55 protein-coding genes, 4 tRNA genes and 2 CRISPR repeat arrays (2 of these 61 running past the window's edge) are annotated in these 55736 nt (G+C 56.5%); of the genes, 26 read left to right on the top strand and 33 right to left on the bottom strand.

What is annotated here, in order from left to right; all coding sequences use genetic code 11:
• Positions 1-43, bottom strand: the start of a protein-coding gene (locus A7Q00_RS08580; RefSeq protein ID WP_064090134.1) for a glutathione S-transferase family protein. It extends 566 nt beyond the left edge of the window; the window shows 43 of its 609 coding nt (coding positions 1-43); its start codon is at positions 41-43; its stop codon lies beyond the left edge, outside the window.
• 240 nt (positions 44-283) lie between these two features.
• Complete coding sequence (gene rph / locus A7Q00_RS08575; RefSeq protein ID WP_064090133.1) at positions 284-1027, bottom strand: ribonuclease PH; 744 nt, start codon at positions 1025-1027, stop codon at positions 284-286.
• Between the two features lie 242 nt (positions 1028-1269).
• On the opposite strand from rph, the gene A7Q00_RS08570 reads away from it, so the two are divergent.
• Positions 1270-1830: a pseudouridine synthase gene (locus tag A7Q00_RS08570; RefSeq protein WP_064090132.1), complete on the top strand. Its 561-nt coding sequence runs from the start codon at positions 1270-1272 to the stop codon at positions 1828-1830.
• Positions 1831-1910: 80 nt separating this feature from the next.
• Positions 1911-2780: an NAD(P)H-hydrate dehydratase gene (locus tag A7Q00_RS08565; protein WP_064090131.1), complete on the top strand. Its 870-nt coding sequence runs from the start codon at positions 1911-1913 to the stop codon at positions 2778-2780.
• A gap of 275 nt (positions 2781-3055) precedes the next feature.
• On the opposite strand, the gene A7Q00_RS08560 is transcribed toward A7Q00_RS08565, so the two are convergent.
• From A7Q00_RS08560 to lon, 3 genes are all read right to left on the bottom strand, one after another.
• Positions 3056-4597: a peptidylprolyl isomerase gene (locus A7Q00_RS08560; protein WP_064090130.1), complete on the bottom strand. Its 1542-nt coding sequence runs from the start codon at positions 4595-4597 to the stop codon at positions 3056-3058.
• 307 nt (positions 4598-4904) lie between these two features.
• Positions 4905-5210, bottom strand: a complete 306-nt coding sequence (locus A7Q00_RS08555) for an HU family DNA-binding protein (RefSeq protein ID WP_161802039.1) — start codon at positions 5208-5210, stop codon at positions 4905-4907.
• Positions 5211-5370: 160 nt separating this feature from the next.
• Positions 5371-7809, bottom strand: coding sequence for an endopeptidase La (lon, locus tag A7Q00_RS08550; protein ID WP_064090129.1), 2439 nt, complete (start codon positions 7807-7809; stop codon positions 5371-5373).
• 279 nt (positions 7810-8088) lie between these two features.
• On the opposite strand from lon, the gene mnmC1 reads away from it, so the two are divergent.
• From mnmC1 to A7Q00_RS08515, 7 genes are all read left to right on the top strand, one after another.
• Complete coding sequence (gene mnmC1 / locus A7Q00_RS08545) at positions 8089-9639, top strand: FAD-dependent 5-carboxymethylaminomethyl-2-thiouridine(34) oxidoreductase MnmC1 (protein ID WP_064090128.1); 1551 nt, start codon at positions 8089-8091, stop codon at positions 9637-9639.
• A gap of 133 nt (positions 9640-9772) precedes the next feature.
• Positions 9773-10246, top strand: a complete 474-nt coding sequence (locus tag A7Q00_RS08540; RefSeq protein ID WP_049258502.1) for an SMI1/KNR4 family protein — start codon at positions 9773-9775, stop codon at positions 10244-10246.
• 70 nt (positions 10247-10316) lie between these two features.
• Positions 10317-11768 (top strand): phospholipase D-like domain-containing protein, encoded by a 1452-nt coding sequence (locus A7Q00_RS08535; RefSeq protein WP_049258500.1) that lies wholly within the window; start codon positions 10317-10319, stop codon positions 11766-11768.
• A gap of 459 nt (positions 11769-12227) precedes the next feature.
• On the top strand, positions 12228-13109 hold the full coding sequence (locus A7Q00_RS08530; protein ID WP_064090127.1) for a metal ABC transporter substrate-binding protein: 882 nt from the start codon (positions 12228-12230) through the stop codon (positions 13107-13109).
• A complete protein-coding gene (locus A7Q00_RS08525) occupies positions 13109-14035 on the top strand; it encodes an ATP-binding cassette domain-containing protein (protein ID WP_064090126.1) in 927 nt (308 codons plus the stop codon). The genes A7Q00_RS08530 and A7Q00_RS08525 overlap by 1 nt, the downstream gene beginning before the upstream one ends.
• Positions 14029-14901 (top strand): metal ABC transporter permease, encoded by an 873-nt coding sequence (locus A7Q00_RS08520; RefSeq protein ID WP_064090125.1) that lies wholly within the window; start codon positions 14029-14031, stop codon positions 14899-14901. The genes A7Q00_RS08525 and A7Q00_RS08520 overlap by 7 nt, the downstream gene beginning before the upstream one ends.
• Positions 14894-15745, top strand: a complete 852-nt coding sequence (locus tag A7Q00_RS08515; RefSeq protein WP_064090124.1) for a metal ABC transporter permease — start codon at positions 14894-14896, stop codon at positions 15743-15745. Before A7Q00_RS08520 ends, A7Q00_RS08515 begins: the two co-directional genes overlap by 8 nt.
• A 533-nt stretch (positions 15746-16278) precedes the next feature.
• Here A7Q00_RS08515 and A7Q00_RS08510 read toward each other — a convergent pair.
• The 6 genes from A7Q00_RS08510 to A7Q00_RS08485 all read right to left on the bottom strand — a co-directional run bounded on the left by A7Q00_RS08510 (position 16279) and on the right by A7Q00_RS08485 (position 20728).
• Positions 16279-16836: an RDD family protein gene (locus A7Q00_RS08510; RefSeq protein ID WP_064090123.1), complete on the bottom strand. Its 558-nt coding sequence runs from the start codon at positions 16834-16836 to the stop codon at positions 16279-16281.
• 152 nt (positions 16837-16988) lie between these two features.
• On the bottom strand, positions 16989-17600 hold the full coding sequence (locus tag A7Q00_RS08505; protein WP_064090122.1) for an RDD family protein: 612 nt from the start codon (positions 17598-17600) through the stop codon (positions 16989-16991).
• 46 nt (positions 17601-17646) lie between these two features.
• Complete coding sequence (aroG, locus tag A7Q00_RS08500; protein WP_064090121.1) at positions 17647-18699, bottom strand: 3-deoxy-7-phosphoheptulonate synthase AroG; 1053 nt, start codon at positions 18697-18699, stop codon at positions 17647-17649.
• A 113-nt stretch (positions 18700-18812) separates the two neighbouring features.
• A complete protein-coding gene (locus A7Q00_RS08495) occupies positions 18813-19568 on the bottom strand; it encodes an endonuclease/exonuclease/phosphatase family protein (protein WP_064090177.1) in 756 nt (251 codons plus the stop codon).
• Between the two features lie 230 nt (positions 19569-19798).
• Positions 19799-20014, bottom strand: a complete 216-nt coding sequence (rpmE, locus tag A7Q00_RS08490) for a 50S ribosomal protein L31 (RefSeq protein ID WP_064090120.1) — start codon at positions 20012-20014, stop codon at positions 19799-19801.
• 114 nt (positions 20015-20128) lie between these two features.
• Complete coding sequence (locus A7Q00_RS08485; RefSeq protein WP_245637551.1) at positions 20129-20728, bottom strand: dual specificity protein phosphatase family protein; 600 nt, start codon at positions 20726-20728, stop codon at positions 20129-20131.
• 209 nt (positions 20729-20937) lie between these two features.
• Between A7Q00_RS08485 and dusB the strand changes: the two genes are divergently transcribed.
• From dusB to A7Q00_RS08460, 5 genes are all read left to right on the top strand, one after another.
• Complete coding sequence (dusB, locus tag A7Q00_RS08480; protein ID WP_064090119.1) at positions 20938-21942, top strand: tRNA dihydrouridine synthase DusB; 1005 nt, start codon at positions 20938-20940, stop codon at positions 21940-21942.
• A 102-nt stretch (positions 21943-22044) separates the two neighbouring features.
• Entirely contained in the window at positions 22045-22284 is a 240-nt protein-coding gene (gene fis, locus A7Q00_RS08475; RefSeq protein ID WP_064090118.1) for a DNA-binding transcriptional regulator Fis, read from the top strand.
• A gap of 63 nt (positions 22285-22347) precedes the next feature.
• Complete coding sequence (gene purE, locus A7Q00_RS08470) at positions 22348-22836, top strand: 5-(carboxyamino)imidazole ribonucleotide mutase (protein WP_064090117.1); 489 nt, start codon at positions 22348-22350, stop codon at positions 22834-22836.
• Between the two features lie 254 nt (positions 22837-23090).
• Positions 23091-23573 (top strand): ProQ/FINO family protein, encoded by a 483-nt coding sequence (locus A7Q00_RS08465; RefSeq protein WP_064090116.1) that lies wholly within the window; start codon positions 23091-23093, stop codon positions 23571-23573.
• 153 nt (positions 23574-23726) lie between these two features.
• Positions 23727-24806, top strand: a complete 1080-nt coding sequence (locus tag A7Q00_RS08460; protein WP_064090115.1) for a T6SS immunity protein Tli4 family protein — start codon at positions 23727-23729, stop codon at positions 24804-24806.
• Between the two features lie 148 nt (positions 24807-24954).
• Here the strand turns inward: A7Q00_RS08460 and A7Q00_RS08455 are convergent, their stop codons facing one another.
• From A7Q00_RS08455 to A7Q00_RS08375, 17 genes are all read right to left on the bottom strand, one after another.
• On the bottom strand, positions 24955-26352 hold the full coding sequence (locus A7Q00_RS08455) for a hypothetical protein (protein ID WP_064090114.1): 1398 nt from the start codon (positions 26350-26352) through the stop codon (positions 24955-24957).
• A 210-nt stretch (positions 26353-26562) separates the two neighbouring features.
• A complete protein-coding gene (gene accD / locus A7Q00_RS08450) occupies positions 26563-27426 on the bottom strand; it encodes an acetyl-CoA carboxylase, carboxyltransferase subunit beta (protein ID WP_023886708.1) in 864 nt (287 codons plus the stop codon).
• Between the two features lie 135 nt (positions 27427-27561).
• The gene (locus tag A7Q00_RS08445; RefSeq protein ID WP_064090113.1) at positions 27562-27795 is read right to left on the bottom strand and encodes a hypothetical protein; all 234 of its coding nucleotides are present in this window, start codon (positions 27793-27795) and stop codon (positions 27562-27564) included.
• A 2-nt stretch (positions 27796-27797) separates the two neighbouring features.
• The gene (locus A7Q00_RS08440) at positions 27798-28331 is read right to left on the bottom strand and encodes a hypothetical protein (protein WP_064090112.1); all 534 of its coding nucleotides are present in this window, start codon (positions 28329-28331) and stop codon (positions 27798-27800) included.
• A gap of 33 nt (positions 28332-28364) precedes the next feature.
• Positions 28365-29147: a tryptophan synthase subunit alpha gene (gene trpA / locus A7Q00_RS08435; RefSeq protein ID WP_064090175.1), complete on the bottom strand. Its 783-nt coding sequence runs from the start codon at positions 29145-29147 to the stop codon at positions 28365-28367.
• Positions 29148-29207: 60 nt separating this feature from the next.
• Entirely contained in the window at positions 29208-30563 is a 1356-nt protein-coding gene (locus tag A7Q00_RS08430; protein ID WP_064090111.1) for a PFL family protein, read from the bottom strand.
• A gap of 190 nt (positions 30564-30753) precedes the next feature.
• A complete protein-coding gene (locus tag A7Q00_RS08425) occupies positions 30754-31044 on the bottom strand; it encodes an ACT domain-containing protein (RefSeq protein WP_179946222.1) in 291 nt (96 codons plus the stop codon).
• Between the two features lie 97 nt (positions 31045-31141).
• Positions 31142-31909: a PhnD/SsuA/transferrin family substrate-binding protein gene (locus A7Q00_RS08420; RefSeq protein WP_064090110.1), complete on the bottom strand. Its 768-nt coding sequence runs from the start codon at positions 31907-31909 to the stop codon at positions 31142-31144.
• Positions 31910-32411: 502 nt separating this feature from the next.
• A tRNA-Ala gene (locus tag A7Q00_RS08415) sits at positions 32412-32487 on the bottom strand.
• A gap of 5 nt (positions 32488-32492) precedes the next feature.
• Positions 32493-32569, bottom strand: a tRNA-Met gene (locus A7Q00_RS08410).
• A 167-nt stretch (positions 32570-32736) separates the two neighbouring features.
• Positions 32737-33153 carry an RNA polymerase-binding protein DksA gene (gene dksA / locus A7Q00_RS08405; RefSeq protein ID WP_064090109.1) on the bottom strand — a complete coding sequence of 139 codons (417 nt, stop codon included), beginning with the start codon at positions 33151-33153 and terminating at the stop codon, positions 32737-32739.
• 92 nt (positions 33154-33245) lie between these two features.
• Complete coding sequence (locus A7Q00_RS08400) at positions 33246-33794, bottom strand: YggT family protein (protein ID WP_064090108.1); 549 nt, start codon at positions 33792-33794, stop codon at positions 33246-33248.
• A gap of 6 nt (positions 33795-33800) precedes the next feature.
• Complete coding sequence (gene proC, locus A7Q00_RS08395; RefSeq protein WP_064090107.1) at positions 33801-34595, bottom strand: pyrroline-5-carboxylate reductase; 795 nt, start codon at positions 34593-34595, stop codon at positions 33801-33803.
• 102 nt (positions 34596-34697) lie between these two features.
• Positions 34698-35216, bottom strand: coding sequence for an SMI1/KNR4 family protein (locus A7Q00_RS08390; RefSeq protein WP_064090106.1), 519 nt, complete (start codon positions 35214-35216; stop codon positions 34698-34700).
• A 141-nt stretch (positions 35217-35357) separates the two neighbouring features.
• Entirely contained in the window at positions 35358-36056 is a 699-nt protein-coding gene (locus A7Q00_RS08385; protein ID WP_064090105.1) for a YggS family pyridoxal phosphate-dependent enzyme, read from the bottom strand.
• Positions 36056-36856, bottom strand: coding sequence for an NAD(+) synthase (nadE, locus tag A7Q00_RS08380; protein ID WP_064090104.1), 801 nt, complete (start codon positions 36854-36856; stop codon positions 36056-36058). The genes A7Q00_RS08385 and nadE overlap by 1 nt, the downstream gene beginning before the upstream one ends.
• Positions 36857-36866: 10 nt before the next feature.
• Positions 36867-37307, bottom strand: a complete 441-nt coding sequence (locus A7Q00_RS08375; RefSeq protein WP_156503783.1) for a hypothetical protein — start codon at positions 37305-37307, stop codon at positions 36867-36869.
• A gap of 106 nt (positions 37308-37413) precedes the next feature.
• Between A7Q00_RS08375 and A7Q00_RS08370 the strand changes: the two genes are divergently transcribed.
• From A7Q00_RS08370 to efeB, 8 genes are all read left to right on the top strand, one after another.
• Positions 37414-37950 carry a GNAT family N-acetyltransferase gene (locus A7Q00_RS08370; protein WP_064090102.1) on the top strand — a complete coding sequence of 179 codons (537 nt, stop codon included), beginning with the start codon at positions 37414-37416 and terminating at the stop codon, positions 37948-37950.
• 26 nt (positions 37951-37976) lie between these two features.
• Positions 37977-38378: a gamma-butyrobetaine hydroxylase family protein gene (locus tag A7Q00_RS08365; RefSeq protein WP_064090101.1), complete on the top strand. Its 402-nt coding sequence runs from the start codon at positions 37977-37979 to the stop codon at positions 38376-38378.
• Positions 38366-39022: a hypothetical protein gene (locus tag A7Q00_RS08360; RefSeq protein WP_064090100.1), complete on the top strand. Its 657-nt coding sequence runs from the start codon at positions 38366-38368 to the stop codon at positions 39020-39022. The genes A7Q00_RS08365 and A7Q00_RS08360 overlap by 13 nt, the downstream gene beginning before the upstream one ends.
• A 24-nt stretch (positions 39023-39046) precedes the next feature.
• Positions 39047-39403, top strand: a complete 357-nt coding sequence (locus A7Q00_RS08355; protein ID WP_064090099.1) for a hypothetical protein — start codon at positions 39047-39049, stop codon at positions 39401-39403.
• A gap of 30 nt (positions 39404-39433) precedes the next feature.
• Positions 39434-40171 (top strand): bifunctional demethylmenaquinone methyltransferase/2-methoxy-6-polyprenyl-1,4-benzoquinol methylase UbiE, encoded by a 738-nt coding sequence (gene ubiE / locus A7Q00_RS08350; protein WP_064090098.1) that lies wholly within the window; start codon positions 39434-39436, stop codon positions 40169-40171.
• 447 nt (positions 40172-40618) lie between these two features.
• Positions 40619-41473, top strand: coding sequence for an iron uptake transporter permease EfeU (gene efeU, locus A7Q00_RS08345; RefSeq protein WP_064090097.1), 855 nt, complete (start codon positions 40619-40621; stop codon positions 41471-41473).
• Positions 41474-41498: 25 nt separating this feature from the next.
• Complete coding sequence (gene efeO, locus A7Q00_RS08340; RefSeq protein ID WP_064090096.1) at positions 41499-42692, top strand: iron uptake system protein EfeO; 1194 nt, start codon at positions 41499-41501, stop codon at positions 42690-42692.
• Between the two features lie 143 nt (positions 42693-42835).
• A complete protein-coding gene (gene efeB, locus A7Q00_RS08335; protein WP_064090095.1) occupies positions 42836-44131 on the top strand; it encodes an iron uptake transporter deferrochelatase/peroxidase subunit in 1296 nt (431 codons plus the stop codon).
• Between the two features lie 584 nt (positions 44132-44715).
• Here efeB and rnr read toward each other — a convergent pair.
• Entirely contained in the window at positions 44716-47094 is a 2379-nt protein-coding gene (gene rnr, locus A7Q00_RS08330) for a ribonuclease R (protein ID WP_064090094.1), read from the bottom strand.
• Between the two features lie 91 nt (positions 47095-47185).
• On the opposite strand from rnr, the gene A7Q00_RS08325 reads away from it, so the two are divergent.
• Positions 47186-47272: transfer RNA gene (locus A7Q00_RS08325), tRNA-Leu, on the top strand.
• A gap of 37 nt (positions 47273-47309) precedes the next feature.
• Positions 47310-47396: transfer RNA gene (locus A7Q00_RS08320), tRNA-Leu, on the top strand.
• Between the two features lie 100 nt (positions 47397-47496).
• A CRISPR array of direct repeats spans positions 47497-47793; the repeat unit is 32 nt; unit sequence GTTTCAACACACAGCCACCCGAAGGTGGCTGC.
• Positions 47794-47850: 57 nt separating this feature from the next.
• Here the strand turns inward: A7Q00_RS08320 and aspA are convergent.
• The 4 genes from aspA to cysK form a co-directional block, all read right to left on the bottom strand.
• Entirely contained in the window at positions 47851-49248 is a 1398-nt protein-coding gene (gene aspA, locus A7Q00_RS08315; protein ID WP_064090093.1) for an aspartate ammonia-lyase, read from the bottom strand.
• Between the two features lie 193 nt (positions 49249-49441).
• A complete protein-coding gene (gene pip / locus A7Q00_RS08310; RefSeq protein ID WP_064090092.1) occupies positions 49442-50380 on the bottom strand; it encodes a prolyl aminopeptidase in 939 nt (312 codons plus the stop codon).
• 576 nt (positions 50381-50956) lie between these two features.
• The gene (locus A7Q00_RS08305; protein ID WP_064090091.1) at positions 50957-51418 is read right to left on the bottom strand and encodes a hypothetical protein; all 462 of its coding nucleotides are present in this window, start codon (positions 51416-51418) and stop codon (positions 50957-50959) included.
• 162 nt (positions 51419-51580) lie between these two features.
• Entirely contained in the window at positions 51581-52519 is a 939-nt protein-coding gene (gene cysK, locus A7Q00_RS08300; RefSeq protein WP_064090090.1) for a cysteine synthase A, read from the bottom strand.
• Positions 52520-52731: 212 nt separating this feature from the next.
• Here cysK and A7Q00_RS08295 point away from each other — a divergent pair, with 212 nt between their 5' ends.
• Together A7Q00_RS08295 and cas2 are read left to right on the top strand one after the other, a co-directional pair.
• A complete protein-coding gene (locus tag A7Q00_RS08295) occupies positions 52732-53691 on the top strand; it encodes a beta-ketoacyl-ACP synthase III (protein ID WP_064090089.1) in 960 nt (319 codons plus the stop codon).
• 265 nt (positions 53692-53956) lie between these two features.
• Positions 53957-54250: a CRISPR-associated endonuclease Cas2 gene (gene cas2, locus A7Q00_RS08290; RefSeq protein WP_064090088.1), complete on the top strand. Its 294-nt coding sequence runs from the start codon at positions 53957-53959 to the stop codon at positions 54248-54250.
• A 188-nt stretch (positions 54251-54438) separates the two neighbouring features.
• A CRISPR array of direct repeats spans positions 54439-55736; the repeat unit is 32 nt; unit sequence GCAGCCACCTTCGGGTGGCTGTGTGTTGAAAC; it runs 2765 nt beyond the window's last position.

The raw sequence follows: 55736 nt of genomic DNA, 5'->3' as shown, positions 1-55736 counted from the left end.
CAAGGCGGCCATAGGGGGAAGTGGGGCTGGTGTAGAGTTTCATGGGTTTCCTTCGTTTGGATTTGCGGTTTGTTTTGAACTTCGGTGCAGCTAGGTTTTGGCTTCACAGAAAGTCGGCCTCTTTCAGAAACTTCGGTCTGCCTCGCAGAAACTCAGTTCCCTTCGGAAACTTCGTTTTAGCTCCGCAGAAACTCAGCTTCCTTCGGAAGCTTCGTTTTCAGGTAGCCTATTGCACGCTTTGAGGCTACCTGAAAATGCCGCTGCAACGAAATGGATTGTACTGCTAAACCGGTTTTCGGGCAGCGGCGATGGCGGCCTGCTGGTGTTGCAGCAGTTCGGCGATGCCTTGTTGGCCGAGCGTGAGCAGTTGGGTGAGTGCGGCGGGGCTGAAGGCGGCGCCTTCGGCGGTGCCTTGGATTTCGATGATGTTGCCGGAGGCGGTCATCACGAGGTTGATGTCGCTGTCGCAGCCGGAGTCTTCGGGGTAGTCCAAATCAAGCAGGGACACGCCGCCGACGATGCCGAGCGACACGGCGGCCACGGCTTCGCGGATCGGGTTGTGCGCGAGTTTGCCTGCGGCCAAGAGCTTGCCGATGGCCAGGTGCAGGGCAACGTATGCGCCGGTGATGCTGGCGGTGCGGGTACCGCCGTCGGCTTGGATCACGTCGCAGTCGATCAGGATTTGGCGTTCGCCCAGCCGACTCAAATCTACGGCGGCACGCAGGGAGCGGCCGATCAGGCGTTGGATTTCCTGGGTGCGGCCGGATTGCTTGCCTTGGGCGGCTTCGCGGCGCATGCGGCTGGCGGTGGAGGCGGGGAGCATGCCGTATTCGGCGGTTACCCAGCCTTGGTTTTTGCCGCGCAGAAAGGGCGGAACGGATTCGTCGATGCTGGCGGTGCAAATCACTTTGGTGTTGCCGCAGGCAATCAGGGCGGAGCCGTCGGCATGCGGCAGGAAGTGGGGGGTGATGCTGACGGGGCGCAGTTGGTCGGCGGCGCGGCCGGTGCGGATGGGGGCTGGGGACATGGTATTCTCGCTATGTAGATGGGGATTAGGCTTTGGCTTAGCCGAAGCTTCGCTACGCTCCAATTTTGTTGCAGCTTGCGTTTTCAGGTAGCCTCAGTTCAGCCGAAGGCGATTATACCGCCGGATGGCTTGCGCTGCTTGGGAATACGGGCGTAGGCGGCTGGAATAGCTTTGATTCCGGCTATATAATCTAGCCATTCTGGCCTAAAAGGCTACCTGAAACCCCAGCCGGCCCGCACACCATGTCTGATTTAATCATTTTCAACAAGCCCTATGGGGTTATCTGCCAATTCAGCCCGCACGAGAAACACCGCTCGCTGAAAGAGTTTATCGGGTTGCCCGATGTTTATCCCGCCGGGCGGCTGGACACCGACAGCGAAGGCCTGCTGCTGCTCACGGCCGACGGCCGCCTGCAAGCCAAAATTACCGATCCGCGCTATAAAACGGTGAAAACCTATTGGGCGCAGCTCGAAGGCAGCCCGGACGAAGCAAAACTGGATTTGTTGCGGCGTGGTGTGGATTTGGGCGATTTCGTTACCCGCCCGGCGCAGATCAGGCTACCTGAAAAATCGGAAACCGACCGCCTGTGGCCGCGCGTGCCGCCGATTCGGGTGCGCAAGAGCGTGCCTGACTTTTGGCTGGAAATCCGCATCAGCGAAGGCAAAAACCGCCAAGTGCGCCGCATGACGGCCAAGGCGGGCTACCCCTGCCTGCGGCTGGTGCGCGTGGGCATCGGTCGGCTGGATTTGTGGCAACTGGATTTGGCGCCGGGTCAATGGCGGCCTGCACCGTGTTTGCCCTAGCTCAATATTCCTGACGGCAGCCGCGCGCTCGGTATGCCGTTTGCTTGGCATCCGTCTAATTGAATAACACGAGGTTTGATATGGCAGATTTATCCCGGCAGTTGGCGCAGTGGCAGCATACTGCCCGTTTCCGTTTTCCCCTTTTGGTCAAGCCGCGCGCGGAAGACAGCCATAAAGGTACGTTCGGCACGGTGGCCGTGCTGGGCAGCGCGGCCGGCATGGCCGGTTCCGGCGTGCTGGCAGCCAGCGCGGCCTTAAAAGGTGGGGCGGGCAAAGTGTGGCTCGGTTTTGCGCAAAACAGCCTGCCGATACCGTATCTGCCTAATTATCCGGAAATCATGATCACCACCGCCGCGCAGCTGGTGCAGCGGCGCGACATCAGCGTTTACGCTATTGGCTGCGGCTTAGGCATGAGTGATGCCTCGCGCCAGCTGTTGGAGCAGACCACGGCGGCGGCCATCCATACCGATGCACCGCTGCTGCTGGATGCCGATGCGCTGAACCTGCTGGCAGTGGAAACCATGTTTTTGCCCAATAATGTGGTGCTCACGCCTCATCCGCTGGAAGCGGCACGCCTGCTGGATATTTCGGTGGAAGAGGTACAGGGCAACCGCTATTTGGCGGCCTCCAATATTGCCGAGCGCTACGGCAGCTATGTGGTGCTCAAAGGTGCGAAAACCTTGGTGTGTACGCCAGACGGGCGGATTGTGTATGAAAACGACAGCGGCAACCCCGGCTTGGCCACCGCCGGCAGCGGCGACGTGTTAAGCGGCCTGCTGGCTGCCCTGCTGGCGCAACATCTGCCCATGCAAGATGCGGCCTGCGCGGCAGTGTGGATGCACGGCACGGCGGCAGAGCTGCTCGCCGCCCGCGGCATCGGCCCCATTGGCCTGACGGCGGGTGAAATTGCCGATGCGGTGCGCGAACTGCGCAATCTGGCCGCGGGTTAGGTTGGGTGGGCGGCTTGCTTCAAGCATAATTGCAGCAATAGAAAGGCTACCTGAAACTTTCAGGTAGCCTTTCTCGTGTCTATGCAAGGCATCTGTTTTTTCTACTCTATTGGCACAAGAAGCTGGATCGGGTACAGCAACCTAACAAACCAAGATTTCCTAACATTATTAAAACATCCAAGCCGCCCTCCCTACTATCACTCAACCGAAGCCAAGTAGAAATAGCAAAAGGCTACCTGAAACTTTCAGGTAGCCTTTCCAAGCAGCAAAATCAATCAGTTTTCATCCCGATCCAATTTCTGCGAGCCATGCTGTATCGGGTATTTGCGTTGCAGCACTTGCAAATATTGGCGGTAGAATGCTTCAGTATTGCGCCCGGCAATTTGTTGGCGCAGCTCCGGCAACTGCTGTTTACTGTTTTCCGGCAGGCTGATGGCGCGCACCTCCACCAAGGCGGCATTGCCGTTGGGCAGGGTAATCACTGCGTAGCCGGGTTTGCCGTTTTGCGGATGGGCTTTCACGATGGCGGCAAAATTTTGCAGACCAACGGCTTGTTGCAGCTGGGCGGCACCAGCTTTTTCCGGGTTGCTCCATTGCAGGTTATCCACTGCCTTACCGGCTTGCAGATTGCTCAGGGCTTGGGCGGCGGCGGCTTGTGCCAGCTTGGCGCTCTCTACGGCCACATAATCCTTACGCACCGCTTCCTTGGCTTCTTCAAAGCTTTGATTGCGGGCTTTGCTCACATCGGTGGCACGCAACACACGCAATACGCCGTTGCCCATATCCAATACTTCAGAATTGTGGCGGCGCTCGATCACCTCGGCGCTGAACATGGCTTCCTGCACGGCTTGCGGCAGCTTGGCGGCGGCAGCTTCGGGCTGGCTGAGCCATTCTTCATGTTTTTGCAGCGGCAGCTTCATTTCCTGTGCCACTTTTTGCAGGCTGTCCGGGTGGTCGAAGGCCAGTTGTGCCAACTGTTCACGTGCATTACCTAAGGCTTGGGCGGCTTTACGCTGGCGCACGCTCTCTTCCAGCTGGGCTTTCACGCTCTCAAACGGCGGCTTGGCTTCGCTGGCGGCGGTGGGCAGATTGCGGTAGGCCTCTTGCAACTCCTGCGCACTAACGGTTTGCTGTTTGGCCAGCTCTTCTACGTTCAAATCAACAAACTCAAGCTTCACGGCCAAAGGCAAGGCATATTTGGCTTTGTTGGCTTCAAAATAGCTGCGCAGGGCGGCATCGGTGGGCTGCACTTTGCTGGCGAAATCGGCTGCATTGAAAGGCACGGTACGCAGCTCGCGCTCGCTGCCGGTAAGGGCAAGGATTTGGTTAGCTTGGCTGTCGCTAACGATATTGCCATTGCTCAACAGGCTGATAAGGGTTTGGCGGCGATACTGGCTGCGCATTTCCTCAATCAGCCGCTCTTCGGTAATCCCTCTTTGGCGCAGATAGGCTTGAAACTGCTCGGAGCTGAATTGGCCGTTGACTTGGAATGAAGGATCGCGCGTAATCACGCCCTTGATTTGTTCAATAGAAAGCTCGCCAACGCCCAGCTCTGCCGCACCCTGATCGAAATAGGCTTGCTGCACCAGCGATTGGTAAACGTCGTCTTTACTGATGGGTTGGTCGCTATGCCGCGGCGCTTCCCTCAGCAGTTCCTGCACTTGCTCGGCAGTGATGTGCGTATTGCCGATTTTGCTGATATAGCTGCTGTGCATACCCGAAGTGAGGGTTTGGGCACCGAATCCCACAAAGGTAACAGTAATCAGCCCTAGGAGCACTTGAGACAGGCGGCGGTGTTTTTCGACGATGGCAAACATAAAAATAAAAAGAAAATGTGGTGAAAATTAAATATGGTATTGTAACGGTTCTGCGGGTGGCGGGCTATAGCGAATTAACTTAACTTTCTCGATAGCCTTGGCTGACTTTACTGTACTGTGAATATCATCTGTGGTTCGCTGCCTTGTATCGAAAGCAAATTTAATCCGCGATATAACTGCCAACAGTTTATTTAATGCCAGAATCCTCTGCTGCACTGCCAAGCATAAGAGGCTACCTGAAAACATAGGCAAGAAAAAAGACAGGCGGGGAAACCTGTCTTTTTCCATTTATGCAAGAAGGTGCGGTTTACAGCGCGTCTTTCAACGCTTTACCTGCACGGAATTTCGGAGATTTGGCAGCCGGAATAATCAGTTCTTTACCGGTTTGCGGGTTGCGGCCTTTGCGTTCGGCGCGTTCGCCCACGTAGAAAGTGCCGAAGCCAACCAGAGTTACGGTGTCGCCTTTTTTCAGAGCGGTGGTAACAGCCTTGGTAAAACCATCCAGTGCCTTGCCGGCAGCAGCCTTGGAAATGTCAGCTTCCTTAGCAATCGCTTCAATCAATTCAGACTTGTTCACGTTAAGTCCCTTTCTAGTTGAGGAGTAATGAAGAATCGGCCGAGTGTGGTCGGCACCAATGCGTTTGTCTGCAACAGGCTGCTTTATAGCAAGTTCAAAATCATCGGTCAAGCAAATAAACGGCTGGAAAGCAGCTATTTTCAGCCAAAGCGGCAGGTTTGCGCCTTTCACACAACACAGCCTGCCGCTTTTCGACTTAATGCTTGGTGGCGCGGCCGCCGGATTTTGCCGGGGTTTTCGGCTTAGCTGCGGGCACGTCCTGCCAAGGTTGCGGCTGATATTCCAGGCCGAAGGAGAGCACTTCGTCAATCCAGCGCACCGGGTGGATTTCCAGCCCTTCTTTCACGTTTTGCGGAATTTCTTCCAAATCTTTCACGTTTTCCTGCGGAATCAGCACATGCTTGATGCCGCCACGCAGGGCAGCCAGCAGTTTTTCCTTCAAACCGCCGATGGGCAACACTTCGCCACGCAGGGTGATTTCGCCGGTCATGGCCACGTCGGCACGCACGGGAATACCGGTGAGCGAAGACACAATGGCCAGCGTCATGCCGATACCGGCGCTGGGGCCGTCTTTAGGCGTAGCACCTTCCGGAACGTGCACATGGATATCGGTTTTCTCGTAGAAATCCGGTGCAATGCCTAATACTTCGGCACGCGAGCGCACCACGCTCCAGGCGGCAGAAATCGATTCCTGCATCACATCACCCAGCTTACCGGTGCGCAAAATATTACCTTTGCCTTTGAGCGCAACGGCTTCAATGGTGAGCAGCTCGCCGCCGACTTCCGTCCACGCCAGGCCGGTAACTTGGCCGACACGGTTTTCATTTTCGGCCACGCCGTAATCGAAACGGCGCACACCGAGGTAGTCGTGTAGGTTGGCGGCATCCACCACCACGATTTGCGGTGCAGCAGCGCGTTTGGCGCCGGCTTTTTTATCTTGCTCCAATACCTGCTTCATCACCACCTTACGGCAAATTTTGGCGATTTCGCGGTCGAGCGAGCGTACGCCGGCTTCGCGGGTGTAGTAGCGGATGATGTCGCGTACTGCGCTTTCTTGAATATCGATTTCGCCTTTTTTCACCCCGTTGCGCTCAATTTGCTTGGGCACGAGATATTGCATGGCAATATTTACTTTTTCGTCTTCGGTGTAGCCGGAGAGCCGGATAATTTCCATGCGGTCGAGCAGCGCGGGCGGGATGTCCATGCTGTTGGAAGTGGCAAGGAACATCACGTTGCTCAGGTCGAAATCCACTTCCACATAGTGGTCGGCAAAGGAGTGGTTTTGCTCCGGATCGAGCACTTCCAACAGCGCGCTGGCCGGATCGCCACGGAAATCGCGGCCGAGTTTGTCGATTTCGTCCAGCAGAAACAGCGGGTTGTTCACGCCAGCTTTAATCATATTTTGGATGATTTTGCCCGGCATCGAGCCGATGTAGGTACGGCGGTGGCCGCGGATTTCGCTCTCGTCATGGATGCCGCCCAAAGCCATGCGCACATATTTACGGCCGGTGGCTTTGGCAATAGATTGGCCGAGCGAGGTTTTGCCCACGCCGGGCGGGCCCACCAGACACAGAATCGGACCTTTGAGCTTGTTCATGCGTTTTTGCACCGCCAAGTATTCCAAAATGCGCTCTTTCACCTTTTCCAAGCCATAGTGGTCGGCATTGAGTACCAAATCGGCCTGCACAATATCTTTGCTGACCTTGCTTTTCTTCTTCCACGGAATGTCTACCAGCGTTTCGATGTAGTTGCGCACCACGGAAGACTCGGCCGACATCGGCGGCATCATGCGCAGCTTTTTCATTTCGCCCAGCGCTTTTTCTTCTGCTTCTTTGCTCATGCCGGCTTCGCGCACCTGCTGTTCGAGTTGGTCGAGCTCTTCGCGCTCGTCACCTTCGCCCAGCTCTTTCTGAATCGCTTTTACCTGCTCGTTTAGATAATAGTCGCGCTGGGATTTTTCCATCTGCCGTTTCACCCGGCCGCGGATGCGTTTTTCCACCTGCAAAATATCCAGCTCGGCTTCCAGCTGGCCAAGCAGGTGTTCCATGCGCTCGGCCACGTCGGTGATTTCCAAAATCTCCTGCCGCTGTTCCAGCTTAAGCTGCAAGTGGGCGGCAATGGTGTCCACCAGGCGGCCGTGGTCGGTGATGCCGTGAATGGTGCCGGCCACTTCGCCGGGGATTTTCTTGTTGAGTTTGATGAACTGGTCAAACTGCGCCAAAAGCGTGCGGCGCAGAGCTTCGTAGTCGTGGCCGTCGGTATTTTCTTCGGCAGCCAGCACTTCAATTTCGGCTTGGAAATAATCGCCACCGTCGTTCACGGCCAATGCGCGGGCGCGCTGCATACCTTCCACCAGCACTTTCACCGTGCCGTCGGGCAATTTCAGCACTTGCAGGATATTGGCCAGCGTGCCGATGGTGTGCAAATCGTCTGTGCCGGGGTCTTCGTTGGCCGGATTTTTCTGCGCCAAAAGGAACACCGGCCCGTCTTGCTCGATGGCGGCATCCAGCGCGGCAATGGATTTGGGGCGGCCGACAAACAGCGGCAGCACCATATGCGGATACACCACCACGTCGCGCAGCGGCAACATCGGCAGGGTGCGGATTTCAGCGGGGTTATGCTGGGATTGGGTCATTATCTTCTCGGTTATTGTTTTCAGTTGAATAGGATGGCTAAAGCCTCATTGCCCGGCAAATTGGGGGCAGCCAAGCGCATTTCAAGCATTCGGCGAAGTTTAGTTTGTAAAAGGCTACCTGAAAACCGGCAGCGGTTTGAATTTTGTTGCAGTTAGGCTTTCAGGTAGCCTTTTGCCTGATGTCGTCGAAACATGCCAAGCCAAAGTTGCCGCCGCCAGCTGCTTCTGTCTATACTGCCTCCCGTCTCCCATTCCCGCCCGCACCAGCCGGCAAACGCCATGACTACCCCCGCCCTCATCTGGCAAGGCATCCCCGCCGAACAAGAGCTTGCCGCCGCCGTCTCCCGGCATCCCCGCGCCGCCTGCATTTTTCTCAGCGACGATTTTTCAGGTAGCCTCCATGAGCCCGATAAAGGCTACCTGAAAAGTTGCGCCGCCTCCGCCGCCAACTTTATCCCCGCCGATACCAACCCGCTGCAACGCGATATTTATCTGCTGCCCGCCGCCGCAGCCGCCGAGTTGGCACAATACGGCTTCGGCGAAACAGTTTGGCAAAACAGCCCGCCCGTGCCGCAATGGCCGGGCTCGGGCAAACCCTGGCAAATCGCCCCGCCGCCCATCCCCGTAGAACGCGTGCTGATTATCGGCGGCGGCATTGCCGGCGCGGCCACCGCCCATGCCCTCGCCCGACGCGGCATCAGCAGCCTGATACTCGAGCAAAACGACCAGCCCGCCCGCGCCGCCTCCGGCAACCGGCAAGGCCTGCTCTACGCCAAAATCTCCGCCCACCCCACCCTGCAAACCCGCCTCCTGCTCGGCAGCTACGGCTACAGCCGCCGCCTGCTCGAACACCTTCTGCCTGACAGCCCGGATTGGCAAGCCTGCGGCGTGCTGCACCTCAACCACAACCAGAGCGAAACCCGCCGCAACCGCGAGCTGGCCGGGCAACGCGCCAACCGCCATCTTTATTACGCCGTCCGCCCCGCCGAGGCCGAAGCACTCTCCAGCATCCCTCTGGGCGGGCAGGGCGGCCTGTTTTGGCCGCAGGGGGCGTGGCTCAACCCGCCCTCCTTCGCCGCCGCCCTGCTCGATTCACCCTGCATCCGCGTGCTCACGCAGCATCGACTCACCAATCTGCAACGCCACGGCAGCGAATGGCAGCTTGACGTGGATACGCCGCAAGGCATGCAAACTTTTTCAGGTAGCCACATCGTGTTCTGCTGCGGTGCCGAGCAATTGGCCGACATCCTGCCCGAAGCCCTGCCGCTGCAATTCATCCGCGGCCAAACCAGCCTGGCTGAGGCCTCGTCCCTCAGCCGCAGGCTGCGCTGCGCCCTAAGTGCCGATGCTTATATTTCGCCGGAGTATCGTCATCAGCACTGTTTCGGTGCCAGCTTCGTGCCCAATGAGCAAAGCAGCGAGTTGCGTACCGCTGAAGACGACGGCAACCACGCCAAACTGGCGCAACTCTCGCCCGAACTCGCCGCCGCCCTGCCTGCCTACCAGTCCGGCCATGCCGCCGTGCGCGCAGACTGCTACGACCACCTGCCCGCCGTTGGTGCATTGGGCGACTGGGCGGCGATGCGTGTGCAATACGCCAAACTCGCCCATGATAAAAACTACCGCCTGCCCGACCTGCCCTGCCCCCACCTGCTCGGCCTGTTTGTGAACAGCGGGCACGGCAGCCGCGGCCTCGCCACCGCCCCGCTGTGCGGCGAACTGGTAGCTGCTCAGCTATTGGGGCAGCCGCTGCCCGCCGAACCAGAAGTGGCCGCCGCCCTCGCCCCCAACCGCCTGCTGATTCGCCGCATTATTCATCGGCAAACTTAAAGGCTGCAGGCTACCTGAAAAGCCATAGCAGGTGGATTGTGTTTCCGCTGCACCAGTTTGATTTGCCTAAGCTCAAGGCTACGTGCAATGCCTGACAGCTTTGCGAAAAGCATTTGATTGAAAGAATAAAGCAATGTGGTATCAAGCATTTAAATTTTACGACCAACACCCTCCTGCCACGCCGGACGACATTACCGCATTCCGCACCCCTTTGCCCGAAGCCGAACGCGCCAACGCATTAAACTATCTCGAACCTTACTCAGTACAGCTCAGTGCCACCAGATATTGCCTGCCAGCCCACTTTTATATCCCCAACGAACTGATGCAGCTTTGGCAATATTCTGTGCACGGCGGCATCACGGGCAATGGGCAGGATTTTGGCTACTTCTCACCGGCAGAAACTGTATCTTATTATTTTGGCTATCAGTTCTGGTATTACGCGCCCAATTTGCTGCCGATTGCATTCGATGGCGGCGGCGTGTTCTATTGTTACGACTTTGGGCAATCCGGCCCTTTAATTGTGATGAAAGACTCAGGCTCGGATGACCTGGGCGTTCCTGTTGGCAGCAGCCTTGCCGACGTGCTGGCTCAAGAGTTGGATCACTGAATAGCAATCCAATCCAGCGCAACAGGCTACCTGAAACCTCAACCCAACCAAACCCACACGAAAACACATCATGCCCAACCGCACCCTCCTCCTCGACCACCCGCAGCCGCTGCTCGATCAGCTGCATGCGCGTTCCAGCAGCAGCGAAATGCACGGCGGCAACAGCGTGCAGCTCTTGCAAGACAGCCGCGAAAACTTTCCCGCCTGGCTGGAAGCGGTGGCTGCTGCCGAGCATTATGTGCTGATTGAAATGTATATTTTTGCCGCCAACGATTTCGGCGTGCGGCTGCGCGATTTGCTGGTGGAAAAATGCCGCCAGGGCGTGAGCGTGGTGCTGGTGTACGATTGGATCGGCAGCCTGTGGCCGTCGGTGTGCCGCTTTTTTGAGCCGCTCAAGCAGGCCGGTGCGCAAGTGGTGGCCTACAACCCGCCCGGTTTTGCCAGCGGTATCGGCCTGCTCTCGCGCAACCACCGCAAATCCTTCGTGATAGACGGCCACACCGCCTTCGTGAGCGGATTGTGTGTGTCTTCCGCCTGGGAAGGCAATCCGGCCACAGGCGTAGCGCCGTGGCGCGATACCGGGCTGAAACTGCAGGGGCCGGTGGTGGCCGAAGTGGTGCAGGCTTTATCCGACACGCTGCGCTCGCAAGGCGAAAGGCTACCTGGAAACATCACCCCTTATGACGGCACGGCTGCCGGCACGGTGCGCGCCGGCGTGGTGGCCACCACGCCCAGCAACAACAATATGATGCGGCTGGATTTGAACGCGCTGGCGCTGGCGCGGCGCAACCTGTGGCTCACCGACGCCTATTTCATGCCCACCCGCCTCTACACCCAGGCCCTTATCAACGCTGCCAACGACGGCGTGGATGTGCGCATCCTCGTACCGCGCACTTCCGATATCCGCTGGATAGGCCGCGTGTCGCGTACCCGCTACCGCAGCCTGTTGGAAGCCGGTGTGCGCGTATTTGAATGGGACGGGCCGATGATTCACGCCAAAAGTGCCATTGCCGACGGCCAATGGGCACGCGTGGGCTCAACCAATCTCAATTTCTCCAGCTGGTATCTCAACCGCGAATTAGACGTGGTGATCGAAGATGCGGTGGTGGTGCACCAGCTGGAGCAGATGTTTCTGCAAGACCTTGCCAATGCCACCGAAATCGTGCTCAACAGCAGCGAACGCCGTGCCGCCCTACGCCGACGCCACCAAATGCTCTCCAAGCGGCACCGCCGCCAGCGCGCCCAAGCCGCCGCCCGCCAGCTGCTGCAGCTTTCCAGCATGTTTCGCGGCAACTTCTACGGCACGCGCACGGTGGATGAAAACGAAGCCAAATCCTATCTGAGCCTGGGCATTAGTATGCTGGCGCTGGCGCTGCTGCTGTGGTTTGCGCCCTATCTGTTGGTGGTGCCGCTGATATTTCTGCTACTGGCCGGCGGGCTTTCCACCACCGTCCACGCCGTGCGCCAGCTGTGGCGCTTCCACCGCCGCAAACGTTCGGGCAAAACGGATCAATCCGGCTGAAGGTCAAGGCTACCTGAAACTGGGTAGGAGTAGTTATTTTTGCCCACTTCTTCAGTTTCAGGTAGCCTCTGTTGCTGCTACAAAGGCTACCTGAAACGATGTTCCACCAAGTCAAGACCTATTGTTCAATCTCCAGGTAGCCTATTCAGCATAAATTAACACAAGATAACAAAATGCAAGGTATAAACACCCGCTCCCGCCTGCCAACCTAATCGGTTTTGCCTGATTTAAATTGTCAAAGAGGCTATTGCCTATAGCAATGATTGCTGGCATAGCAAGGCAAAATACGCATAAAATAATCCCGTATGCGATATAAGCTTATTGTTTCTGCTGATTTTTCTGTGGTGATATAAAAGCTACTATAAAATAATTGATAGTAATTTCTATTTAGGCTAGTATATAAATAGGCAACTGCTTCGCTTTGCCGCCCATTCAACCAAATTAAATTAGGAGAAAACAATGCGTAAATTATTATCCGCATTCTGCCTGCTGGCCGCCCTAGGCCTGGCCGCGCCGGCCTATGCCAAATTCAAAGTAGTAACTACTTTCACCGTAATTCAGGATATCGCCCAAAACGTGGCGGGCGATGCCGCCGTGGTGGAATCGATTACCAAACCGGGCGCGGAAATCCACGATTACCAGCCTACGCCGCAAGACATTGCCAAAGCGCAATCTGCCGATTTGGTGCTGTGGAACGGGCTGAACCTAGAACGCTGGTTTGAACGTTTCTTCCAAAACGTGCGCAACAAACCGGCAGTGGTGGTAACCCAAGGCATCACCCCGATGTCGATTCATGAAGGCCCCTATCGCGGCCAGCCCAATCCGCACGCTTGGATGTCTACCCGCAATGCTTTAATCTATGTGGAAAACATCAAAAATGCGCTGATTAAGTACGACCCGCAAAACGCAGCCGTCTACACCCGTAATGCTGCCGCCTATGCCCAACGCATCCGCAATTTAGACCGCCCCTTGCGCGAAAAACTGGCGCGGGTGCCGCAAAACCAGCGTTTCTTGGTGACCAGCGAAGGCGCGTTCAGCTATCTGGCACGCGACTACGGCTTTAAAGAAGTGTATCTGTGGCCGATTAATGCCGAGCAGCAAGGCACACCGCAACAGGTGCGCCGCGTAATCAACACCGTGCGGCAAAACCATATTCCGGTGGTGTTCAGCGAGAGCACCGTATCGCCGCGCCCGATGCAGCAAGTATCGCGCGAAACCGGCGCCAAATACGGCGGCGTATTGTATGTTGATTCGCTTTCCGCCAAAAACGGCCCGGTGCCCACTTATCTCGACCTGCTCAACACCACGGTTTCCACCATTGTTAGAGGATTTGGAAAATAATGTCTGAACAAGCCGCCTCCATCAGCGTTGAATCGGTAACGGTTCGTTACAGCAACGGCCACACGGCCATCCGCGACGTGAGCTTCACGCTGCAAGGCGGCACCACCTGCGCGCTGGTGGGCGTAAACGGCAGCGGCAAATCCACCCTGTTTAAAAGCCTGATGGGGCAGATTAAGCCGAAATCGGGCAACATCCGCCTGTGCGGCCTGCCCGTGCCGCAGGCGCTCAAGCGCAATCTGGTGGCCTATGTGCCGCAGAGCGAGGAAGTGGATTGGCAGTTTCCCGTGTCGGTGTACGACGTGGTGATGCAGGGGCGCTACGGCTACCTGAATTTCCTGCGCCTGCCCAAAGCGGAAGACAAACGCAAAGTGCAGGAAGCCATGGAACGGGTAGGCATCGCCCATTTGGCGCAGCGGCAAATCGGCGAGCTCTCCGGCGGGCAGAAAAAACGCGTATTCCTGGCGCGCGCGCTGGCGCAGCAGAGCAAGATTATCTTGCTGGATGAGCCGTTTACCGGTGTGGATGTGAAAACCGAAGATGCGATTGTGGATTTGCTCGGCCAACTGCGCGCGCAAGGGCACCTGATTTTGGTGTCCACCCACAACCTCGGCATGGTGCCCGATTTTTGCGACCAAGTGGTGATGATCAACCGTACCGTGCTGGCCGCCGGCCGCACCGAACACACTTTCAACCAGCACAACCTCGAATTGGCCTTCGGCGGCGTGCTGCGCCATTTCCGCCTCTCCGGCAGCGATTTGCACGACGATGAAGACCGCCGCGTGCTCACCGTGCTCACCGACGACGAACGCCCCGCCGTGTTCTACGGCCAAGCCAAACACGATCCGCCCGCCGTACCCTGCTGCAGCGATGCCCAAGGCAGCTGTGCAGAGCAGGAAAACGGCAGCGAAGGGAGCGGCTCATGCTAGACATGCTGCTGGAGCCGTTTGCCTACGAATACATGGTGAAAGCCATCGTGCTGAGCGCGGCGGTGGGCGGCATGTGCGCGTTTTTGTCATCTTATTTGATGCTCAAAGGCTGGTCGCTGATTGGCGACGCGCTGTCGCACTCGGTGGTACCCGGCGTGGCGGTTACCTATGCGCTCGGCCTGCCCTATTCCGCCGGTGCGTTTGTATCCGGCATTTTGGCGGCACTGTCGATTTTATGGATACGCGCCATCACGCAGCTGAAAGAAGATGCGGTAATCGGCTTTATCTTCACCACCTTCTTTGCCATCGGCCTGTTTATCGTGTCGGTGAACCCGACTGCAGTCAACGTGCAGGAAATCGTGTTGGGCAATATTTTGGGCATTGCCGACGAAGATATTTTTCAGGTAGCCATCATCATCGGCGTGTGCCTGCTGTTTATGCTGCTCACTTGGAAAAACCTGCTCTTGGTGTTTTTTGACGAAACCCAGGCCGTGGCCGTCGGCCTCTCGCCGTTGCGCTATAAAATTTTGTTTTTCTGCCTGCTCAGCGCCTGCGTGGTGGCCGCGCTGCAAACCGTGGGCGCGATTTTGGTGATCGCCATGGTGGTTACCCCCGGCGCTACCGCCTATCTGCTCACCGACCGTTTCGGCAAGCTGGTGCTGATTGCCGTAGCGCTCGGTATTCTCACCTGCGCCTTGGGCGCCTATATCAGCTTTTTCCTCGACGGCGCCACCGGCGGCGTGATTGTTAGCCTGCAAAGCCTGCTGTTCCTGCTCGCCTTCGTGTTTGCGCCCAAATATGGCCTGTTGCGGCAAAAATTCGGCACCGCACCGCAGGCGGAAGAAACGGAGGCCGGCCATGTCTGAGCTGATCAACTGGTTTGCCGAGCCGCTCGCCTTCCCTTTCATGCAGAATGCCCTGCTCACCGCGCTGATTGTGTCCGTTACCTGCGGGCTGCTCTCCTGCTATCTGGTGCTCAAAGGCTGGTCGCTGATGGGCGACGCGGTATCGCACGCGGTGCTGCCCGGCATCGTGCTAGCCTTTGTGTTCGGCATTCCGCTGCAAATCGGCGCATTCGCTTCCGGCCTGCTCTGCTCCGTGGGCGTGGGCTACCTGAAAAACAACAGCCGCCTCAAAGAAGACACCGTGATGGGCATCGTGTTCTCCGGCATGTTCGCGCTCGGCCTCGTGTTGTTTACCAAAGTGGAAACCGACCAACACCTCACCCACATCCTGTTCGGCAACGTGCTGGGCGTGAGCCACGAAGAGCTGCTGCAAACCTTCGCCATCTGCGCCGCCGTGGCCGTGGCCGTGCTGCTCAAACGGCGCGACTTCATGCTCTACTGCTTCGACCCCGCCCAAGCGCGCATCGCCGGCCTCTCCCCGCAGTTCCTGCACTACAGCCTGCTCACCCTGCTCGCGCTGACCATCATCACCGCCATGCAGGTGGCCGGCGTGGTGCTGGTGGTGGCCATGCTCATTTCCCCCGGCATCACCGCCTTCCTGCTCACCAAGCGCTTCGAGCGCATGATGATTATCGTGGTCGCCGCCTCCGTGTTCACCAGCCTCGCCGGCACCCTGCTCAGCTACCACCTCAACTCCGCCACCGGCCCCAGCATCGTCATCCTGCAAGCTGCCCTCTTCCTCCTCGCCCTAATTTGGAACAAACTGCGGCAGGCCTTCGGCAGGCACGAAGCCGTTGCCGAATGAGGATAGGCCACCCAAACACAAAGGCTACCTGAAAATTTCAGGTAGACTTTTCCGCTTCCGCAGCCTGCGAAAAGTGGCTTTCGTTGCTCATGCGTTTTTTTAAGCTGCCTTTGTGCAAGATGTCATCAGCATCCAACCTACCACTTTTCCAAACAGCCCGTAGAGCTGGCATTTATGCCCGATATCCCGTATCAGATCTCTGGGCAGCCACTCGGAGGCAGGACGACGTTATAGATTCGGCAGTGGATTTTGCCAACACATAGTATTGCCTTGGCATACCACTATTCCTAGCCCTCCCAAATGTTGATGGCTACCTGAAACCTGCAGACGTGGGCTTCATACCCGCCCACCCACCCACATACTATAGTGAATGAAATTTAAACCAGTACAGCGTTGGCTCGCCTTGCCGTACTATATTTGTACTGTCTGCGGCTCGCCGCCTTGTCCTGATTTTTGTTAATCCACTATAAAGACTACCTGAAAGCGGACAGATGCCTTTTCAGGTAGCCTTTATTGGAAGAACGGCAGAAAGTTTAGTTTTTGATAACCAAAGTCTTCGCCAGCAAATCCTGCAGGGTTTGGCGGTTGCGGCTTTCCATGAAGAGCATCACAACACAGATAATGCCGGCAATGGTTGCCAGTGCATCGCCCAAGTTTTCATTAACTATTCCAATTAGGGTAAAAATGAAGTTATAGCCAATCTCGCGCACCAAGCAGTATTTAACAAAACCTGGGTTATCACCGTCTTCGGTAATCACACGGATACCTACGATTTTTTTGCCGATACTTTGGCCGTCGCGTGCCATGATGACTAGGTTGTAAATCAACAAGCCGATAGCTGCCACAACAGCCAAAATAATTACAGCCATCGCTGCCTTACCATCACTCCCGCCCGTGAAGGCTACTAAAATGGCTGCCAAAATACCGATACCGGCAAAGGGGAGACCGTCCATAATTCTGGCGCCCATCCGCTGCCACGGGCTGGCCAGATCCACTTCCATTTCATTGTCATCGAATAGCTCGTTTTCCACTGTGGTGGAAGCATAAGCTTGGCGGAAGTTTTCGTTTGGGTTTTCGCGGAAATCTTGCATGAGTGTATCTCCCTAGGGCAGCCGCAATCTTTTGTGCCTCAGCCCTTGTTAAAATAGACGTTGTTGGAAAGTGATGAATTTTAACAGTTTGGTGCGGTTTGTAAATATTTATGTTTTTTCAGGTAGCCTTTTGTTGTTGGAACGGCAAAAGGTTAGTTTTTGATCACCAAGGTTTTGGCCAATAGGTCTTGCAGGGTTTGGCGGTTTCGGCCTTCTATGAAGAGCATGATGACGCATGCAATTGCACATACCCAAAACACTGTTGCCGCAACAGTCTCCCCCAGAAAGGCAGGAGCAATGGCCACTAGGAGGTAAAAGAGGAGTACACGAACCAAAACATATTTTACGAATCCTGGGTTTTCTCCGTCTTCGGTAATGACCCGAATTCTTAAAATCTTCTTACCCAAGCTCTGCCCGTCTTTAGCCATAATAACTATCTGATATATACAAAATGCGATAGTTATCAGTACCAACCCCAATAATAATAATTTATCTTCAGCCTGCCATGACCCTCCTATCACTCCTCCCAAAATAGCCAACACTCCGGCAAGCTGCATAGGAACCATAAAAACACTCCATAGAACCCAATCAATAATTCCGGCTACAATACGCTGCCACCCTTCGGCAAGATCCACCTCCATTTCATCCGCATATTCACTTTCCGTCTCCAAGACTCTCGATTGATATATATCCCGAAAATTACTGCCCTCTTCTGACAAGCTAACTTCATTATGGGTATATTGTTGTGGTTGGTTATTCATCATCGTTACTCCTACGGTGAAGATTAAAATTTTTCAGGTAGCCTGTCGCTCACACCCTGCCGCGATTGGCTTCGGCCATCAAGGCAAGCAGCTCTTCGGTGGCATCCCAGCCGATGCAGGCGTCGGTGATGCTTTGGCCGTAGGTTTCGGGCTTGTCTTGGCGGCCTTCCACCAAGTGGCTTTCCACCATGATGCCCATGATGTTTTGCTCGCCGTTTTGCAGCTGCGCGGCCACATCACGCGCCACTTCCATTTGGCGGGTGTAGTCTTTGCGGCTGTTGGCGTGGCTGAAATCCACCATCAGCTTGGGCGTTACGCCGGCTTTGTCCAGCTGTTCGGCGGCGGCTTTAACGTGTTCCGCGCTGTAGTTCGGCTCTTTGCCGCCGCGCAGGATGACGTGGCAGTCGGGGTTGCCGGCGGTGTGGACGATGGCGGAGTGGCCGGCTTTGGTAACGGAAAGGAAGTGGTGCGGATGGGAGGCGGCGCCAATGGCATCGATGGCGATTTTGAGGTTACCGTCGGTGCCGTTTTTGAAGCCGACCGGGCAGGAGAGGCCGCTGGCGAGCTCGCGGTGCACCTGGCTTTCGGTGGTGCGCGCGCCGATGGCGCCCCAGGAGATGAGGTCGGCGTAATACTGCGGGGTAATCATGTCGAGAAATTCGGTAGAGGCGGGCATGCCGAGGTTGTTTAAATCCAACAGCAGGCGGCGGGCCTGGCGCAGGCCGAAGTTGATGTCGAAGGTGCCGTTGAGATACGGGTCGTTGATGAGCCCTTTCCAGCCGACGGTGGTGCGCGGTTTTTCAAAATAAACGCGCATCACGATCAGCAGCTCTTTTTCGTATTTTTTGCGCAGGGGCAGCAGGCGTTGGGCGTATTCGAGGGCGGCTTTGGGATCGTGGATGGAGCAGGGGCCGATGATGACGAGCAGGCGCTGGTCGCGGCCGTGCACCAGGTCGGCAATCCGGTGGCGGGTAGTTTCCACCAAATCGGCGGCGGCTTCGCTGATGGGCAGTTCGTAGAGGTGGGCGATGGGGGGCAGCAGTTCGCTGATGCTGCGGATGCGTACGTCGTCGGTGCGGCTGAAGGTTTGGGCGTGGCTCATGGCTTGTGTTTTACTGTGGTTGGAAAGGGGCTTATTGTGGACTGGGCGGCGGCGGCTGGCAAGAATTTAATTTCAGGTAGCCTCGGATGGGCTGCTGATTACTTCACCGCTGACTACCACTTCGGCAAGACTACTGCGGATAGGGGCAGATGATCGGAGAGTTGCTGCCACGGCAGGCCTTGGTGGCTTACTGCATTTAATACGGTGAGATGGCGGGTGTAGATGCGGTCTAGGCTGAGTATGGGCAGCCTTGCAGGGAAGGTTTTCGGCCGCCCTGCGGGCAGATGAGCGAAAGCTTCGTCTAAACCGAGCAGTTGGCCGAAGCGGCTGCATGAGCGTTGCCGCCAGTCGTTGAAGTCGCCGGCAAGAATTAGCGGGGCATCGGATGGAATCTGGTGTTCGATATAGTCAGCAATGGTGCGGTATTGCCGTTTGCGGTCAGCCTCACGCAGATTGAGGTGTACGCAGAGGCAGATAAGCGGCCTATCCCAGCCGGGTGGTTGAATTTCGCAATGCAGTACGCCGCGTTGTTCGAGCCGGTTTACCGATACGTTTAGATTAGTGCGCATCTGCAGCGGCAGGCGGCTGAGGATAGCGTTGCCGTGGTGGCGGCCGGCATAGGTGGCGTTTTGGCCATAACTGCAGGCAAAAGCGAGCTGCCGGCCAATCACTTCGCCGTGTGGCTCGGCAGGAAATTCGGGCACGTTCTGCTGCCGTTTGTGGTGCACGCCCTGCACTTCCTGCAAAAACAGGATATCGGTGTCGAGATGCTGCAGGGCATCGACTATTTGCGGCAGTTGTAGCCGCCGATTTAACGGCGACATGCCTTTGTGGATATTGTAGGTGGTGATGGAAACGGCGCGGCTCATGGTGTGGCGTGGCAAAAAAAATTTAATGCTGTTTTTCAGGTAGCATCTTATGTGCCAACCTGCACTGCTCAATATGGCCTGCCTATGCCATTTTCCAACTGCTTCAGTCAAAACTTTTCATTTCTGTTGCATGCAGCCTGTGCTTGGCATCTATTCCCTACTATCCCGCCCTATTTTCAGGCAAAACAAAAGGCTGCCTCTCGGCAGCCTCGGAGAAACACGGCAGCAAATTAGCGTTTGAACATATTGCCGTATTTCTGATTGAATTTATCCACACGGCCGGCGCTATCCACGATCTTCTGTTTTCCAGTGTAGAACGGGTGGCACTCAGAGCAAACTTCGATGTTGAATTCGGTTTTGCTCATGGCAGATTTAGTGGTGAATTTGTTGCCGCAAGAGCAGGTAACATTGACTTCATGGTAGTCGGGATGAATTTCAGGTTTCATGGTTTTTCCTTTAAAAAGCGGGTATAGGGAATTTGCCTATACTACAGACAAGCGGCGGATTGTACTTAAAAACATCCGGTAAGGCAATAGGCTACCTGAAAACTTATTTTTCGGCTATTTAGGCTGCGAACGCAACTGCTGCAAATGAGCCCGCACTTGGCGTACGTTTTCCTCGGTAAACAAATCCTCGATATTGCGCCAGACGCTGTGGAAGCCATAGGGGCCGTGGCGCATTTCATTTTTGGCCTGCTCCACCGTCCAGCCCTGGTAGATGATGCGGTACATGCCAGCAATCAGGCCGGTGCGGTCGGCGCCGTGGTAGCAATGAATCAACACCGGCCCTTCAGCCTGCTGCCGTTCAATCAAATATAGCGTTTCGGCCACCTGCTGCGGCGTAATCCGCCAAGTGAGCAACGGGCGGTTGAACAGCGCGATACCCCGGTCGGCCAATACTTTGCGGTCGCCGCTACGGTTGAAGTAGCGCAGATTCACCACGCTTTTCACGTTCAAAGATTGCAACAGCGCCACATCTTCTTCCACAGGCTGCTCGCTGCGGTAGAGTTTGTCGTCCACCCGATACAGATTGGCTGCCTTGCTCACCTGCTCCGCCCAAGCCGGCTGCCCGGCCGGCGGCGTTTGCACCTGTGCCTGCGGCTGCGCACAGGCGCTCAGCATAAGTGCCAGCAACAGCCCGCCCAAACAGGTTTTATTCATTTTTGCTCCCATTGCGTAATCTCTTTATTTAATTCTGTAACACGCTATTCAAATGAAACTTTCAGGTAGCCTTCTTCGCAATTGCAGGCTACCTGAAAAACAATAACGGCACGCATTGTAAATAAGCATGCCCGTTCCGACAACCGCCGCCGCACTTGGAGGCTTTGTCTAAAAAATGTACAATTCCCAATTTACAGCAGTTCAGCTTTATGCAAATCGGCCCCTACACTGTTTCCCCCGCCGTGGCGCTCGCGCCGATGGCCGGCATCACCGATAAACCGTTCCGTATGCTGGCGCGCCAATTCGGCGCCGGCTGGACAGTGGGCGAAATGATCAGCAGCAACCCCGATCTGCAAAACACGCGCAAAACCCTCAACCGCATCGACCGCAGCGGCGAAAGCGGGGTGATTGCCGTGCAGATTGCCGGCAGCAACCCGGCTCAAATGGCCGAAGCTGCCCGCTACAACGTGGCACAGGGCGCGCAGCTCATCGACATCAATATGGGCTGCCCGGCCAAGAAAGTATGCCAGGTGCAGGCCGGCAGCGCCCTGCTGCAAAACGAGCCCTTGGTGGCCGAAATTTTACATGCCGTGGTGCGCGCGGTGGATGTGCCGGTTACGCTCAAAACAAGGCTGGGCTGGCACGACGAGCACAAAAACATCCTCACCGTTGCCCGCATGGCCGAGGACGCCGGTATTGCCGCCATCGCCATACACGGCCGCACCCGCACCCAAATGTATCGCGGCCAGGCTGAATACGGCCTGATTGCCGAAGCCAAACGCCGCCTGAGCATTCCCGTGTGGGTAAACGGCGATATCGACAGCCCGCAGAAAGCCGCGCGCGTATTGGCCAAAACCGGCGCCGACGGCGTGATGATCGGCCGCGCCGCCCAAGGCCGGCCTTGGCTGTTTCGCGATGTGGCGCACTACCTCGCACACGGCAGCCTGCCGCCGCCGCTGCCTTTTCAGGTAGCCTCCGAAGCCCTGCTCGGCCATATCCGTGCTATGTACGGCTTCTACGGCGAAGTGGCCGGTATGCGCATTGCCCGCAAACACATCGGCTGGTATCTGGCCGACCTGCCGGAAGGCGAAACCGAGCGTCGCCGCCTCAATGCGCTGGAGAGTGCCGAAGCGCAATACAACGGACTGGCCGCTTTTTTGTCCGCACAGTCCGAGCAACACGAATACTGGTCCTGCCCCTGGCGGCAGGCCTGAAACACCGCAAACCGCACCAAGGGAAACTGGCGGCATCCGCTGCCGCATCACACACCGGTTTGCCACCCCGTTTTTACACCACAATAATAAAAGGAGAGCAAAATGCTCCGTCAGAACAGCCATATCACTGCTTGCATCGAAAACAGCCTGCAGCAATACTTTACCGATCTCGACGGCCAACCGGCGCACGACGTGTATCAAATGGTGTTGCAGCAAGTAGAACTGCCACTTTTGCGCTGCGTGATGGCGCATTGCGAAGGCAACCAATCCAAAGCCGCCCAAGTGCTCGGCCTAAACCGCAACACCCTGCGCAAAAAGCTCAGTGCCTACGGCCTGATTTAGCCGCCGCACCATGGCCAATATTTTTCAGGTAGCCTCTTACCTCCAAACCACAAGGAACACTAAATGACTCAAATCGGCATCATCATGGGCAGCAACAGCGATTGGGCCGTGATGCAGCACGCCGCCGCCATACTCAAACAATTCGGCATCGCCTACGAAACCCGCGTGGTTTCCGCCCACCGCACGCCCGACTTGATGTTTGAATACGCCGAAACCGCCCGCGAGCGCGGCCTGCAGGCCATCATTGCCGGTGCCGGCGGTGCTGCCCATCTGCCCGGCATGGTGGCCGCCAAAACCACCCTGCCCGTGCTCGGCGTGCCCGTGCCCAGCAAATATTTGCGCGGCGAAGATTCCCTGCTCTCCATCGTGCAGATGCCCAAAGGCATCCCCGTGGCCACCTTCGCCATCGGCGAAGCCGGTGCCGCCAATGCCGCCCTGTTTGCCGCCGCCCTGCTTGCCAATCACGATGCCGCTATCGCGCAAAAACTCGCCGATTTCCGCGAAACCCAGCGCCAAACCGTGCTGACCATGGAGCTGCCCGAAACCGAATAGCTGAAACTGCTTGCTTAGCCCGTTTGGGCCGCGTACTGGCTGAACTCTTGCAGAGTGCTGCCCTGCATGAAAGAAAGGCTTCAGCTGCAAAATCCACGCTATTCAGGCTACCTGAAAGCAACACCCGCCGTCTGGCAAAATAGCAATTATTGCCAGACAAAGCCGCACAAACCGGCAAAAACGTAAGGATTGTTCGCCAAAACTGCCAAGCTGTGCCACAATCCACCCACTACCCCACTAACCGAGAACCTGCCATGACACAAGAAACCGCCTTGGGAGCCGCCCTCAAATCTGCCGTGCAGACCATGAGCAAGAAGAAGCAAACCGATCTGATTGCCGACCACATCTACGGCAAATACGACGTATTCAAACGCTTCAAACCTTTAGCCTTGGGCATCGACAAAGACCTCGTTGCCGCCCTGCCCCAATACGACCCCGCCCTGATCGCCCGCGTGCTTTCCAACCACTGCCGCCGCCCGCGCTACCTCAAATCGCTGGCACGCGGCGGCAAGCGCTTCGATTTGAACAACCGCTTCAAAGGCGAAGTCAGCCCCGAAGAGCAGGCCATCGCCCAGCAGCACCCCGCTGTGCAGGAAATGCTTGCCCGCCAAGCCGCCAAGCAGGCCGAACAACAAGCGGCCGAGGCTGAAGCCGCCGTTGCCGAACAGCCCGCCGAAGCCATAGTGGAAACTGCTGCCCCCGTCGCAGAAACCTCTGCCGCCCCGGCAGCCGAATAAATCTACGACCCATAAAGGCTACCTGAAAAGTTTCAGGTAGCCTTTTGCTGTACTTCAGTATGAATTAGCGCCAATGAATACCCTCAACCACACTACCGGCTACCTGAAACTTTCAGGTAGCCTCAAACTCTAATCCCACATAAGGAAAACCGCATGCGCACACCCATCCGCCTACCCATCACCGCCCTGCTGCTCGCTGCCTGTGCCGGCAACCCCCTGCCCCCGCCCGCTGCCAACCAACCCACCGACACCTCCATGATCAACACCGCCTATTGGACTGCCCAGCCCTACTGCGCCGGCCGCGTGCAAATGCGCCTGCCCGCCGAACGCCGCTACGGCTCAAGAGACCAAGGCCAAACTGAAAACTACCACTACAACGGCTGGCATATCAAACACTACGCCGACGATTGGCGTTTCCTCAACGTCATCCTCACCCAAAGGCGGCAAGGTGGATTTAACCGCTATTTCGATCGGCGTACCGGCCATGGTGAAGGTTATATCGGCGAGCGCGAGCTCATCCCCGGCCGCGCCTTCCTGCAATTCACCCGCAAAACCCCCATGTTCGACGGCAGCCGCCTGAGTTCGAACCTCGGCATCCGCTACGACGCTGAGCTCATCGTCAAACTCGGCCCAAACGGCGGTTTCCATACCGACGGCGAATTAAAAATCCCCACCCCGGGCGGTACAGAACCACACAACTGGCGGCAGCAGGAACTCCCGCTGCTCGACAAGGCAACGCAGGAAATGCGCCGAGAGCTCACCTCCCGCCTGCGCGAACGCCAGCCATACGAAGTGCCGCGCCGTAAAGGCGTATGCATCCCCGACGGCTTTTTTGCCGACAACGGCGATACCCCCTTTAAAGCCAGCACCAGCGTTTATTTCACCGGCCAAGACGACACCTACATCTTCATCGTACAAGGCCGCAACCCGCGCAGCGCCTCCATCGCCAACAGCCGCAACCATCCCGACACCGAAGGCTTTAAAGGCTTTATGCAATCGCTCACCGCCCACGCCGTCCGCCAAGGCCCGCGCACCATCAACGGCATGCCCGGCTACGAAAAAATCAGCCGCTGGGACGGCAACCACTACCTGCTTAGATGGGAGCGCGAAAGCGACCACCTCCTCGTGATGATGCCCTTCGGCACCGAAACCTTCGACGGCACCAAACGCAGCCAGCAGGAAATCTTCGCTATTTGGGACACTGTCCTGACCACCCTCAAACCGGTGGAATAACCCGGCAACCCAAGCAAAAGGCTACCTGAAACAGTTTTTCTGTTTCAGGTAGCCTTCATTTGTCGGGTGTAGCACAGCTATTACCGCCTTCCTTGGCGCAGGCAAATTGGTCTGACAGCAGCTTATCTTTCCTCAGACCAGCTGCACCCTATTTTCCAGCATTCAGGTTAACCGGAATCGGGTCTGGAGTCTTGTTTAGGTTGTATGCATCGAAATAAATCATCCGCTCCTGCTCATTCCAGCTCAAATTGCGCGACGGGGAGGAATGTTCGGCCAAAACCTTATCCAAGGCGGCGCGGCGCTGGCCGGCGGGCAGGCGGTATAAGGCCAAGGCCGCGTTAAAGGCACGCTGCTGCATGGCGGTATCTTGCAGGCGGGAAACAAAGGCATCAAACAAAGGTATGGCCTGATCAACGTACCGGCAGCCTACGCTGTTGCTCAGACATGCCCATTTCCGGGCAAACGTTTTGGCAGTCGGCTGCGACCACTGCGCTTTTCGGTCTGCCTGCAAAACGGCAGTAGCGGCGGGTTTGCAGAAAGCGGCATAATGCGGCGCGGCCATGGCCAAACTGTGCACCGCATCGAAACGCGGCAAAACCAACAGCACGAAATCGTCGGCGGCATCGCTTTGTTCTCCGCCCAAAGCCATCAATTCCCGCCATTCCTGCACCTGCATCAGTTGCCGTCCTTTGCCTTCCAGTTTTATGGACAGGTTGATAGCCATGCGGAATTCGTCCTTCATCGCCAAACAAAGGCTTTGCTCCCGCTCGTCCAACACCTCAAACATACCGCCGCATTCGGCGGGCAGGCGGTTGGCCCATTCGGGCTTTTCATACAGCATTTGCGCCGCCAAGCCGGTGTTGCGGCGGATAAGGGCGTTGCCGATCATGGGGAAAATCAGGCCGGGGCGGCTGTTCAGCAGGCTGCGGCCGGTTTTGATGTTGCGGCAGACGCGCAGCCAAGCTTCGTTTTCCCTGCCCTGCGCCCAATCCAGCGCGGCAAGGGTATGGCTGATGGCGACAAACTGAAAACGGGGCAGGCGTATTTTGAGAAAATCCTCCTCGTTGTTCGGCCAGTCGCGCGGGGCGAAGGTGTCGTAATTGGCCAGATTATCCACATTGGCAAACAGTTCGGCCTGTTTTGCCGCCTCGACGCGGTATTTCGGCAAGTTCGCGCGGATTTCAGCCAGGTATTCCTCCGCCGTGCCGTTGAATGTCAAGATGTCGTCGGATGGCGACAGGTACTTGGCCGCCAATTCCGGATATTTCGCCGAAGCATCGTTATCGTATTGAATGGCTTTGCCGAAGCGGCGCATCAAATCGGCGCGTTCGTCATCGCTGGCGGTGCGGTATTCCAGCAGCCACAGCGCGTCTATGCCGTTTTTCACGGACGGCGACGGCGCGGGCGGGGCGGCCAGCAAGACCAGGTCGGCTTCGGCGGCACGGATTTCTCGCTGTTTCAGCCATTCGGATACGCCATACAGGATGGCAACGGCAGCCAAAATCAGGATGACCACACGCAGCGGGCGTTTCAATAGGCGTTTCATTCGGTTTCCTCGGCACACAACGGATGGGATTATATCGGAGGCAGGCGGTTTGAGGGGCTACCTGAAAGCTGCTTTCCAGTTTCAGGTAGCCTCAATCCGATGGGTATGGGAAGGGTTTTAAATCGCTCCCCCTGCTTTTTCAGGTAGCCTCTCCAAAACGGCAAAACAGGCCGGAGTGCTCCGGCCTGTTTCCCTTCGTATCTCTCCCAACTAAGCCGCCACCGGCTGGTTGCGCAGCAGGCGGATGAGTTTGGCGATGCGCGCTTTCATTTCGCGGCGGTCCACAATTTGGTCGATGGCGCCTTTCTCCAGCAGGAATTCGGCGCGCTGGAAGCCTTCGGGCAGCTTTTCGCGCACAGTCTGCTCGATCACGCGCGGGCCGGCAAAGCCCACCAGCGCGTTCGGCTCGGCCAGCACCACGTCACCCAAAAAGGCAAAGCTGGCAGAAACGCCGCCCATGGTCGGGTCAGTAAGCACGGAAATAAAGGGCAGCTGCTTGTCGCTCAACAGGTGCAGCACGGCGCTGGTTTTGGTCATCTGCATCAGCGAGCTCAGGCCTTCCTGCATCCGCGCCCCGCCGGAAGCGGCCACGCAGATGAAGGAGCAGCCGTTTTCCGCCGCCTCGCGCACGCCGCGCGCGAAACGTTCGCCCACCACCGAGCCCATCGAACCGCCGATAAAGCGGAATTCAAACGCAGCCACCACCACGGGCAGCCCGTCCATTTCGCCTTTCATCACCACCAAGGCATCGTTCTCGCCGGTGGCTTTGCGCGCCGCGCTGAGGCGGTCGGGATATTTTTTGCTGTCTTTGAATTTCAGGATATCGGTGGGCTTCACCTCGGCGCCGATTTCTTCGCGGCCTGCTTCGTCTAACAGCAGATCCAGCCGCTCGCGGGCGCTGAGCGGGTTGTGGTGGTTGCACTTGGGGCAAACTTGATGATTCTGTTCCAAATCGGAGGCATACAGCACTTCGGAGCAGGCCGGGCATTTGCGCCACAGGCCTTCCGGCACGCCGGATTTACCGCTGTCTTCGCGTTTGATTTTCGGGGGGAGGATTTTATCGAGCCAACTCATGATTTACTCCATTTGCTCCTAATTAGGTTTGGTTTGCCACTCGGGGCAACAGCCGGGCGGGATAGTAGCCAATAGCGGCGGTTTAGGCAAGTTTTGTAAAGACCGCAAGGATTTTCCCGGCTGCGGGCGGCGGTTTTACAGGCAAATCGGGCGGTAGGCCAAACAGGCATCCACCACCTCTTCCGCCGTGGGCGCGTAATCCGCCAGGCCGCCGCTGCGGGCGTTCCAGCCTTCGGGGTAGAAAAACAGGCTGCTGCCTTCGGGATGGGGCACATTGCGGTCGAACTCTGCCATCAATCCGTCCAACACTTCATCGTCTTCTTCCGCCAAAATGCGTTGCCCTAAGCCGATTAATTCGTCTCGTGTCATTTTCAGGTAGCCTCAAAGGCAGACAGCAGGCGCAGCCAGCGCTCTTGCCGCACATAATGGCAGCCTTCGCTCTCGCGGTATGCCGACAGGTTTTCCAAGTCGATATGAAGCCCGGGCAGCCGTTTCAGGCAGCGGGCAAGGGCCGGGTCGAGAATGGTCAGGCGCCGGGCGAGCCGTTGGGCGAAGCGGTATTTTTCGTATTGCGCCACTTCGGCGGCAGGAATGGGGCGATTGCCCCACGAATCGCCCGGCCACGGGCTTTCGTCGGCATCCAGCGGCAGGCAGATTCCTGAACCGGCAGCACATTGGAACAGGATGGCCGTATCGGGGCGCTGCAACACGGGGTTGTAGAGCGAAAGCAGCAATTTTGCCCCGCCCGTGCCTGCGGGCGGCCAGCATGCCCAATATTTGCCCCATGCCGCGCCGTTCAGGTAGATATCGGCGCTGCTGATGCCTGCGCTCTGGCAATCGTTGCCGAAATCGGGGCAGATTTCCCAACGCAGGCTGTCCAAAGCAATATCCGTATCCGCAGCCATGGCTTCGTTGTCCGACTTGGTTTTCAGGTAGCCTTAAACGGCTTCTTTCAGGCTTTTCACCAGTTTGCCCGCGGCTTCGGCTTCGCGGCCGGGGTTGGCTTCGATTTCTTTCACAATGCGGCTGCCGATCACCACGCCGTCGGCTACGGCGGCGATTTGCCGCGCGCTCTCGGCATCGGAAATGCCGAAGCCCACGCAAATCGGCAGCGGCACATGGCGGCGCAGCACGGCCACTTTTTCCGCTACTTCGGCGGTGTTCAGGCTGGCCGAGCCGGTAACGCCTTTGAGCGATACGTAATACACGAAACCGGAAGCCAGCTTGGCAATTTCGGCCATCCGCTCCTCGCCGGTGGTGGGGGCGACCAGGAAAATGGTGTCGAGCCCGGCGGCTTTGAGTGCGTTATGCAGCGGGGCTACGGTTTCAATCGGGCTGTCCACCGTGAGCACACCGTCCACGCCAGCGGCTTTGGCGGCACGGGCGAATGGCTCATAGCCCATTTTGTGAATCGGATTCAGGTAGCCCATCAGCACCACGGGCGTGCATTGGTTGCTTTGGCGGAAGCGGCGCACGGTTTCCAATACGTCGGCCAGACCCACTCCGTTGGCCAAGGCGCGTTCGGCGGCGCGCTGGATGGTGGGGCCGTCCGACATCGGGTCGGAAAACGGCACGCCCAGCTCGATGATGTCCGCGCCGTTGGTAGCCAGGCTGTGCATCAGCTCCAGCGTGGTTTCAAGGTTCGGGTCGCCGGCGGTGATGTAGGCAACCAAGGCTTTATGTACATCGGTATTTTGAAAAACTTGTTTGATTTTGCTCATGATTTCATCCATATCTGAGGCTACCTGAAAACCAAACTAAGGTTTCAGGTAGCCTTTGGTTTAATTCTTCATCGACTGTACCGACGCGGGAATGCGTCCGCCGCGGTTCACGAACACTTCGCAGCTTCCTTCCTTCACGGGCATAATCGGCGCGTAGCCCAACAGGCCGCCGAAGTCCACGCTTTCGCCCACGCCTTTGCCGGTAACGGGGATGATGCGCACGGCGGTGGTTTTGCTGTTAATCATGCCGATGGCGGCTTCGTCGGCGATGATACCGGCAATCGTGGCGGCGGAGGTGTCGCCCGGCACGGCCACCATGTCCAAACCCACGGAGCACACGGCGGTCATGGCTTCCAATTTGTCCAGCGTCAGGATGCCGCTTTCCGCCGCCGCAATCATGCCTTCGTCTTCCGACACGGGGATGAACGCGCCGCTCAGCCCGCCCACGGCGGAAGAAGCCATCATGCCGCCTTTTTTCACCGCGTCGTTCAACAGCGCGAGTGCGGCGGTCGTTCCGTGCGTGCCGCAGACGGTCAGGCCCATGGCTTCCAGAATGCGGGCGACGGAATCGCCGACGGCGGGCGTGGGCGCGAGCGACAAATCCAAAATGCCGAACGGGATGCCCAGCATTTTCGCCGCTTCCTGCCCGATGAGTTCGCCCACGCGCGTGATTTTGAACGCGGTTTTCTTCACGATTTCGGCGATTTCGGTCAGGTTTTGGCTGTCGCAGTCTTTTAAGGCAGCCTGCACCACGCCGGGGCCGGACACGCCCACGTTGATAATCGCGTCCGCCTCGCCCGAGCCGTGGAACGCGCCCGCCATGAAGGGGTTGTCTTCTACTGCGTTGCAGAACACGACGATTTTGGCGCAGCCGAAGCCTTCGGGCGTGATGTCAGCGGTACGTTTTATCGTGTCGGCGGCCAGTTTCACCGCGTCCATGTTGATGCCCGCGCGCGTGCTGCCGATGTTGATGGAGCTGCACACGATGTCGGTGGTTTTCATGGCTTCGGGAATGCTGCTAATCAGCACGCGGTCGGCGGGCGACATGCCCTTCTGCACCAGCGCGGAAAAGCCGCCGATAAACGATACGCCGATGGCTTTCGCCGCCTTGTCCAGCGTCTGCGCGATGGAAACATAGCTGTCCGCACCCGTGGCCGCCGCGATTTGGGCGATGGGCGTTACGGAAATACGCTGGTTCACAATCGGCACGCCGTATTTGGCGGACAAATGCCGCGCCGTCTGCACCAGGTCTTTGCCGATGCGGGTGATTTTGTTGTAGATGTTTTGGTTCAGCGTGTCGATGTCCGGCGAAATGCAGTCGTGCAGGTCGATGCCGATGGTGATGGTGCGCACGTCGAAGTTTTGGTCGGACACCATGCGGATGGTTTCGAGGATTTCGGTAAAGTGAAGGGACATTTTCAGGTAGCCTTCATATTGTTGGATTATATTTTGAGTTTGACATACATATTTGCATGAATCCCCTCAGTATTCTTGCGCATCTGGGTATGCAAACATCTCTGCATATGGTTCACTCCAGGCTACCTGAAACTTACTCCCTGCCTAAAATACTGTCATCGAGGCGAAGAATTTTCAGGTAGCCTGAGGATTAAATCCGGTGCATGGCGTTGAACAAGGCTTCGTTTTGCATGCGGATATCCAAGCCCAACTTCTCACCGGCTTGGGCGAATACGCTCAGCATTTCTTCGCGGCTTTGCGGGCAGCGGCTGGTGTCCATCAGGATAATCATGGTGAAATATTCGCCCATGAGCTGCTGGCTGATATTGAGGATGTTGATTTGGTGTTCGGCCAAGAGTTTAGATACGTCGTAAACGATACCGATGCGGTCTTTGCCGATAATGGTGAGTATGGAATGGGGGCTGGGCTGGGGCATAGTCATTCAATTTCCGTTTGAAAACTTGAGGCCTTTGCGAAGTGCCGCTCTGCGGTTTGTTCGCAAAGGCCTCTAGGATATGGGCATAAAACAGTGGCCGCGCTCAATCATCCTGTTTGCCGTTTTCGGCATCGGCCACCATCTGTTCAGCGGCTTCTTGGGTGAGGGTGGCGAAACCGGCAGGCAAATCCAATGCTTCCAGCGTGGTTTTGCCGGTGGGTTTGTCGGCCATTTCGGCAAATGCCTGCCGCAGGGCTTCTTGCTGCTCGGCGAAATCGGGATACAACACCACCATATGCGTTACGGCGGCAAAACTGCTTTCCTGCAAAACACGCAGTTGCTCAAGCGTGCGCTTGCTCATGTGGGCATAGGTGCTGGCCGGAAAGAAACCAGCCTGTGCTTGGCCTCTAATCAGGGCGGAAGCTGCCTGAGGGAAGGTGGCGGCCTCTTCGATTTTAAGCTGTTCCGCATCTAACCCGGCCTGTTTCAACAAACGCAGGCCAAGGCAGCGGATATCGGGATTAGGGCCGGTTTTGATCAGCGCATCAGCCGGCAGGTCTTCCATTTTTTGATATTCCGATTCGGCGGAGACGGCCACCACGGCTTCATCAAATTTATCTTTCAGGCACACCAGTGGCAAATAGCCTTTTTCTTTGATCAGCGCCACGGCATCAAAGGCATTGGCATAGAGCATGTCCATTTTGCCGCCCTCGGCCAATTCCTGTATTTCTTCGGCATTAGCAGGCAGATGCAGATGGATGGAGAATTCGGTTTCGCGCTGTAAATGGCTGCTGAGCAGATACCAATGGCTGAAGTGGTCTGGCAGGTAGTCCGGCGCCACTACAAAATTGATTCCAACTTTTTGTACCATAAACGTTTTCCTTATTTTTGTTGGGCAATCCCTGTATTCGCAACAAAGAGGAAGTGTGTTTGTGTTTCGAAATTAAATTGAGGCTACCTGAAAACTTAAAAACTCAAACATCAACCGCATTCCAAGTGCCCTACTCCTGCCTGCCCCCAAACGGCAGGGGCGAAAAGAGTCATTATCGTTCTAATGTAATCATCTTACCACCTTTACCTGCGATAAAAAACCACCTATATAGGTGATTTTTTGTCTGGGATGGATTCGAGGGAAGCAGCGTCAGGTAAAGGTTTGCTGCCAATATTGAATGTTCTCGGCCATATCCATCGCTTATAGTGAATTAAATTTAAACCAGTACAGCGTTACCTCGCCTTGCCGTACTATCTGTACTGTCTGCGGCTCGTCGCCTTGTCCTGATTTAAATTTAATTCACTATATACCCGGCAGCATACCGCAAAGGCTACCTGAAAATGCAAAAAGAGCCGGCTGTTTTAGCCGACTCTTTGAAATTTGGTGGAGGTAAGCGGGATCGAACCGCTGACCTCTTGCATGCCATGCAAGCGCTCTACCAACTGAGCTATACCCCCAAATTTGGTGGCGAATCAGGGACTCGAACCCCGGACACAAGGATTATGATTCCTCTGCTCTAACCAGCTGAGCTAATTCGCCGCTCATTCAGAAAGCGTGCATTATACGGCTTTCTTAAATTCTGTCAAACCAAAAAACACAGTTTTTTTGCTACAGCCTGATTTATATAGATAACTAATTTTCACGCTGCTTGTGCAAAATCCAAACAGGCCGGTATTCCACTCTTGCAGGCCTATTTGTTTGAAGCATCAATCCGCAAACTGTTTTTTCATGCGTTCGCGCCGCTCTTGCGCTTCCACCGATAAAGTGGCGGTGGGGCGGGCAAGCAGGCGTTTGAGGCCGATGGGTTCGCCGGTATCGACGCAATAGCCGTATTCGCCCTCATCGATCTGGCGCAGCGAGGCTTGGATTTTACTCAACAATTTGCGTTCGCGGTCGCGGGTGCGCAACTCCAGCGCGTATTCTTCTTCCTGCGTGGCGCGGTCGGCCGGGTCAGGAGCAGCCTCGTGGCTTTGCAGGTGGCCGGTGGTGTCGGCCGCTTTTTGAATCAGTTCGTCTTGCAGCTTAACCAGCAACTCACGGAAGAAAGCCAGCTGATCGGCATTCATATATTCCTCTTCCGGGCCTTTCCAGTTGATGATGTCTTGCTCGGTTAGTTTTGCCATGAGTTATCCTTTTTGTGAAATCCTGCCAGCCGCTCCTTCCCGCAAGCGGCTGCTTCTTTTGTAAAAAGGCGGAATATAAAACAGCCGCCCGCTTATGGCAAGAGCAAAAAATTCAAATGCATGATAATTGCCGGCAAGCCCCAGCCAATCCAGCCCCACAGCAAAAGCGCCAACAGGCTACCTGAAAAATCCCAGCGGCCGATACGCAAAAAGGCAAACGGACGGCACAGCGGCTCATACACGCGGTTGAGCACCGCCACCAGCGGCGAATACGTCTGCGAGAGCGAGAGCACCATGCGCCACAGCAAACCGCCCAGCAACACATAAGCCGCCGAACGCGTCAGGGCGAGTGCAGCAAGCAACACATCAGCCGCTGCGATCGGCCAGCCGAACATCCCCGACGGCAGATTGATGAACGACAACAACAAATACAACAGCCAGGCCGCCAAAATGCAGGCGCTGTCCAAGCCGCCCAAGGGCGGCAGCAGGCGGCGCAGCGGTTTCACCAACCAGTCGCTGCTGCGGCAGCAAAACTGCGCCAGCGGATGCATATAGTTCAAACGGCCGTATTGCAGCAGGCAGCGTGCCAACAGGAGCATGGCCAGCGCATCGGCGAGCAGGGCGGCAAATTGATTAAACATACCGCCCTATTCCGCCAACTGCTCGGCCAATTCCTGCGAACGCGCCACACAGGCGGCCACGCCCGCGCCAATCGCTTCAGCCACGCCGTGCGCCTCAAAGCTTTGCAGCGCGGCATAAGTGGTGCCACCTTTGGAGGTAACTTTTTGGCGCAAATTGGAAAACGCTTCCCCGCTCTGCTCGGCCAGCCGTACCGCGCCTTGGAAAGTGGCCAAACTGAGCTGCCGTGCTTCTTCCGCGTTGAAGCCCTGCTGCCTGGCGGCGTTTTGCAGCGCTTCAAGCAGGTAAAACACATAGGCCGGGCCGCTGCCGCTGATACCGGTGATGCGGTGCAGGCCGTCTTCACTATCCAGCCACAGAGTTTGCCCGCTGGCGCGCATGATGCGATCGGCCAATTCCCGGTCGGCAGCGGATGCGCCGCTGTCGGCAAACAAACCGGCCACGCCCTGCCCCACCTGCGCCGGCGTGTTCGGCATAATGCGTACGATGCGGCGCGTACCGCGCAGCCAGCGGCTCAAGGCCGCGCACGGCAGCCCGGCGGCAATCGACAACACCAGCGCGCCGCCCGTTTGCACGTTCTGCAGCGCCGCCTGCATATCTTGCGGCTTCACCGCCAGCACCAACACGTCGCTCTCGTTCAGCGGCGGCAGCGCGGGGGCGGTGGCGATGCCGTATTGCTGCGCCAGTGCGGCCAATTTATCCGCACTGTGGTCGATGGCGCAGATATCGAACCCGCCAGCGCGGCTCATACCGGCGATAATGGCGGAGGCCATATTGCCTGCGCCAAGAAAATAGATGGTCATGATGTTTCCTTATATGGTGGTTGGAAAGTTTCAGGTAGCCTCACCCTACCTGCCGACAGGCTACCTGAAAACCTATCTGCATCTTTTCAGGTAGCCTGTTGCCTACCAATATGCAAACGGATATTGCTCATACAAACCCGGTGCAATGGTATCCATCCGGGTTTTGAAAGCATCCCGTATCGGCCGGCCGGGTTCCGGTTGCGTGTCGAGCAGCCTTTCAAGCTCTTGCAGGAGGAAGGCCGTTTGCAGGAAGGGAACGAATCCGACGCCCATATCGGCAAACCGCGCCTCGGCTTCATCGTATTCGCCTTGGTCGTGGTCGTAAAACAGGATGTTCCCGCTCTCTTTGCCGATGAACCAGGTATCGCCCTGCCCCGCATCGCCGATCAGCCAATACCGCGCGGCCACCTCGGGATAGTCGCTGCCTAGGCGGCGGTTTTCGCCAAGCGCGGTCGGGTAATCCCAAAGCCGGATATCGGGCGTGATTTCCACGCTTTCGCATTGCTGCACAAAAGACAGATACGCCGCAGGCAAAGGCGGCAGTTTGTCCAAACGTTTCACCGCAACCGCGCGCTTGGGCAGCCTGGCCATGATTTGTTCTGCAGAAAGCGGGGTAAACATGTTTCCAATTTCCAAGCCGGCTTTGGCAGCCTAGAGGCTACCTGAAAGCCGCAGCTGCAACGAAGTTAAAACAGAATCTTCATACAGTGCGGCACAGTTTTCAGGTAGCCTTCCTTGTCAGCAAAAGGCTACCTGAAACCTTTACTCGCCATAATCCCGTTTTCCGAAAATGGCGCTGCCAACGCGAACATGGGTGGCGCCGCAGGCGACGGCGGTTTCCAAATCGTCCGACATGCCCATGGAGAGCACGTCCACATTCAGCCCCTGCGCCTGCAAAAATTGCAGCAATTCGTTCATGCGGCCAAACTGCTGGCGTAACTCTTCTTCGCTGCTGCCTAGCCGCGCCACGCACATCAGGCCGCGCAGTTTCAGCCTGGGCAAAGAGGCTACCTGAAAAGCCAGTCCGCGCAGCGTTTCCTCTTGCGGCGGTACGCCGTGTTTGACGTCTTCGCCACCGATGTTCACTTCAATCAGCACTTGCAGCGGCGGCATGGTTTCCGGCCGCTGATCACTCAGGCGGCGGGCGATTTTTTCGCGGTCGACGGTGTGCACCCAATGGGCGCGTTCGGCAGCGATGCGGCTTTTGTTGGATTGGATATGGCCGATGATGTGCCAGCGGATGTCGGGAATATCGGCCAGCTCGCTGCTTTTCTCCTCAAATTCCTGCAGATAGTTTTCGCCGAAATCGCGCTGCGTGCTTTTCTGGCATAACAGGCGCACATCGGCGGCGGGGAAGGTTTTGCTCACTGCAATCAGCTCGGGCTCGGGGCGGCCTGCCGCTTCGGCGGCAGCCCAAATGCGGGCGCGCACGGCGTGCAGGTTCATGGTTAGCACTCTCATCATTTTTCCTTTTCATCAAACAATTCTCTGGGAATTTTGCACACAGGGATGGGCTGGATTTTATGCAGCGTGGCGCGATGCAGGCGTTGGTAAATCTCGAACACTTCGCGCTCGCGGCCGGCAAATTCTTCGGCGCGGCGGCCGGCTTCGCTTTGCGCCATCGCCCATTCCAGCTCGGGATAGCTCGCGCCCATCTGCTGCTCGTCGGTGCGCTCTTCGTCCCACAGCCCGTCGGTGGGCGCGGCCTGGCGGATGGCGGGCAGCACCGCCAAGGCTTCGGCCAGGGTGTATACCTGGGTTTTGAGCAAATCGCCGATGGGGCTCAAATCCACGCCGCCGTCGCCGTATTTGGTGAAAAAGCCCACGCCGAAATCTTCCACCTTATTGCCCGTGCCCGCCACCAGCAGGCCGTTGATTTGGCCGTAGTAATACAGCGCGGCCATGCGCAGGCGGGAGCGGGTGTTGGCCATGGCCAGGTTTTTATTGGCGGCTGTGGTGTCGGCCACGCTGCGCTCAAACTGCTCGAAAGTGGGCGTTAAATCCAGCGTTTGGCTGCGCACGTTGATAAAACGGCGCTGCAAGTCGGCGATGTGTTCGTTGGCCCGCTGCAACTGGTCGGCCTGTTGGCGGATGGGCAGCACCACGCACAACACGTCCAGCCCGCTGTGCGCGCACAGGGCAGACACCACGGCGGAATCCACCCCGCCGGAAACGCCCACCACAAAACCTTTCGCGCCCGCCCGCACAGCATAATCGGCCAGCCAGCGGCTGATGTGTCGAATAACGGCTTGGGTTTGCATCATGTTTTTCCTATTTTGATGGGCCACCAACGCATAATTCATCGGCGGCCTGTTGAATATAAACGCTCAATGAAACCAGGCAGGCTTCATCCGCAATCTTTGCATTCTCTTCCAAATAATAATACCGCCCCAGCGAATCGCTCACATCCGCCCTGCCTTGCAAAGTTGCCCGGTTTAACTCCATTTCGAGCACCACTTCATCGTTATCGCTATTTTTCAGGTAGCCTTCCCGCAGCAGCAGGCTGAGCAGAATCCTTATCGAATGTGGGCGCACGAAAATATCCGCATCACTTTTCAGCACCCGAATATCGGCCGAAAACTCGTTGCGCCATTTGATGATGTGTGCCAACAATTCTATCTCGCCCATTTGCCACTCTTCGCTTGGTTGCACGACAGCGGTTAATATATCGCCAATCCGCCCAAAAGCCAAATGCCCAGCCCAGCCCGGCAATCTGGCAATCTGCTAAAATTCTGCATGTGCTACCTGAAAATCGAAGTCTCAGCGTAATCACAATGAACACCGCAGCTTTCTGCGCCGCTCAAACCGAAAGCAAGCAATGGAAACCCTCCGTACCGCCCGCCTTATCCTCCGCCCATGGACACTCGCTGACGCTGCCATGCTCTACGCGCAAGCCCAAAATCCTAAGATAGGCGCAATGTGCGGCTGGCTTCCGCACAAGAGCGTGGCAGAAAGTCGGGAAATTATCGAACATATCCTGCTTAAGCCCCATTCCTTCGCCATCTGTCTGGCAGACAATCAACTCATCGGCAGCATCGGCCTCCTCTTCCCAAACGACAGCAATTTGCCACTGGCCGCAGGCGAAGCCGAAATAGGCTATTGGCTGGGCGAAAGCTTCTGGGGCAAAGGCTATGCCACCGAAGCCCTGCAAGCCATGATTGCCTATTCTTTTGAAAAACTAAGGCTAAGCCGCCTATTGGCCGGCGCTTATCAAGAAAACACCCCCTCACAAAAAGTGCTGGAAAAATGCGGCTTCCGCCACCGGCAAACCATAGAGCACTTCTTTTCCAAGCTCACTGGCGAAACCCACACCGCCCTGCTATACGCATTAGCCGCCGCTCCCGTTTTCAGGTAGCCTCTATCACACAGCAAAGGAACCCCATGTCTCACCAACCCCCGCAACAAATCCGCCTGCAAGCCGACCGCCAAGGCCTCATACTGGTTTACCCGGATGCCGAATACACCCTACCTGCCGAATACCTGCGCGTGTATTCCCCCAGCGCCGAAGTGCGCGGCCACGGGCGCGGACAGGCCAAATTGCAAACCGGCAAAGCCGGCATCAGCATCACCGACCTGCAGCCCGCCGGCAACTACGCCCTCAAAATCACCTTCTCCGACGGCCACGACAGTGGCCTCTACAGCTGGGGCTACCTGTATGAATTGGCAAACGGATACGCTACAATGTGGCCCGACTATCTGAGCCGCCTCGAAGCAGCCGGCGCCTCCCGCAACCCCGCCGCACAGGCAAACACGCCACTAAAAGAAAAGAAATGCCCGCATTAAGCCGCACCCTCCCCGCCCTTATCGCCGCCTCCGTTCTACTGCTGGCCGGTTGCGAAAAAATAGTCGAAAAAACAACCGATAAAGCATCCGAGAAAATGTCCGGCTATATTTCAGATAAAATAGACGAGCCAACAGTCCGCAGCGTATTCACCGACAAATGCGTCGAATCCGGCAACGCCCTTCTCAGCAAAGACACTGCCACCAAACTGTGCAGCTGCACCTACGACCGCGCTGCCTCCACCTACGACAACCCCAAAGACTGGAGCGCAGATGTTTTCCACTACAACCTCAACCCAAACAACAAAGAGCTAGGCGCCAAAATCGAAGCCAAGTTCAAAACCGCCATGGCCGCCTGCATCGAGCGTGCTGCCGGTCAAACCGACGAGCAACAGGCCCGCAGCACATTTATCGAAAACTGCACCAAGCTTGTCATCGAAGTTTCTGAAGGCAAGCGCACCAACGAAGTCGCCACCCAGGCCTGCGTCTGCACTCACGACCGGATTGCCGCCTCCTATAATAATCCCGAAGAGTGGAAAAAAGACCTTATCCGCTACAGCATCAGTCGGGCCGACGAAGCACTCGATGCCAAATTCGACTCCGCCCTATCAGCCTGTTTCAACTCCTCCCAAAAAACGCAACACTAACCCTTAAAAGGCTACCTGAAAAATATGGCAACCAAACCCGTCCTTCTCGCCGCCGCCATCCTGCTGCTTGCCGGCTGCGACTTTATCGCCGACAAAGCCGCCGGCAACGTAACCGAACAAGAAGCCAAAGACGGCTTTATCGAAGGTTGCGTTAAAGGCGCGCTCAAACCGGAATCCTTCAAACGCCCGCTAAGCCAGGAAGAAGCCACCAAACTGTGCCACTGCGCCTACGACACCGCTTCCGCCCAATACACCGACCGCGCAAAATGGAAACGCGACCTAGTGCGGGCAGGCCTGTCCCCCAACGATCAAAACCAAGAAATCTTCCAAAAATTGGTTGTCGGCCTGCAAAGCTGCGCCGCCAACCAAAACCTGATGTAACCCGCCCAAAGGCTACCTGAAAGCACCACAATGACCGACAAACAAACCCATTTCGGCTACCGTACCGTAAACGAAAGCGAAAAAGCCGCCAAAGTGGCCGAAGTATTCCACTCCGTTGCCCAAAAATACGACATCATGAACGACGTGATGTCCGGCGGCCTGCACCGCGTATGGAAACACTTCACCATCACCACCGCCCGCGTGCCCAAAGGCGGCAAAGTGCTCGATATCGCCGGCGGCACGGGCGACCTCTCGCGCGGCTGGGCCAAACGCGTGGGCAAAGACGGCGAAGTCTGGCTCACCGACATTAACTCCTCCATGCTCGGCGTGGGGCGCGACCGCCTGCTCAACGAAGGCCTGCTCTTGCCCGTGGCCGTATGCGACGCCGAAAAACTGCCCTTCCCGGATAACTATTTCGACCTCGTTTCCGTATCCTTCGGCCTGCGCAACATGACGCACAAAGACGCCGCCCTCAAAGAAATGCACCGCGTGCTCAAACCCGGCGGCACACTCTTGGTATTGGAATTTTCCAAAGTGGCCAAGCCGCTTGCTCCGGCCTACGACCTCTATTCCTTCAAACTCCTGCCGCTGATGGGCAAACTCATCGCCAAAGATGCCGACAGCTATCAATACCTGGCCGAATCCATCCGCATGCATCCCGATCAGGAAACCCTCAAGCAAATGATGCTCGATGCCGGTTTCGACAGCGTGGACTACCACAATATGAGCGCCGGCATCGTCGCCCTGCACAAAGGCGTGAAATTCTAACGGTTGGCGGTAAGCTGCAAATACAGCGGATCAGATGTAGGAAAGGAACGAAACGGCAGGCCGCAAACGGTGCAGCTGGCACAATGGGGCTGGCCGGTGCAGCCGCATACTCAATCTTAATCCGCATACAAGGCTACCTGAAAACGGACAATGTTTTCAGGTAGCCTTTCCTTCACGATGCCTCCAGCCTGTGAATATAGTGAATTAACAAAAATCAGGACAAGGCGGCGAGCCGAAGACAGTACACACGTTACGGCAAGGCGAGCCAACGCTGTACTGGTTTTTGTTAATTCACTATAAATATTCTTACAGCTTAACTCCCCTACCAATCAATCAGTTGTTCTGCCAATTAACACTTATCTAATCTAATTAGAAATTGTTTGCATTTTGCATGTCTGCAAGGCATAATCCGCCCCGATATGAATTTTTGTAAAGGAACAGTCGGCGATGCTGATTGCTTTTTTGATTATGCTGCGCGAGGGCATCGAGGCAGCCTTGATTGTGGGCATTGTGGCCGGCTTTTTGAAACAGGGCGGCTATCGGCATATGATGCCGAAAGTATGGCTCGGCGTGGTGCTGGCGGCGGCGATGTGCCTGTCTGCCGGTTGGTTTATTTATAAGAAAACCGGCGAGATTCCGCAGAAGCAGCAGGAATTTGTGGTGGGCGTAATCGGCTTGGTGGCCGTGGCGATGCTCACTTATATGGTGCTGTGGATGCAGAAGGCGGCCAAGTCGATAAAGCAGCATTTGCAGCAGTCGGTGAGCGATGCGCTCAACCGCGGCAACGGGCATGGCTGGGCGCTGGTGGGCATGGCCTTTTTGGCGGTGGCGCGCGAAGGCATGGAGAGCGTGTTTTTCCTGCTGGCGGTGTTCAACCAAAGCCCCACCGCGGCCATGCCGCTGGGCGCAGTATTGGGGCTGGCCGCTTCGGCCGTGGTGGGCTGGCTGATTTATCAGGGCGGGGTGCGCATCAACCTGGCGCGTTTTTTCCGCTGGACGGGCGTTTTCCTGATTTTTGTGGCCGCAGGCCTCACTTCCGGCGCGTTCCGCGCGCTGCATGAGGCTGGCGTGTGGAATGTATGGCAGGTGAATCCGTTTGATTGGTCTTCGCACACGCCACTGGATTGGTCGCACGTTTTGCATGAAGACAGCCCGCTGGGCGTGCTGCTCGGCGGTTTCTTCGGCTACACCGACCATCCGGTATTGTCTGATTTTATTCTTTATTTCGCTTATCTGATTCCCGTGTTGTTTTTATTTTTGCGCGGCAGCAAACCGGTTGCCGCACCTTCCCAAACCAGCTAGTTTTTTGCATCTGAAAGGTTAAATTATGAAGAAACTGAATATTACCGCCTTGGCCGTATTGGCCGCCTTTGGCTTGGCAGCTTGCCAACCGCCGGCCGCCGAACAGCCCGCCGCACCCGCCTCCGGCGCTTCCAGTGCTTCTGCCGCTTCCGGCGCAGCCGCCACTGCCAATGCCGACGGCAGCTTCAATATTGCAGTCAACGACCACGCCTGCGATCCGATGGAGCTTACCGTGCCCAGCGGCCAGGTGGTGTTCAACATCAAAAACAACAGCACCCGCAAGCTGGAGTGGGAAATCCTCAAGGGCGTGATGGTGGTGGACGAGCGTGAAAACATCGCCCCCAGCCTGAGCGACAAAATGACCGTCACCCTGCTACCTGGCGAATACGAAATGACCTGCGGCCTGTTGAACAACCCGCGCGGTAAGCTGGTGGTAACCGACAGCGGCTTCAAAGAAGTGGCCGGTGAAGCCAATATGGAAAAACTGGCCAAACCTTTGGCCGACTATAAAGTTTACGTGCAAAACGAAGCCGCCCAGCTGGTGACCAAAACCACGGCTTTCGTAGAAGCCGTGAAGGCCGGCCGCACCGAAGATGCCAAAGCCATGTTTGCCGACGTACGCACCCACTACGAGCGCATCGAGCCGATTGCCGAGCTGTTTAACGAGCTCGACCCCGCCATCGACTCCCGCGCCGACGACTTCAAGCTCGGAGAGAAAGACGAAGGCTTCGGCGGCTTCCACCGCATCGAGCATTCTTTGTGGGTACTCAATACCACCAAGGGCATGGAGCCCGTGGCCGACAAACTCCTGGCCGACGTACAGAAGCTGAAACAGGAAATCGACATCCTCACCTTCCCGCCGAGCAAAGTGGTGGGCGGTGCCGCCGCGCTGATCGAAGAAGTGGCCGGCAGCAAGATTACCGGTGAGGAAGACCGCTACAGCCGTACCGACCTGAGCGATTTCCAAGCCAACGTAGAGGGTGCGCAGAAGATTGTCGAGCTGTTCCGCCCGATGATTGCCGAGAAAGACCAAGCCCTGTTGGATAAAACCGATGCCAACTTCAAACAGGTAACCGACATTCTCGCCAAATACCGCACCGAGAAAGGCTTCCAGCCCTACGACAAACTCAGCGAAACCGACCGTAAAAACCTGCAGGCACCGGTGAACGCCCTGGCCGAAGATTTGGCCAAACTGCGCGGCATTCTCGGTTTGAACTAAATGCAAGCCACCGTGTTTGATTGAGGTGGATGAAAGATTTCAGGTAGCCTGTATTTGCATAGAGGCTACCTGAAAATTTAATCACTCATCAAAACAGCGCATATCGCCAAGCAATCTATCCCTACTCCCGGCAGGAGAAAAACATGAGCCACAACGAACACCCCCAATCCCCGTCCAAACGCAATCTCTTCAAAGGCCTCGCCGTTGGCGCCGCTGCCGCCGGGCTGGCCGCTTGCGGCCTGAACAGCAAAGATCAAAGTGCCGAAGGCAGCGCAGCACAAAACAGCGGCAGCAGCGCCGAGCACCATTCCGATCAAAGCTTCCCTTTCTACGGCACGCACCAAGCCGGCATCACCACGCCCCACCAGCAATTTGCCATCATGGCCGCATTCGACGTGCTGGCCAAAACCCCCAAAGAGCTAGAACACCTCTTCCGCGCCATCACCGCCCGCGCCGATTTCCTTACCAAAGGCGGCGAATTGCAAGACGGCGACCCCAAACTCCCCCCGCAGGGCAGCGGCATCCTCGGCAAAGTCATCAAACCCGACGGCCTCACCATCACGCTCAGCGTGGGCAACAGCCTGTTTGACGAACGTTTCGGCCTCGCCCCGCACAAGCCCAAGCATCTGCAGGAAATGAAAGACTTCCCCAACGACAAATTGCAACGCGAATGGTGCGACGGCGACATCAGCATCCAAATCTGCGCCTTCAGCCCCGAAACCTGCCAAAACGCCCTGCGCGACCTGATTAAAAACACCGCCCAATTTGCCGTTATCCGCTGGAGCATCGACGGCTTCCTGCCCAAAGCCGAGCCCGGCGCGCTGGCCGCCCGCAACCTGTTTGGTTTCCGTGACGGCTCCGGCAATCCAGATGTGTCCAAGCCCGAAACCGCCGATGCCGTATTGTGGAGCGGCGTGGCCGAAAACAGCAAAGACGAACCGGCCTGGGCCAAAAACGGCAGCTACCAAGCCGTGCGCCTCATCCGCCATTTCGTAGAGTTTTGGGACAGAACCCCGCTGCAAGAGCAGCAAACCATCTTCGGCCGCGAAAAATACAGCGGCGCCCCGCTGGGCATGAAAAACGAAGGCGATATTCCCAACTACGCCTCCGACCCCGAAGGCAAAACCCTTCCCACCGACAGCCATATGCGGCTCGCCAATACCCGTGATCCCGAATTCATGAAGCGCCACCTGCTCTATCGCCGCCCCTTCGACTATTCGCGCGGCCTAGCCAAATCCGGCCAGCTCGATGTCGGTCTGATCTTTATCTGCTACCAGGCCAACCTCGACGACGGCTTCATCTTCGTGCAGAAACTACTCGACTTCGAACCTTTGGAGGAATACATCAGTCCCTTCGGCGGCGGCTATTTCTTCACCCTGCCCGGCGCGGAACAGGGCGGCTACCTCGGGCAGGGCCTGCTGGCCAATGTGCTGGCGTGATTGAAGGTACGGATAGCTTGTCCTCAAAAAGATGTTGGCTTGAGCCCGGCTTACAGCGATGCAAGAAAGCGGATGAGCCGCCCGCAATTTGATATGCCACTAATATTTGAGGCTACCTGAAAAATGAAACCCGTCTGCTTGTGCAAACGGGTTTCATTTTTCAGGTAGCTTCGACTCGCTGAAGTAATGCTTCATCTCAAGCAGACCAAATTAACTCTTATAGTGGATTAAAATAAAAATGAGACAAGACGGCGAGCCGCAAGGCGTACAGGTAGTACGTCAAGGCGAGCCAACGCCGTATCATTGCGATTTTAATCCACTATACTACAGTATTGGTTTGCCTTGCCGTACTTCTGTCTGCCTGCTCTCACCACCTCGCATCAAAAGTTCTGTTGGCTTGCTATATAGTGAATTAACAAAAACCAGTACAGCGTTAGCTCGCCTTGCCGTAACGTGTGTACTGTCTGCGGTTCGGCGCCTTGTCCTGATTTTTGTTAATTCACTATCTCAACCGAACAGGCTACCTGAAAGTGGAAATCCGTTTTCAGGTAGCCTGTTTATTTTCAGGTAGCCTCCTTCGGAGTTCAGCCGCTTTTTTTGCGGGTGCGGGGCTTGCGTTTGGCTTTGGGCCGGGTGGCCTGAGCCGGCTGGCTGTTTTTGCGGCTGCGGGTTTTCTTAGCCGGAGCAGCGGGAGCTTTGGCCTTGCTTTTGGCGGCAGGTTTGCCGGTCGGGGCTTGGCCGCGGGCTCTTCCTTTTGCTGTGGCGGTTTTTCCTTTGGCGGCAGGTTTTTTGCCTTTGCCGGGCAGGCTGCCGCCGCTGATGAGCATAAGGTCGATTTTACGGGTATCCAAGTCGGCACGGGCTACCTGAACCACAACCTTGTCGCCCATGCTGAAACGGAGGCCGCTGCGTTCGCCTTCGATGCTCATGGTTTCGGCACGGTAGTTGAAGTAGTCTTCGCCCAATTCGCTGATGTGGACGAGGCCTTCGATGTGGATGTCGTCGAGGGTAACGAACAGGCCGAAGCCGGCCATGCCGCTGACTGTGCCGCTGAATACTTCGCCCACTTTGTCCTGCATGTAGTAGGTTTTGAGCCAGTTTTCCACGTCGCGGCTGGCTTCGTCGGCACGGCGTTCGCATTGAGAGCTGTGGGTGCCCAGTGCGCTCCAGTTTTCGGCGGGGTTGTAGCGGCTACCTGAAAGCACGGCTTTGATGGCTCGGTGTACGAGGAGGTCGGGATAGCGGCGGATCGGGGAGGTGAAGTGGGTGTAGGCGGGATAGGCAAGGCCGAAGTGGCCGCTGTTTTCCGGCTCGTACACGGCCTGCTGCATGGAACGCAGGAGCATCACTTGAATCAACTCACGGTCGGGGCGATCGGCAGTTTGGGCGAAGAGCGCGGCGTAATCCAGTGGGGTGGGTTTGTCGCCGCCGCCGAGGCTGAGGCCGAGCAGGCCGAGCTGCTCGCGCAGGGTGGCGAGTTTTTCCGGCGTGGGGCCGGCGTGGTTGCGGAATAAGGCGGGATGCTGATGTTTCAGCAGGAATTCGGCGGCACACACGTTGGCGGCGAGCATGCATTCTTCAATTAGGCGGTGGGCTTCGTTGCGCACCACGGGCACGATGCGTTTGATTTTGCCCTGCTTGTCGAAAATCATCTCGGTTTCAGTGGTTTCAAACTCCATCGCACCGCGCTGGCGGCGTTTTTTGAGCAGGATTTGATAGAGCTTGTAGAGGGTGTCGATGTGCGGCTTGAGCGGGTTGTCGCTGCCGTTTTGAATCCAGTCCCACACTTGGGTGTAGGTGAGGCGGGCATGGGAGCGCATCACGGCGGGGTAGAAACGGTAGGATTTAAGATTGCCGGCGTAGGTGAACACCATGTCGCACACCATGCACAACCGATCCACATCGGGATTGAGCGAGCAAATGCCGTTGGAGAGGCTTTCTGGCAGCATGGGAATCACGCGGCGCGGGAAATACACGCTGGTGGCGCGATCCAGCGCGTCGGCATCAATCGCGTCTTTGGGCTTCACATAGTGGCTCACGTCGGCAATGGCTACCACCAGGCGGAAATTGCGGCCTTGTTTTTCGGCATACACGGCATCGTCGAAATCGCGCGAGCTTTCGCCGTCTATCGTTACCAGTGGTAGGTCGCGCAGGTTTTTACGGTCTTTGAGGTCGGTTTTGCGCACGGCAGAAGGGATTTTCGCAGCGGCTTTTTCGCAGGCGGTGGAGAATTGGTGGGGTAGGTGGTGCTGGCGCACGGCAATTTCGATTTCCATGCCGCTGTCGGCATAGTTGCCTAACACTTCCACCACGCTGGCCACGGCGGGGCGGTGCGCGTCGGGGTAGGAATCGATTTGAGCCACCACCACTTGGCCGGGCTTGGCTTTGCCCACTGAATCAGGTTCGAGCAGGATACTGTCGGGCAGTCGGCTGTCTTCGGGCGAGAGCATGGCGATGCCGCGCTCTATCATGAGCCGCCCGACTACGGTTTTCTGCGCACGTTCAATCACATCGAGCACCTGGCCTTCGCGGCGGCCGCGCCGATCGGTACCGGCCGGGCGCACGGTTACCGTGTCGCCGTGCATCAGGCCGCGCATCTGGCGGGCAGGCAGAACGAAGTCGCCCTGTCCATCGGGCGAGAGCGGTACGGCAAAGCCGAAGCCGTCTTTATGTGCTTCAACGCGGCATTTCACCAGCGCGAGTTTTTCGGCGGCGCACACCATGCCGCGCCGGTTGATGAGGATTTGCCCGTCGCGCGCCATCGCAGTCAGGCGGCGTTCGAAAAAGGGCATTTCGTGCTCGGCAATATCGAGCAGGATGGCTAAAGATTCGGTTTTCAGCGGCACGCCCCTGTCTTCCAGCATTTCGGTAATCCATTCGCGGCTGGGCAGGGGGTGTTCGTAGCGTTGCGTTTCCCGCTGCAGATAAGGGTCTTGCAGGCGGAGCGAGGTTTTCTTCTTCATATATAAATTGACAAGTGGAAAATTGGCGCTATAATGCGCGTTTCTTGCATAAAGAGCAATGCACTTTACCGCAAAGTTCGATTAAAGCAAAGCCCAGGTGGCGGAATTGGTAGACGCGCCAGCTTCAGGTGCTGGTATCCTCACGGGTGTGGAAGTTCGAGTCTTCTCCTGGGCACCACAACTTGCTTTAATTGAAATCGAAACGGAAATTGCTCGCCCAGGTGGCGGAATTGGTAGACGCGCCAGCTTCAGGTGCTGGTATCCTCACGGGTGTGGAAGTTCGAGTCTTCTCCTGGGCACCAAAGATTAATAACATCCCGCATGGTTTAAAACTTGCGGGATTTTTATTGCTACCTGAAGGTGGCTGGGTCATGGCTGCGGCTGATGGTAAAACTACCATCCGTTTCAACACACAGCCACCCGAAGGTGGCTGCTAGACGTGCCTACCAAGCAATGCCAAAACTACGTGTTTCAACACACAGCCACCCGAAGGTGGCTGCATGATGGCGGGGATAACCACGGCAAAACCGGCCAGTTTCAACACACAGCCACCCGAAGGTGGCTGCCGTATTGTGCGCAAATAGGCATTTGTTTGATAAGGTTTCAACACACAGCCACCCGAAGGTGGCTGCGCATCTACCGGCAGTCCCACCGCGATTTCTGCTGCGTTTCAACACACAACCACCCGGAGGTGGGAGGCTACCTGAAAACCAGCCATCGGTTTTCAGGTAGCCTTTTGCCTGTTTCAATTCAAGCTTATAAATGCGGATTGGCCAAGTTTTGTGGCGACAGGATGCGGTCGAGCTCTGCTTCGCTCAAAAGCTGGCGCTCCAGCACCACTTCGCGCACGGTTTTGCCGGTTTGGGCACAGATTTTGCCCACCAGGTCGCCGTTTTCGTGGCCGATATAGGGGTTGAGATAGGTGACCAGGCCGATGGAGTTGAAGACGTAGCGTTCGCAGATTTCGCGGTTTACCGTGATGCCGCTTACGCATTTGTCGGCCAGTGTAACGGCGGCATTGCCTAAAAGCGAGATGCTTTCAAACATGGATTGCGCGATAACCGGCTCCATCACGTTGAGCTGGAGCTGGCCGGCTTCGGCGGCGAAGGTGATGGTGGTGTCGTTGCCGATTACTTTGAAGCAAACTTGGTTCACCACTTCGGGAATCACGGGATTCACCTTGGCGGGCATAATCGATGAGCCGGCCTGCATTTCCGGCAGGTTGATTTCTTTCAAGCCGGCACGCGGGCCGGAGGAGAGCAGGCGCAGGTCGTTGCAGATTTTGGAGAGCTTCACGGCGGTACGCTTCAGGGCGCCGTGCACCATCACATAGGCGCCGCAGTCGGAGGTGGCTTCAATCAGGTTTTCGGTGAGCTTGCATGGCAGGCCGCTGATTTCGGAGAGTTTTTGCACGGCCAGCGGCGCGTAGCCTTGCGGCGTATTGATGCCTGTGCCGATGGCGGTGGCACCGAGGTTCACTTCCAGCAGCAGTTGGCGCGTGCGTTCGAGGTTGGTTTCTTCTTCTGCCAGCAGCACTTGGAAGGATTGGAATTCTTGGCCGGCAGTCATGGGCACGGCATCTTGCAGCTGGGTGCGGCCCATTTTTAGGATGTATTTGAATTCATCAGCTTTGACAGCAAAGGTGTCTTTCAAATGTGCCAGTTTGCCCAGCAGTTCGCCGATGCTGGTGTACACGGCCAGCCGGAAGCCGGTGGGGTAGGCGTCGTTGGTGGATTGGCTGGCGTTCACATGATCCATGGGATTGACGATGTCGTAGCGGCCTTTGGCTTGGCCTAAGGCTTCCAAGGCGAGGTTGGCGATCACTTCATTGGTGTTCATGTTCACCGAAGTGCCGGCGCCGCCTTGGAATACGTCGGATGGGAACTGGTCGAGGCAGCGGCCTTTAATCAGCACCTCGTCGCAGGCTTGGGCAATGGCGGTGGCGATTTCGGGTTTGAGTGCGCCCAGCTCGCCGTTGGCCTGGGCGGCAGCTTTTTTCACCATCACCATGCTGCGCACAAACTGGGGCACGTCGGAAATCTTCTGCCCGGAGATTTGGAAGTTTTCCACTGCGCGCAGGGTGTGGATGCCCCAATAGGAGGCTGCGGGGATTTCGCGTTCGCCGAGGAGGTCGTGTTCGGTGCGGGTTGTCATGTTTGGCTCTCCTTTGAGTGAGGTAAGGTGGTAAAAAGGGTTACTGTATGCTAAGGGCGCGTTTGTTGGCCTTCATTACCAACGAAATGATAGCAGTTCGTTGCTGCCCATGATTGGCGTTACATCAAAGAGGCTACCTGAAAAAGCAAAACGGTTTTCAGGTAGCCTCATCATGTGCATCCAATGGAATAAATTAATTGCCGAGCCGTTCGGCAAATTCATCGGTGGCCTGTACTAGGGCATCAGCGATGGCAGGGTTTTGTGCGTAGTGGCCGCTTTGGATAATACGCAAATCGGCCTGCGGCAGCGCCTGTTTCAAGTCCCATGCGCTGCGGGTGGGGGTGCAGAGGTCGTAGCGGCCTTGCACGATGATGGTGGGGATATGCTGAATTTTGTGGGCGTTGGCCAAGATGGATTTGTCGCCCTGCAACCAGCCTTGGTGCATGAAATAGTGGTTTTCTAGGCGGGTGATGGCTAATGAGGCTTGCGGGTCTTCGTCCACCGGTTTAGGGTCGAACCAAATCAGCCAGCTTTCCCAATCTGCCCAGGCCTTGGCGGCGGGCAGATACACAGCGGGGTCGGGCGAGTTAAGCATCCAATAATAAGCCTCAACTAACGAGCCGGCACGTTGCTCCGGCGGCACGGCAGCTAAATAGCGTTGCCATTGTTCGGGATAAATCATGCTCACGCCGCCTTCTTCGCTCAGCCAATTAATTTCGATTTGGCGGCAGAGGAAAATACCGCGCAAAATCAAGCCGCGTACACGGTCGGGATAGGTTTCGGCATAGGCTAGGGAAAGGGTGCTGCCCCACGAGCCGCCGAATACCAGCCAGCTCTCGATGCTGAGCATTTTTCTTACTTTTTCAATATCTTCCACCAAATCCCAAGTAGTGTTTTCGCGAGTTTCGGCATAAGGGGTGGATTTGCCGCTGCCTCGTTGGTCGATGATGATGACACGGTATTTTTCCGGATTGAAAAAACCCCGGCAAGCCGGACTCGATCCGGCGCCGGGGCCACCGTGCAGGAAGATAACGGGGATACCGGCGGGGTTGCCGCTTTCTTCCCAGTAGATGGTGTGAAGCTCAGATACAGGCAGCATGCCGCTGCGGAGCGGTTCTTGAATCGGATACATAAATTTTTCCTTAATTCAGAATGTTGACAGATGTCGGTATGGCCAAAACGAGCTTTCTGCAGGGGGCTGCCTGCCGTCAGCATAAGCCTGCTTGAATGCACCGTTGAGGCAATCATAACACTATCCGGCTGTTTTTGGGGATGGGTAAAGATTTGTTGCCGTATGGGAAACGGCAGTTTGGAGAAAGATTGCTTGGAAGCGATATATTTACTTGTTTTGTATGGTATCCGGCTGATTGGCTCGACCCTTGATATAGCAGGGCTACGTGATGCGGATTTGAGCTTGATGCGCCACAATGCGCTGCTTAATTCAATATAGTGAATAGTGAATTAAATTTAAACCAGTACAGCGTTGCCTCGCCTTGCCGTACTATCTGTACTGTCTGCGGCTCGCCGCCTTGTCCTGATTTTTGTTAATTCACTATACCATTTTTGGGCCGGTTAATCTCACATTAAGAAGACAGCATCTTCAAACAGGTTAAGAGGCAAAATAAAGGCTACTTGAAAATCCGACACGGCAGGGTTTCTGCGGGGATGGATTTTCAGGTAGCCTTATATTTGGGTTCGGATTGCCTGCTTATTTCAGCGGTTGCATATTCATCACTTCCATCAGGAAGTTGGTGAACGCCGGGTTAGCCGGGCGGTTTTGCATATTGGGCCAACGTTGCTGCCAGCCCTGCAGGGCGTTGCGAATGAAGATTTTGGACTGCTCGGCAGTGATGCGGCCTTGCTGACTCTGCACGGCAGAGCGCAGGTAAACTTCATACATGCTGTCGTCTACGCTGTTGCGGCCGACCAAGTTGATGCGGAAGCGGTTGAGTTGCTGCGCGGCCTGGGTTTTGGTCATGCGGCCTTTGGTTACTTCATAGCCCAAACGGGTGGCCTCGTTGCGGATTTTAGCCACGTCGCCCCAGTGGCTGGCGGCTAGGGTGTAGTTCGGCGAAGCCTGCGTATTTTGGCGTGTGCTGTTGGGAGAAGAAAGGAGATTACAGCCACCGAGCAGGCCGGCAACGAGGAGGATGGGGAGATATTTTTTCATGTTTTGACTTAAGCTAACAGTTTCATCAATGTGGCTAACTATAGGGAAAATCAGTCGGCGGGGCAAGTTTTTGGCGGTTTCTCACAACAAATTTACAACACGCCGACAGGTTGGGAATGCGAAAAAAGCCGCATGGCTGCGGCTTTGTAGCGTGGGATTACCTTAGGAGGCGAGGTCTTCAAACAACGGGGTGGAAAGATAGCGTTCGCCGTTGGAAGGCAGAACCACCACGATGAGTTTGTCTTTGTTTTCCGGTTTTTTCGCCAGTTCCAATGCGGCCCAGATGGCGGCACCGGAAGAGATGCCCACCAAGAGGCCTTCTTTGGCAGCGGCATCGCGGGCGGTATCGAAGGCGGCCTGGTTGGCCACGGTAATCACGCCGTCGTAGATTTCGGTGTTCAGGGTTTTCGGCACGAAGCCTGCGCCCAGGCCCTGAATCGGGTGCGGGCCTTTTTCGCCACCGCTCAATACGGGGGAAGCGGCAGGCTCGACTGCATAGGCTTGCAGCGAGGGTTTGCGTTTTTTCAATACTTCGCCCACGCCGGTGAGCGTACCGCCGGTACCCACGCCGGAAACGAAAATATCAACTTGTCCGTCGGTGTCGTGCCAGATTTCTTCGGCGGTGGTGCGGCGGTGGATTTCGGGATTGGCGGGGTTGTCGAACTGGCGCGGCATAAAGTATTGGCCGGGGTGGGCGTCTACCAGCGCCTGGGCGCGGGCAATGGCGCCGGGCATGCCTTCCGCACCGGGAGTGAGGATGAGCTCGGCACCGTAGGCGCGCAGCAGCATCTTGCGCTCTTTACTCATGGTTTCCGGCATGGTGATGACCAGTTTGTAGCCCAAGGCGGCGCACACCATGGCCAAACCGATACCGGTGTTGCCGCTGGTGGCCTCCACGATGGTGGTGCCGGGTTTGATTTGGCCGGTTTCTTCGGCGGCGCGGATCATGGAGATGGCGATGCGGTCTTTCACGCTGCTGCCGGGGTTGAAGTATTCCAACTTGGCGGCTACCTTGCCGGGCAGGCCTTCGGCGAGGCGGTTGAGGTAAACCAGCGGGGTGTTACCGATTAAATCGACGATGTTGTTGGCGATATTGCTCATTTAGGGGCTCCTGTGAAGTGTGAATCGGATGCGTGCGCATGATAATGGCAAAGCCGCAGGCAAACAAATAATTTGTTTTTGTATCTTTATATTAAAAAGGCATATGCAACGGCGGCATTTCACATGAAGTTTGGAAAATCATGAGACAAATCCAGTGGAAATCTTTAAAATACGCCGCTTCCGGCAGTAAACCATTCTAAAGCGACACACTCATGACCTACGCTAAAATCCTCGGCACGGGCAGCTACCTGCCGGCCAAAACGCTCAGCAACGACGACCTCGCCAAAATCGTGGACACCTCGGACGAGTGGATTACCACCCGCACCGGCATCAAAACCCGCCACATCGCCGCCGACAACGAAAAATGCAGCGACTTGGCCGTAGCCGCCGCGCACAACGCGCTGGAAGCCGCAGGGGTGGACGCAGCCGAAATTGATTTGATTGTCGTGGCCACTTCCACGCCCGATATGCAGTTCCCCGCCACTGCCACCATCGTGCAGCAGAAGCTCGGTATCAGCGGCTGCCCCGCGTTCGACGTGCAGGCCGTGTGTGCCGGCTTTATGTATGCCATCACCACCGCCAACGCCTACATCAAAAGCGGTATGGCCAAAAAAGCCTTGGTCATCGGCGCCGACGTGTTCAGCCGCATCATGGACTGGACCGACCGGCGCACCTGTGTGCTGTTTGGCGACGGCGCCGGCGCCGTGGTGCTCGGCGCATCCGGCGAACCCGGCATCCTGCACAGCAAGCTCTTGGCCGACGGCAGCTACGGCCACCTGCTGCAAACCCCCGGCCAGATTGCCAACGGCGCCGTTTGCGGCACACCGTTTTTGCAGATGGACGGCCCCGGCGTATTCAAATTCGCCGTGAAGGCGCTGGCCAAAGTGGCCGAAGACGTGATTGCCGAAGCCGGCCTCACCCCCGAGCAAATCGATTGGCTGGTGCCGCACCAGGCCAACTACCGCATTCTGGAGAGCACCGCCAAACACCTCAAGCTCGGCATGGAAAAAGTGGTGCTCACCGTGCAGGATCACGGCAATACCTCCGCAGCCTCCATCCCCCTCGCCCTCGACTGGGGCGTACGCCAAGGCAGCATCCAGCGCGGCCATACCCTGCTTTTAGAAGGCATCGGCGGCGGCTTTGCCTGGGGCGCGGTGCTGGTGAAATATTAGGCTTACAAGTTGACTGTTAGGCAATTAAGAAAGGCTACCTGAAAGTTTCAGGTAGCCTTCTATATTGAATGTAGCCTAACTGAGGCTTGGTATATCACCTTAATATTTAGAATCCGAGTTGATTTTGCAGCAGGGCTATTCTTATGTGAGATGGGTATGATATTGTTGAGCCTATGAAAAGTTTTTCTAGTTATCCTTAGGTTAATCTCCATGCAAACACAATAGCCTTCTCGAGAAGGCTACCTGAAAAACCGCGAGGCATGACATGCTGATGCTGATTACATACGATATTTCGCTAGAAGACATAGAAGGGCAGACAAGGCTGAGGCGCATAGTGAAATTGTGCCTAGACTATGGTGTGCGCGTGCAGTATTCAGTGTTCGAATGCGACATCGCGCCCGACCAGTGGGTTGTTTTAAAAGACAAACTTTTGAAAACCTACAACCCCGAAACCGACAGCCTGCGTTTTTACCACTTGGGCAGCAAATGGCGGCGGAAAGTGGAACACTATGGCGCGAAACCAGCGGTAGATGTGTTTAAAGATACGTTGATTGTGTGAATCGCCAACTTATGGTTCTCATGAAAATGCGGTAGGGTTGGCGAATTGAATTGTTCTTTAACAATCAGAATATTGTAAACGTGGGTATAACGGAAAAGGCTGTGTTATACTCGCGTTCACGCTTTTCTTGGAAGCTTAGCGAAATCGGGGCTGCGAAACCTGATGGAGCAAGGCTTTTGAGGGAGGCTGCAGCCACCTTCGGGTGGCTGTGTGTTGAAACTCCAATATCGAGGCAACGTGCGGTTCGACCTTCATGGGCAGCCACCTTCGGGTGGCTGTGTGTTGAAACCTGATGGTATTTAGCGCCCTTAATCGCCGTTAGGGCAGCCACCTTCGGGTGGCTGTGTGTTGAAACTAAACAAATGCAAGGCGGCGTAGAAAGCCAGCCCAGCAGCCACCTTCGGGTGGCTGTGTGTTGAAACTTCGGCGGCTCATCCGCCGTTTTCGGCGCATCAGGCAGCCACCTTCGGGTGGCTGTGTGTTGAAACGAGGGCGAGACGGCGGTGCATCTCTTCGATTTCGCAGCCACCTTCGGGTGGCTGTGTGTTGAAACGAGAGCAAATACGAAGCGCAGGAAATCTAAAGGAAGCAGCCACCTTCGGGTGGCTGTGTGTTGAAACGCTGGTCGCCGAACAGGCAACGCTGGTCTCGCTTGGCAGCCACCTTCGGGTGGCTGTGTGTTGAAACCAGCCAGGCGGCGAGGTCGGAAACGTTTACAAAAGCAGCCACCTTCGGGTGGCTGTGTGTTGAAACCATGTATTACCAACTGCCAACCTATCCCAACATAAGCAGCCACCTTCGGGTGGCTGTGTGTTGAAACGCCGCCTTCGGCGGGTGGGATGCTGCCTGCATTGGCAGCCACCTTCGGGTGGCTGTGTGTTGAAACATCACACAGTTTTATTAGTAGGCTGGGTAGCTGAGCAGCCACCTTCGGGTGGCTGTGTGTTGAAACTGCCGTGGCGGCCGGTGGGATGCCCGAATAGGGGTGCAGCCACCTTCGGGTGGCTGTGTGTTGAAACAGCAACCTAGCCAGCTGCCAATCCTGCCCGGAAGCAGCCACCTTCGGGTGGCTGTGTGTTGAAACGTTCATTTTTTCGCTCCTCGGCATGGGGCAGGCGCAGCCACCTTCGGGTGGCTGTGTGTTGAAACTCTCACCCAAACCGCTAAACCCTCCTGCCCCTCCGCAGCCACCTTCGGGTGGCTGTGTGTTGAAACAGCGCGATTTGGCCGAAGGTGGCGTTGCTGCCGGAGCAGCCACCTTCGGGTGGCTGTGTGTTGAAACGCGGCGGACAGTTTGGCAAACAAGGACATCAGCGCAGCCACCTTCGGGTGGCTGTGTGTTGAAACTTCCGGCAGGGTGATAAACGGGGTTTCGCCGACGCAGCCACCTTCGGGTGGCTGTGTGTTGAAACTTCGCCGGTGTACGGGTTCTCTCCAATGTCCACGGGCAGCCACCTTCGGGTGGCTGTGTGTTGAAACCAGCTTT

The sequence above is a fragment of the Eikenella halliae genome (genome assembly GCF_001648475.1).
GTDB classification, from domain to species: domain Bacteria; phylum Pseudomonadota; class Gammaproteobacteria; order Burkholderiales; family Neisseriaceae; genus Eikenella; species Eikenella halliae.
The sequence above is the reverse complement of the archived record's forward strand: the minus strand, read 5'-3'. Positions and strand labels throughout refer to the sequence as shown.

Excerpts from the sequence above, each read along its gene's own strand:
- A7Q00_RS08535 (WP_049258500.1), top strand. The coding sequence starts at position 10,317 with ATGCCCAACCGCACCCTCCTCCTCGACCACCCGCAGCCGCTGCTCGAT.
- A7Q00_RS08420 (WP_064090110.1), bottom strand. The coding sequence starts at position 31,909 with ATGGTACAAAAAGTTGGAATCAATTTTGTAGTGGCGCCGGACTACCTG.
- rpmE (WP_064090120.1), bottom strand. The coding sequence starts at position 20,014 with ATGAAACCTGAAATTCATCCCGACTACCATGAAGTCAATGTTACCTGC.
- A7Q00_RS08570 (WP_064090132.1), top strand. The coding sequence starts at position 1,270 with ATGTCTGATTTAATCATTTTCAACAAGCCCTATGGGGTTATCTGCCAA.
- A7Q00_RS08530 (WP_064090127.1), top strand. The coding sequence starts at position 12,228 with ATGCGTAAATTATTATCCGCATTCTGCCTGCTGGCCGCCCTAGGCCTG.
- rph (WP_064090133.1), bottom strand. The coding sequence starts at position 1,027 with ATGTCCCCAGCCCCCATCCGCACCGGCCGCGCCGCCGACCAACTGCGC.
- A7Q00_RS08295 (WP_064090089.1), top strand. The coding sequence starts at position 52,732 with ATGACCTACGCTAAAATCCTCGGCACGGGCAGCTACCTGCCGGCCAAA.
- A7Q00_RS08455 (WP_064090114.1), bottom strand. The coding sequence starts at position 26,352 with ATGAAACGCCTATTGAAACGCCCGCTGCGTGTGGTCATCCTGATTTTG.
- aspA (WP_064090093.1), bottom strand. The coding sequence starts at position 49,248 with ATGACAACCCGCACCGAACACGACCTCCTCGGCGAACGCGAAATCCCC.
- aroG (WP_064090121.1), bottom strand. The coding sequence starts at position 18,699 with ATGAGCCACGCCCAAACCTTCAGCCGCACCGACGACGTACGCATCCGC.
- A7Q00_RS08525 (WP_064090126.1), top strand. The coding sequence starts at position 13,109 with ATGTCTGAACAAGCCGCCTCCATCAGCGTTGAATCGGTAACGGTTCGT.
- A7Q00_RS08560 (WP_064090130.1), bottom strand. The coding sequence starts at position 4,597 with ATGTTTGCCATCGTCGAAAAACACCGCCGCCTGTCTCAAGTGCTCCTA.
- A7Q00_RS08440 (WP_064090112.1), bottom strand. The coding sequence starts at position 28,331 with ATGGCTGCGGATACGGATATTGCTTTGGACAGCCTGCGTTGGGAAATC.
- purE (WP_064090117.1), top strand. The coding sequence starts at position 22,348 with ATGACTCAAATCGGCATCATCATGGGCAGCAACAGCGATTGGGCCGTG.
- A7Q00_RS08390 (WP_064090106.1), bottom strand. The coding sequence starts at position 35,216 with ATGTTTACCCCGCTTTCTGCAGAACAAATCATGGCCAGGCTGCCCAAG.
- A7Q00_RS08565 (WP_064090131.1), top strand. The coding sequence starts at position 1,911 with ATGGCAGATTTATCCCGGCAGTTGGCGCAGTGGCAGCATACTGCCCGT.
- A7Q00_RS08465 (WP_064090116.1), top strand. The coding sequence starts at position 23,091 with ATGACACAAGAAACCGCCTTGGGAGCCGCCCTCAAATCTGCCGTGCAG.
- A7Q00_RS08425 (WP_179946222.1), bottom strand. The coding sequence starts at position 31,044 with ATGACTATGCCCCAGCCCAGCCCCCATTCCATACTCACCATTATCGGC.
- A7Q00_RS08495 (WP_064090177.1), bottom strand. The coding sequence starts at position 19,568 with ATGAGCCGCGCCGTTTCCATCACCACCTACAATATCCACAAAGGCATG.
- A7Q00_RS08360 (WP_064090100.1), top strand. The coding sequence starts at position 38,366 with ATGCCCGCATTAAGCCGCACCCTCCCCGCCCTTATCGCCGCCTCCGTT.
- A7Q00_RS08365 (WP_064090101.1), top strand. The coding sequence starts at position 37,977 with ATGTCTCACCAACCCCCGCAACAAATCCGCCTGCAAGCCGACCGCCAA.
- A7Q00_RS08485 (WP_245637551.1), bottom strand. The coding sequence starts at position 20,728 with ATGAATAAAACCTGTTTGGGCGGGCTGTTGCTGGCACTTATGCTGAGC.
- fis (WP_064090118.1), top strand. The coding sequence starts at position 22,045 with ATGCTCCGTCAGAACAGCCATATCACTGCTTGCATCGAAAACAGCCTG.
- accD (WP_023886708.1), bottom strand. The coding sequence starts at position 27,426 with ATGAGTTGGCTCGATAAAATCCTCCCCCCGAAAATCAAACGCGAAGAC.
- A7Q00_RS08540 (WP_049258502.1), top strand. The coding sequence starts at position 9,773 with ATGTGGTATCAAGCATTTAAATTTTACGACCAACACCCTCCTGCCACG.
- A7Q00_RS08520 (WP_064090125.1), top strand. The coding sequence starts at position 14,029 with ATGCTAGACATGCTGCTGGAGCCGTTTGCCTACGAATACATGGTGAAA.
- A7Q00_RS08370 (WP_064090102.1), top strand. The coding sequence starts at position 37,414 with ATGGAAACCCTCCGTACCGCCCGCCTTATCCTCCGCCCATGGACACTC.
- A7Q00_RS08445 (WP_064090113.1), bottom strand. The coding sequence starts at position 27,795 with ATGACACGAGACGAATTAATCGGCTTAGGGCAACGCATTTTGGCGGAA.
- A7Q00_RS08515 (WP_064090124.1), top strand. The coding sequence starts at position 14,894 with ATGTCTGAGCTGATCAACTGGTTTGCCGAGCCGCTCGCCTTCCCTTTC.
- cysK (WP_064090090.1), bottom strand. The coding sequence starts at position 52,519 with ATGAGCAATATCGCCAACAACATCGTCGATTTAATCGGTAACACCCCG.
- mnmC1 (WP_064090128.1), top strand. The coding sequence starts at position 8,089 with ATGACTACCCCCGCCCTCATCTGGCAAGGCATCCCCGCCGAACAAGAG.
- ubiE (WP_064090098.1), top strand. The coding sequence starts at position 39,434 with ATGACCGACAAACAAACCCATTTCGGCTACCGTACCGTAAACGAAAGC.
- lon (WP_064090129.1), bottom strand. The coding sequence starts at position 7,809 with ATGACCCAATCCCAGCATAACCCCGCTGAAATCCGCACCCTGCCGATG.
- A7Q00_RS08400 (WP_064090108.1), bottom strand. The coding sequence starts at position 33,794 with ATGTTTAATCAATTTGCCGCCCTGCTCGCCGATGCGCTGGCCATGCTC.
- efeU (WP_064090097.1), top strand. The coding sequence starts at position 40,619 with ATGCTGATTGCTTTTTTGATTATGCTGCGCGAGGGCATCGAGGCAGCC.
- A7Q00_RS08510 (WP_064090123.1), bottom strand. The coding sequence starts at position 16,836 with ATGCAAGATTTCCGCGAAAACCCAAACGAAAACTTCCGCCAAGCTTAT.
- efeB (WP_064090095.1), top strand. The coding sequence starts at position 42,836 with ATGAGCCACAACGAACACCCCCAATCCCCGTCCAAACGCAATCTCTTC.
- nadE (WP_064090104.1), bottom strand. The coding sequence starts at position 36,856 with ATGCAAACCCAAGCCGTTATTCGACACATCAGCCGCTGGCTGGCCGAT.
- dksA (WP_064090109.1), bottom strand. The coding sequence starts at position 33,153 with ATGGCAAAACTAACCGAGCAAGACATCATCAACTGGAAAGGCCCGGAA.
- A7Q00_RS08355 (WP_064090099.1), top strand. The coding sequence starts at position 39,047 with ATGGCAACCAAACCCGTCCTTCTCGCCGCCGCCATCCTGCTGCTTGCC.
- A7Q00_RS08505 (WP_064090122.1), bottom strand. The coding sequence starts at position 17,600 with ATGATGAATAACCAACCACAACAATATACCCATAATGAAGTTAGCTTG.
- A7Q00_RS08305 (WP_064090091.1), bottom strand. The coding sequence starts at position 51,418 with ATGAAAAAATATCTCCCCATCCTCCTCGTTGCCGGCCTGCTCGGTGGC.
- efeO (WP_064090096.1), top strand. The coding sequence starts at position 41,499 with ATGAAGAAACTGAATATTACCGCCTTGGCCGTATTGGCCGCCTTTGGC.
- dusB (WP_064090119.1), top strand. The coding sequence starts at position 20,938 with ATGCAAATCGGCCCCTACACTGTTTCCCCCGCCGTGGCGCTCGCGCCG.
- trpA (WP_064090175.1), bottom strand. The coding sequence starts at position 29,147 with ATGAGCAAAATCAAACAAGTTTTTCAAAATACCGATGTACATAAAGCC.
- proC (WP_064090107.1), bottom strand. The coding sequence starts at position 34,595 with ATGACCATCTATTTTCTTGGCGCAGGCAATATGGCCTCCGCCATTATC.
- rnr (WP_064090094.1), bottom strand. The coding sequence starts at position 47,094 with ATGAAGAAGAAAACCTCGCTCCGCCTGCAAGACCCTTATCTGCAGCGG.
- A7Q00_RS08430 (WP_064090111.1), bottom strand. The coding sequence starts at position 30,563 with ATGTCCCTTCACTTTACCGAAATCCTCGAAACCATCCGCATGGTGTCC.
- A7Q00_RS08385 (WP_064090105.1), bottom strand. The coding sequence starts at position 36,056 with ATGAGAGTGCTAACCATGAACCTGCACGCCGTGCGCGCCCGCATTTGG.
- pip (WP_064090092.1), bottom strand. The coding sequence starts at position 50,380 with ATGTATCCGATTCAAGAACCGCTCCGCAGCGGCATGCTGCCTGTATCT.
- A7Q00_RS08460 (WP_064090115.1), top strand. The coding sequence starts at position 23,727 with ATGCGCACACCCATCCGCCTACCCATCACCGCCCTGCTGCTCGCTGCC.
- cas2 (WP_064090088.1), top strand. The coding sequence starts at position 53,957 with ATGCTGATGCTGATTACATACGATATTTCGCTAGAAGACATAGAAGGG.